The sequence below is a fragment of the Duganella rhizosphaerae genome (genome assembly GCF_040364205.1).
In the GTDB taxonomy this organism is placed as follows: Bacteria; Pseudomonadota; Gammaproteobacteria; order Burkholderiales; family Burkholderiaceae_D; genus Rugamonas; species Rugamonas rhizosphaerae.
In genome coordinates, this window is sequence record NZ_BPWK01000004.1 from 1 (window position 1) to 57041 (window position 57041).

The 57041-nt window shown below is 64.9% G+C and carries 48 protein-coding genes and 1 pseudogene (1 of these 49 running past the window's edge); 13 read left to right on the forward strand and 36 right to left on the reverse strand.

Features of this window, described 5'->3' with window-relative positions; all coding sequences use genetic code 11:
- Positions 1-650, reverse strand: a pseudogene (locus RUGAMON1_RS09830) (hypothetical protein); the annotation flags it as partial.
- A gap of 249 nt (positions 651-899) precedes the next feature.
- Entirely contained in the window at positions 900-2273 is a 1374-nt protein-coding gene (locus RUGAMON1_RS09835) for a sigma-54 dependent transcriptional regulator (RefSeq protein WP_445230340.1), read from the reverse strand.
- A gap of 172 nt (positions 2274-2445) precedes the next feature.
- Here RUGAMON1_RS09835 and RUGAMON1_RS09840 point away from each other — a divergent pair, with 172 nt between their 5' ends.
- A complete protein-coding gene (locus tag RUGAMON1_RS09840; protein ID WP_445230341.1) occupies positions 2446-3072 on the forward strand; it encodes a 1-acyl-sn-glycerol-3-phosphate acyltransferase in 627 nt (208 codons plus the stop codon).
- Here RUGAMON1_RS09840 and RUGAMON1_RS09845 read toward each other — a convergent pair.
- From RUGAMON1_RS09845 to RUGAMON1_RS09880, 8 genes are read right to left on the reverse strand one after another with little or no spacing between them, the layout of a single operon-like run.
- A complete protein-coding gene (locus RUGAMON1_RS09845) occupies positions 3069-3626 on the reverse strand; it encodes a HupE/UreJ family protein (RefSeq protein WP_445230342.1) in 558 nt (185 codons plus the stop codon). The genes RUGAMON1_RS09840 and RUGAMON1_RS09845 overlap by 4 nt on opposite strands.
- The gene (gene ureG, locus RUGAMON1_RS09850) at positions 3623-4267 is read right to left on the reverse strand and encodes an urease accessory protein UreG (protein ID WP_445230343.1); all 645 of its coding nucleotides are present in this window, start codon (positions 4265-4267) and stop codon (positions 3623-3625) included. The genes RUGAMON1_RS09845 and ureG overlap by 4 nt, the downstream gene beginning before the upstream one ends.
- A 13-nt stretch (positions 4268-4280) precedes the next feature.
- The gene (locus RUGAMON1_RS09855; protein WP_445230775.1) at positions 4281-4961 is read right to left on the reverse strand and encodes an urease accessory protein UreF; all 681 of its coding nucleotides are present in this window, start codon (positions 4959-4961) and stop codon (positions 4281-4283) included.
- A gap of 10 nt (positions 4962-4971) precedes the next feature.
- Positions 4972-5472, reverse strand: coding sequence for an urease accessory protein UreE (gene ureE / locus RUGAMON1_RS09860; RefSeq protein ID WP_445230344.1), 501 nt, complete (start codon positions 5470-5472; stop codon positions 4972-4974).
- Positions 5473-5488: 16 nt separating this feature from the next.
- Positions 5489-7189, reverse strand: coding sequence for an urease subunit alpha (gene ureC / locus RUGAMON1_RS09865; protein ID WP_445230345.1), 1701 nt, complete (start codon positions 7187-7189; stop codon positions 5489-5491).
- Position 7190: 1 nt separating this feature from the next.
- Positions 7191-7517, reverse strand: a complete 327-nt coding sequence (locus RUGAMON1_RS09870) for an urease subunit beta (protein WP_332855761.1) — start codon at positions 7515-7517, stop codon at positions 7191-7193.
- Positions 7518-7528: 11 nt separating this feature from the next.
- Positions 7529-7831: an urease subunit gamma gene (locus RUGAMON1_RS09875; RefSeq protein ID WP_152807105.1), complete on the reverse strand. Its 303-nt coding sequence runs from the start codon at positions 7829-7831 to the stop codon at positions 7529-7531.
- 20 nt (positions 7832-7851) lie between these two features.
- Complete coding sequence (locus tag RUGAMON1_RS09880) at positions 7852-8709, reverse strand: urease accessory protein UreD (RefSeq protein WP_445230346.1); 858 nt, start codon at positions 8707-8709, stop codon at positions 7852-7854.
- 179 nt (positions 8710-8888) lie between these two features.
- Here RUGAMON1_RS09880 and RUGAMON1_RS09885 point away from each other — a divergent pair, with 179 nt between their 5' ends.
- Together RUGAMON1_RS09885 and RUGAMON1_RS09890 are read left to right on the forward strand one after the other, a co-directional pair.
- Positions 8889-9581, forward strand: coding sequence for a PEP-CTERM sorting domain-containing protein (locus tag RUGAMON1_RS09885; RefSeq protein WP_445230347.1), 693 nt, complete (start codon positions 8889-8891; stop codon positions 9579-9581).
- 102 nt (positions 9582-9683) lie between these two features.
- Positions 9684-10580, forward strand: a complete 897-nt coding sequence (locus RUGAMON1_RS09890; protein WP_445230348.1) for an NAD-dependent epimerase/dehydratase family protein — start codon at positions 9684-9686, stop codon at positions 10578-10580.
- A 3-nt stretch (positions 10581-10583) separates the two neighbouring features.
- On the opposite strand, the gene RUGAMON1_RS09895 is transcribed toward RUGAMON1_RS09890, so the two are convergent.
- Complete coding sequence (locus RUGAMON1_RS09895; RefSeq protein ID WP_445230349.1) at positions 10584-11963, reverse strand: DUF945 family protein; 1380 nt, start codon at positions 11961-11963, stop codon at positions 10584-10586.
- A gap of 327 nt (positions 11964-12290) precedes the next feature.
- On the opposite strand from RUGAMON1_RS09895, the gene RUGAMON1_RS09900 reads away from it, so the two are divergent.
- Positions 12291-13673 carry a reverse transcriptase family protein gene (locus RUGAMON1_RS09900; protein ID WP_445230350.1) on the forward strand — a complete coding sequence of 461 codons (1383 nt, stop codon included), beginning with the start codon at positions 12291-12293 and terminating at the stop codon, positions 13671-13673.
- A 12-nt stretch (positions 13674-13685) separates the two neighbouring features.
- Here the strand turns inward: RUGAMON1_RS09900 and RUGAMON1_RS09905 are convergent, their stop codons facing one another.
- From RUGAMON1_RS09905 to RUGAMON1_RS09920, 4 genes are all read right to left on the reverse strand, one after another.
- The gene (locus RUGAMON1_RS09905; RefSeq protein WP_445230351.1) at positions 13686-15473 is read right to left on the reverse strand and encodes a DUF885 domain-containing protein; all 1788 of its coding nucleotides are present in this window, start codon (positions 15471-15473) and stop codon (positions 13686-13688) included.
- Positions 15474-15495: 22 nt separating this feature from the next.
- Positions 15496-17700, reverse strand: a complete 2205-nt coding sequence (locus RUGAMON1_RS09910) for a GGDEF/EAL domain-containing response regulator (protein WP_445230352.1) — start codon at positions 17698-17700, stop codon at positions 15496-15498.
- A 79-nt stretch (positions 17701-17779) separates the two neighbouring features.
- Positions 17780-20314, reverse strand: a complete 2535-nt coding sequence (locus RUGAMON1_RS09915) for an ATP-binding protein (RefSeq protein WP_445230353.1) — start codon at positions 20312-20314, stop codon at positions 17780-17782.
- A 172-nt stretch (positions 20315-20486) separates the two neighbouring features.
- Positions 20487-22133, reverse strand: a complete 1647-nt coding sequence (locus RUGAMON1_RS09920) for a SulP family inorganic anion transporter (RefSeq protein ID WP_445230354.1) — start codon at positions 22131-22133, stop codon at positions 20487-20489.
- 286 nt (positions 22134-22419) lie between these two features.
- Here RUGAMON1_RS09920 and RUGAMON1_RS09925 point away from each other — a divergent pair, with 286 nt between their 5' ends.
- The gene (locus RUGAMON1_RS09925; RefSeq protein ID WP_445230355.1) at positions 22420-23715 is read left to right on the forward strand and encodes a porin; all 1296 of its coding nucleotides are present in this window, start codon (positions 22420-22422) and stop codon (positions 23713-23715) included.
- A 21-nt stretch (positions 23716-23736) separates the two neighbouring features.
- On the opposite strand, the gene RUGAMON1_RS09930 is transcribed toward RUGAMON1_RS09925, so the two are convergent.
- Positions 23737-24309 carry a TetR/AcrR family transcriptional regulator gene (locus RUGAMON1_RS09930; protein ID WP_445230356.1) on the reverse strand — a complete coding sequence of 191 codons (573 nt, stop codon included), beginning with the start codon at positions 24307-24309 and terminating at the stop codon, positions 23737-23739.
- 88 nt (positions 24310-24397) lie between these two features.
- On the opposite strand from RUGAMON1_RS09930, the gene RUGAMON1_RS09935 reads away from it, so the two are divergent.
- Both RUGAMON1_RS09935 and RUGAMON1_RS09940 read left to right on the forward strand, forming a co-directional pair.
- Positions 24398-25546, forward strand: a complete 1149-nt coding sequence (locus RUGAMON1_RS09935; protein WP_445230357.1) for a thiolase family protein — start codon at positions 24398-24400, stop codon at positions 25544-25546.
- A gap of 223 nt (positions 25547-25769) precedes the next feature.
- The gene (locus RUGAMON1_RS09940) at positions 25770-27257 is read left to right on the forward strand and encodes an FAD-dependent monooxygenase (RefSeq protein WP_445230358.1); all 1488 of its coding nucleotides are present in this window, start codon (positions 25770-25772) and stop codon (positions 27255-27257) included.
- 2 nt (positions 27258-27259) lie between these two features.
- Here RUGAMON1_RS09940 and RUGAMON1_RS09945 read toward each other — a convergent pair whose 3' ends face one another.
- Entirely contained in the window at positions 27260-28624 is a 1365-nt protein-coding gene (locus RUGAMON1_RS09945) for a GGDEF domain-containing protein (RefSeq protein ID WP_445230359.1), read from the reverse strand.
- A 314-nt stretch (positions 28625-28938) separates the two neighbouring features.
- On the opposite strand from RUGAMON1_RS09945, the gene RUGAMON1_RS09950 reads away from it, so the two are divergent.
- Complete coding sequence (locus RUGAMON1_RS09950; RefSeq protein WP_445230360.1) at positions 28939-29943, forward strand: SDR family oxidoreductase; 1005 nt, start codon at positions 28939-28941, stop codon at positions 29941-29943.
- Positions 29944-29946: 3 nt separating this feature from the next.
- Entirely contained in the window at positions 29947-30816 is an 870-nt protein-coding gene (ku, locus tag RUGAMON1_RS09955) for a non-homologous end joining protein Ku (RefSeq protein ID WP_445230361.1), read from the forward strand.
- Here the strand turns inward: ku and RUGAMON1_RS09960 are convergent, their stop codons facing one another.
- Together RUGAMON1_RS09960 and ligD are read right to left on the reverse strand one after the other, a co-directional pair.
- Positions 30817-31512, reverse strand: a complete 696-nt coding sequence (locus RUGAMON1_RS09960; protein ID WP_445230362.1) for a PEP-CTERM sorting domain-containing protein — start codon at positions 31510-31512, stop codon at positions 30817-30819. It abuts the gene before it with no gap.
- Between the two features lie 91 nt (positions 31513-31603).
- Positions 31604-34120: a DNA ligase D gene (gene ligD / locus RUGAMON1_RS09965; RefSeq protein WP_445230363.1), complete on the reverse strand. Its 2517-nt coding sequence runs from the start codon at positions 34118-34120 to the stop codon at positions 31604-31606.
- A gap of 176 nt (positions 34121-34296) precedes the next feature.
- Between ligD and RUGAMON1_RS09970 the strand changes: the two genes are divergently transcribed.
- Entirely contained in the window at positions 34297-34653 is a 357-nt protein-coding gene (locus RUGAMON1_RS09970; RefSeq protein WP_445230364.1) for a hypothetical protein, read from the forward strand.
- 113 nt (positions 34654-34766) lie between these two features.
- Here RUGAMON1_RS09970 and RUGAMON1_RS09975 read toward each other — a convergent pair whose 3' ends face one another.
- From RUGAMON1_RS09975 to RUGAMON1_RS09995, 5 genes are all read right to left on the reverse strand, one after another.
- Complete coding sequence (locus RUGAMON1_RS09975; RefSeq protein ID WP_445230365.1) at positions 34767-36266, reverse strand: efflux transporter outer membrane subunit; 1500 nt, start codon at positions 36264-36266, stop codon at positions 34767-34769.
- A 13-nt stretch (positions 36267-36279) separates the two neighbouring features.
- A complete protein-coding gene (locus RUGAMON1_RS09980; protein ID WP_445230366.1) occupies positions 36280-39468 on the reverse strand; it encodes an efflux RND transporter permease subunit in 3189 nt (1062 codons plus the stop codon).
- 6 nt (positions 39469-39474) lie between these two features.
- A complete protein-coding gene (locus tag RUGAMON1_RS09985) occupies positions 39475-40719 on the reverse strand; it encodes an efflux RND transporter periplasmic adaptor subunit (RefSeq protein ID WP_445230367.1) in 1245 nt (414 codons plus the stop codon).
- A 144-nt stretch (positions 40720-40863) separates the two neighbouring features.
- Complete coding sequence (locus RUGAMON1_RS09990; protein WP_445230368.1) at positions 40864-41730, reverse strand: alpha/beta hydrolase; 867 nt, start codon at positions 41728-41730, stop codon at positions 40864-40866.
- A complete protein-coding gene (locus RUGAMON1_RS09995; protein ID WP_445230369.1) occupies positions 41727-41936 on the reverse strand; it encodes a hypothetical protein in 210 nt (69 codons plus the stop codon). Before RUGAMON1_RS09995 ends, RUGAMON1_RS09990 begins: the two co-directional genes overlap by 4 nt.
- Positions 41937-42061: 125 nt before the next feature.
- On the opposite strand from RUGAMON1_RS09995, the gene RUGAMON1_RS10000 reads away from it, so the two are divergent.
- Positions 42062-43018, forward strand: coding sequence for a LysR family transcriptional regulator (locus RUGAMON1_RS10000; protein ID WP_445230370.1), 957 nt, complete (start codon positions 42062-42064; stop codon positions 43016-43018).
- Entirely contained in the window at positions 43015-43986 is a 972-nt protein-coding gene (locus tag RUGAMON1_RS10005) for a D-2-hydroxyacid dehydrogenase (RefSeq protein ID WP_445230371.1), read from the forward strand. Before RUGAMON1_RS10000 ends, RUGAMON1_RS10005 begins: the two co-directional genes overlap by 4 nt.
- A gap of 3 nt (positions 43987-43989) precedes the next feature.
- Here the strand turns inward: RUGAMON1_RS10005 and RUGAMON1_RS10010 are convergent, their stop codons facing one another.
- On the reverse strand, positions 43990-44676 hold the full coding sequence (locus tag RUGAMON1_RS10010) for an SDR family NAD(P)-dependent oxidoreductase (protein WP_445230372.1): 687 nt from the start codon (positions 44674-44676) through the stop codon (positions 43990-43992).
- 42 nt (positions 44677-44718) lie between these two features.
- On the opposite strand from RUGAMON1_RS10010, the gene RUGAMON1_RS10015 reads away from it, so the two are divergent.
- Positions 44719-45102: a DUF3592 domain-containing protein gene (locus tag RUGAMON1_RS10015; RefSeq protein WP_445230373.1), complete on the forward strand. Its 384-nt coding sequence runs from the start codon at positions 44719-44721 to the stop codon at positions 45100-45102.
- A 24-nt stretch (positions 45103-45126) separates the two neighbouring features.
- Here RUGAMON1_RS10015 and RUGAMON1_RS10020 read toward each other — a convergent pair whose 3' ends face one another.
- The 11 genes from RUGAMON1_RS10020 to RUGAMON1_RS10070 all read right to left on the reverse strand — a co-directional run.
- Positions 45127-46683 (reverse strand): bifunctional diguanylate cyclase/phosphodiesterase, encoded by a 1557-nt coding sequence (locus RUGAMON1_RS10020; RefSeq protein ID WP_445230374.1) that lies wholly within the window; start codon positions 46681-46683, stop codon positions 45127-45129.
- Positions 46684-46807: 124 nt separating this feature from the next.
- A complete protein-coding gene (locus RUGAMON1_RS10025) occupies positions 46808-48043 on the reverse strand; it encodes a hypothetical protein (RefSeq protein ID WP_445230375.1) in 1236 nt (411 codons plus the stop codon).
- Positions 48040-48774: an outer membrane lipoprotein-sorting protein gene (locus RUGAMON1_RS10030; protein WP_445230376.1), complete on the reverse strand. Its 735-nt coding sequence runs from the start codon at positions 48772-48774 to the stop codon at positions 48040-48042. The genes RUGAMON1_RS10025 and RUGAMON1_RS10030 overlap by 4 nt, the downstream gene beginning before the upstream one ends.
- A gap of 9 nt (positions 48775-48783) precedes the next feature.
- Positions 48784-50016, reverse strand: a complete 1233-nt coding sequence (locus RUGAMON1_RS10035) for an ABC transporter permease (protein ID WP_445230377.1) — start codon at positions 50014-50016, stop codon at positions 48784-48786.
- Positions 50013-50687 carry an ABC transporter ATP-binding protein gene (locus tag RUGAMON1_RS10040; protein ID WP_445230378.1) on the reverse strand — a complete coding sequence of 225 codons (675 nt, stop codon included), beginning with the start codon at positions 50685-50687 and terminating at the stop codon, positions 50013-50015. Before RUGAMON1_RS10040 ends, RUGAMON1_RS10035 begins: the two co-directional genes overlap by 4 nt.
- Positions 50687-51214 (reverse strand): DUF2141 domain-containing protein, encoded by a 528-nt coding sequence (locus tag RUGAMON1_RS10045; protein ID WP_445230379.1) that lies wholly within the window; start codon positions 51212-51214, stop codon positions 50687-50689. Before RUGAMON1_RS10045 ends, RUGAMON1_RS10040 begins: the two co-directional genes overlap by 1 nt.
- A 15-nt stretch (positions 51215-51229) precedes the next feature.
- Entirely contained in the window at positions 51230-52342 is a 1113-nt protein-coding gene (locus RUGAMON1_RS10050) for an ABC transporter permease (RefSeq protein WP_445230380.1), read from the reverse strand.
- Positions 52339-54720, reverse strand: coding sequence for an ATP-binding cassette domain-containing protein (locus tag RUGAMON1_RS10055; RefSeq protein ID WP_445230381.1), 2382 nt, complete (start codon positions 54718-54720; stop codon positions 52339-52341). Before RUGAMON1_RS10055 ends, RUGAMON1_RS10050 begins: the two co-directional genes overlap by 4 nt.
- Complete coding sequence (locus RUGAMON1_RS10060; protein WP_445230382.1) at positions 54717-55565, reverse strand: SagB/ThcOx family dehydrogenase; 849 nt, start codon at positions 55563-55565, stop codon at positions 54717-54719. The genes RUGAMON1_RS10055 and RUGAMON1_RS10060 overlap by 4 nt, the downstream gene beginning before the upstream one ends.
- A gap of 12 nt (positions 55566-55577) precedes the next feature.
- On the reverse strand, positions 55578-56909 hold the full coding sequence (locus RUGAMON1_RS10065) for a SagD/YcaO family ATP-dependent cyclodehydratase (RefSeq protein ID WP_445230383.1): 1332 nt from the start codon (positions 56907-56909) through the stop codon (positions 55578-55580).
- A gap of 3 nt (positions 56910-56912) precedes the next feature.
- Positions 56913-57041 carry the end of a TOMM precursor leader peptide-binding protein gene (locus RUGAMON1_RS10070; protein WP_445230384.1) on the reverse strand. The gene runs 855 nt beyond the window's last position, so 129 of the gene's 984 nt are visible here — the last part of the coding sequence; the start codon falls outside the window, past its right edge; it ends in the stop codon at positions 56913-56915.

Genomic DNA, 57041 nt, shown 5'->3' on the forward strand with positions numbered 1-57041 from the left:
CTGAACAAGCCACGTTGCAAATTTGCCTCAGATGCGGCCAGCGCCGCCAGCCACTCGCTGCGGTAGCGCATTTGCACGGCGTTGCCGCCCGGTCCGAAATGGGCCAGCGCGCCGCCGTTGCTGGCGCCCACCGTGGGCGCGCTATTGGTGGCGCTACCGTTGGTGGCGTTGCCGCCCAGGCCGCCGGCCGCACCATTGCCGCCGGCGCTGTTGCCACCCAGGCCGCCGGTACCGGCGGCCGCGCCGCCCGTGGCCGCACCGCCAGTGCCGGCGCCGCCTGCGCCGCCGGTGCTGCCGGCGCTGTTGCCAGCGTTGTTGCCGATGTCATGCACGGTGTTGTTGCTGACGGTGCCAGTGAGGTTGCTGTTGGCGTTGGCGGACGAGGTGTTGTACGCATTGGTGAGCGACGAGGTGGCCGTGGCGCCGTTGTTGGCCGCCGCGGCGCCGATCTGGCTGGCCGCCGCGCCGCCGGTGCTGTTGTTATTGTTGTTCTTGTTGCTGCTGTCCTGGACCGCCGAAGCGTTGTCGTTCGCGTGGGCGCCGGCGCCGGATTGGGTCGTTGCCGTCGTCGGTGGCGTAGTGGTTTGCGCATACGCTGCACTTGCGCCAAACGCCAGCGCGATGGCCGCGCTGATCAGAGTTTTCTTCATAGCTGCTCCCTACCTAACAAGTTGTACGGTTGATTGAATGGTTGCCAGGGGACCGATCTCCCGGCCCCACCCTCTTCCGCAAGCTTGATGCCAGCACCGGCGCCGCGCGCGCAAACCGTTGAAAACAAGGGGGAATTCATGGCCGCCGCCAATCCGATGCCTACGCCGGCGCACACAGTACGGCGCTATACGTCACACCGATGTGACAGCGCGACAGCAGCGCCACGCCGCGCGCCCCAGCGCCAGCCGCTATTTCGACGGCGGCGCGGCGGTGTAACAGGCGCGCGACGGCGCCTCGATGCCGTGCTTGGCCAGAAGGCGATACAGCGTCATGCGCGAGACGCCGAGGTCGCGCGCGGCCAGCGTGATATTGCGGCCGGCCCGCTGCAGACTGGCGTCGATGGCGTCGCGCTCGGCGCGGATGCGGGCGTCGTCCAGCGGCGCGGCGATGCGCGACGCCGGTTCCACGTCCAGTCCCAGGTCATGCGGCAGGATCAGCCGTCCCTCGGCCATCACCATCGCCCGCCGCACGCGGTTGAGCAGCTCGCGCACATTGCCGGGCCAGTCGTAGTCGCGGATCGCCTGCGCCGCCCGCACGCTGAAGCCCTTGACGCGCGGCGCCCGCTCGCTGGAATACACGTGGAAAAAATGTTCGGCCAGCGGCAGCAGATCCTCGCGCCGCTCGCGCAGCGGCGGCACATCCAGCGCCAGCACGTTGAGCCGGTAGTACAGGTCTTCGCGGAAGGCGCCGCGCGCCACCGCCTGCGCCAGGTTGACGTGCGAGGCCGCGATCACCCGCACGTCGACCGCGATACTGCGTGTGGAACCGAGACGGTAGATGGTCTTCTCCTGCAGGAAGCGCAGCAGATTGGCTTGCAGCTCCATCGGCAGATCGCCGATCTCGTCGAGGAAGATCGAGCCGCCCTGGGCCGTCTCGATCAGCCCGCGCTTCTCGCGCGCCGCGCCGGTAAAGGCGCCGCGCTCGTAGCCGAACAGTTCGGACTGGATCAGCGAGGCCGGAATCGCGCCGCAATTGATGGGCACGAATGGACCGTCGCGGCGCGGCGAATGCGCGTGCACGGCCTGCGCGGCCAGCTCCTTGCCGCTGCCGCTTTCGCCCCAGATCAGCACCGGCGCGCTGGCGCCCGCCACCTTGACGATCTGCCGCCGCAGCCTGACGATGGCGGCCGACTGTCCCGTCAGCGCGGGTTCCCGCTGGACCGGCCCGCGCCCCGCCGGCGCGCGGCGCAGCGCCGCCAGGCCAAGCGCATGGCCCAGCGTATGGCGCAGCCGCTGGGCGTCCAGCGGCCAGGTGTGAAAGTCGCCGCAGTGGTCGTGCACCAGCTGGCGCCAGGCCGGCGATTCCAGCGCCGGCGCATGCAGCACCGCCACCCAGTGCACATCCCAATGCTCGAGCAGGAAGCCATCCATCGCGGCGCACGACTGCTCGTCATGCGCCTCCACCAGCAGCACGCCCACCAGCGTGGGGCGCGCCTTCAACTGGCGGCGCGCCTCTGCCAGCGTCACCGCGCTGTATACTTCCCATCCCTCCACTGCGGCGTTGAGCGTGTCCGCCAAGGCGGGACACCCGAGTGCCAGGCAGAGTATGGTTTTTTTCGTCATCACCGTTGGACGGCAATGAATAAAAAAAGTTCAACCTTTCAATTTCAGCAAACACAAGCAGCTTGCCGCGCCCCCGGCGTCCGGATAGAATGCCTGCGCAGTTTTTTTGACGAGGGATATGCCAGCCTGTCAATAGTGAAAATAAGTTAAAAATAACGACGGGATCAACTACATGAGCGATTTTCAACTGAAGCCGGCGGATCTGCCGAGCTGGGGCCAGCGCACGGCCTTGCGCATCCTGGGCCTGTTCGGCTGGCGCATGCTGTTTCGCACACTGCCCGGCCCGCGCGGCATCTGCGTGATCTATCCCCATACGTCCAACTGGGATTTCATGGTCGGCCTGTTCGGCAAGTGGGCGCTGAACCTGCCGTTCCGCTGGCTGGCCAAGGACTCGCTGTTCAAATTGCCGCTGCTGGGCAAATGGTTCCGCGCGCTGGGCGGCGAGCCGGTCGAGCGCGGCACACCGAGCGGCACCATCAAGCTGCAGGCGCAACGCATGAACGCGGCCGACTGGTACTGGGTCGGCATCACGCCGGAAGGCACGCGCGGCTATCGTCCGAACTGGAAGAGCGGCTTCTACCATCTGGCGCTGGAGGCCAAGGTGCCGCTGGTGCTGGTGTATATCGACTATCCGAACAAGACGCTGGGCCTGGTCGATCACGTATTCCTGACCGGCGACCAGGAGACCGACCTGGCCGCCATCCGCGCCGGCTTCGACGGCCACCAGGGCCTGTATCCCGCCAACGCGGCGCCCATCGTGCTGCAGGAACGCCGCACCGAAACGCGCGACCGAACCTAGGCGGTCGCCACCAGCATCACGCCGGTGGCGGCGATCGCGGCGCCGGCCAGCTTCAGCGCCAGCGCCGGGCTGACGCGGCCCAGCATCCTTCCCCCGCAGACCAGCAGCGCGCTGGCGGCCAGCAGGCCCATGGCGCTGGCCGCCTCAGGCAGTTCGTGGCCGTGCGCGTTGCCGTGCAAGAGCGCGAACGCGCCGACCATCAGCGCGCCCAGCGCCGCCGGCAGGCGCACCGCCACCGCGATCATCACCCCCATCAAGGCCACCGTCAGCGCGATGCCGGTTTCCAGTCCGGGTATCGCCAGCCCCGCCACGCCGGTCAGCACGCCGAACAGCATCATGCCGACGAAGGTCGCCGGCAGCCACTGCGCGTTGGACTGGCGCGCGCTCCAGATCCCCACCGCCAGCATCGCCAGCAAGTGATCGAGGCCGGTGAACGGGTGGACGAAGCCGTCGAAAAAGCCGTGCGTGTGCGCGCCGCCCGTTTGCGGGTGGGCCGACGCGGCGGCGCAGACCAGTACCAGTGCGGCTGCCGCCGCGATGCGTTGCGTCTTCATAGGATTTCCTTTGCAAAGTGAGGAGTTTGTCCGAGCAGGCCTTGCTCGCGGATGAAATCGATGACGGCGGCCACGCCGTCGCCGCTGCGCAGATTGGTGAACACGAACGGCCGCGCGCCGCGCTGCTGTTTGGCGTCGCGCGCCATCACCTCGAGATCGGCGCCGACGTGCGGCGCCAGGTCGGTCTTGTTGATAATCAGCAGATCGGAACGGGTGATGCCGGGACCGCCCTTGCGCGGGATCTTCTCGCCGCCGGCCACGTCGATCACGTAGATCGTCAGGTCCGACAGCTCCGGGCTGAAGGTGGCGGCCAGGTTGTCGCCGCCCGATTCCACCAGGATCAGGTCAAGATTGGGGAAGTCGGCCTGCATGCGCGCGATCGCTTCGAGGTTGATCGACGCGTCTTCGCGGATCGCCGTGTGCGGACAGCCGCCGGTCTCCACGCCCATCAGTCGCTCGGCCGGCAGCGCGTCGGCGCGCAGCAGGATCTCCATGTCTTCCTTGGTGTAGATGTCGTTGGTGATGACGGCCATGTCGAATTGATCGCGCATGCCTTTGCACAGCATCTCGCACAAGGCGGTCTTGCCGGAGCCGACCGGGCCGCCGATGCCGACGCGCAGGGGATTGGAAGTTGGTGTCATGATGTGTCTCTCTTTAAGATCGGTATAAACGGCTGTACTGCACTTCATGTTGCATCGACAGCAGCGACAGGCCGGGGGCCCAGTTGCTCATGTCGTCGTCGGCGACGGTTTGCGCGTGGCGGGCGGCGGCTTCGATATCCGCCCGTAGCGACAGCAAGATGCGCTGGCCCGCCACCTGCCCCAGCGGCACGGATTTGACGCAGACCAGCACCTGGTTCTCGGCCCACGCGAACAGCATCGCCAGCAAGGCGGCGTCGTGCGGGATGTCCAGCGCGGCGACGGCGCAGGCAAAGGCGGTCGGCAAGGCGACTTCCGGCTCGCCCTGCAGCTGCGCCAGCATCTCGGCGTCGACGAAGCCCAGCTCCGCCACCAGCTTGGTCAGCGAGTAGCCCATCTGGATGGTCTCGGCGCGGAACTCGGCGCTGTCGCGCGAGGCGATGAAGCGCTCGCTCCATTCGGCGGCGGCCTGCCAGTCGCGCCGCGACCAAGCTTGCATCAGGCGCCAGCACACCGGCGCCTCCCACTGCGCGACCACCTCGTGCAGATGGCGCAGTATCCAGGCGCGCGCGGTGTCGGCGTTGTGGACGATGCCGGTTTCCAGCGCCGCCTCCAGCCCCTGCGAATAGCTGTACGCGCCGATCGGCAGGGCCGGACTGGCGAATTGCAGGAGGTTGAGCAGCGCCGAGGCTTGCATCATGCGCTCATCATTTCGGATCGCCGGGACGGTGGATCTTCTGGCGCAGCGGGATCGGCGCCAGCGGACCGTCATGATGATGCGCATGCCCGCCGCCGTACGCGCCGGACTCCGGCTCGAAGGCGGCCTTCTCCTCCACCACCGTCGCGCCCAGCCCGGCCAGCATTTCCTTCAGCACCGCGTCCGCGCGGATGCGCAGGAAGCCGTCGCCTACCTGGGCCTGCGTGTGGCGGTTCCCCAGATGGAAAGCGCAGCGCAGCAAGGTGTGCGCATCGGCGCAGGTGATTTTGTAGGTCGGCTCCGGCGCGGCCACCACCTTGACCACGCGCTTGTCCTCGCCGGTCAGCAGGTCGCCATCGCGCAGCACGGTGCCGCGCACGGTGAACACGGCGACGTCCTCGCCGGTATCGAGCGTCGCCCGCAGGCGGCATTTTTCGCGCAGTTCGTATGGCAGCACCAGTTGCGCCGCGATGTTGTCCGCGCTCGGGATTTTAGTGTGCAGTGTCAGCATAGGTCGTCAAACTTCATCAGAATAAGAAGTAGCGCTGCGCCATCGGCAGCGTGGCCGCGGCTTCGCAGACCAGCAACTCGCCATCGGCGCGCACTTCATAGGTTTCGGGATCGACACTCATCTTCGGCGTGGCGCCGTTATGGATCATGTCGGACTTGCGCAGCGCGCGCATGTTTTTGGCGACGATCAGCGTCTTGTTCAACTTGAGCCGGTCGCCGATGCCGGCGTCGAACGCCGCCTGCGAGACAAAGGTGAACGACTTCTTCAAGCCGCCGCCGAAGGCGCCGAACATCATCCGGTAGTGCACCGGCTGCGGCGTCGGGATCGAGGCGTTCGGGTCGCCCATCTGCGCGGCGGCGATCATGCCGCCTTTTAAAATCGTCTGCGGCTTGACGCCGAAGAAGGCCGGCTTCCACAACACCAGGTCGGCGATCTTGCCCACTTCCAGCGAACCCACCGCGTGCGCGATGCCGTGCGTGATGGCCGGGTTGATCGTGTACTTGGCGATGTAGCGCTTGACGCGGAAGTTATCGTTGCGCGACGAATCCGGCGCCAGCGGCCCGCGCTGCACCTTCATCTTGTGCGCGGTCTGCCAGGTGCGCATCACCACTTCGCCGACCCGGCCCATGGCCTGCGAATCGGACGACATCATCGAGATCGCGCCAATGTCGTGCAGGATGTCCTCGGCCGCGATGGTCTCGCGGCGGATGCGCGATTCGGCGAAGGCCACGTCCTCGGCGATGGCCGCGTCGAGGTGATGGCACACCATCAGCATGTCCAGGTGCTCGTCGAGCGTATTGACGGTGAACGGGCGCGTGGGATTGGTCGACGACGGCAACACGTTCGATTCGCCCACCGCCGCGATGATGTCCGGCGCGTGGCCGCCGCCCGCGCCTTCGGTGTGGAAGGTGTGGATGGTGCGGTCCTTGAACGCGGCCAGGGTATCGGCCAGGTAGCCGCCTTCGTTCAGCGTATCGCTGTGGATGGCGACCTGCACGTCCATGCGGTCCGCCACGGACAGGCAGTTGTCGATGGCGGCCGGGGTGCTGCCCCAGTCCTCGTGCAGCTTCAGGCCGATGGCGCCGGCGCGCACCTGCTCTTCCAGCGGCTCCGGCAGCGAGACGTTGCCCTTGCCGAGGAAGCCCAGGTTCATCGGGAAGGCGTCGGCCGCGCCCAGCATCGCGTGCAGGTGCCAGGGCCCCGGCGTGCAGGTGGTGGCCGAGGTGCCGGCCGAGGGACCGGTGCCGCCGCCTATCATGGTGGTCACGCCGCTCATCAGCGCTTCCTCGATCTGCTGCGGGCAGATGAAGTGGATGTGCGTGTCGACCCCGCCGGCGGTGACGATCATGCCTTCGCCGGCGATGATCTCGGTGGCGCCGCCGATGGCCATCGTCACATTCGGCTGGATGTCAGGGTTGCCGGCCTTGCCGATGGCGGCGATCATGCCGCTCTTCAGGCCGATGTCGGCCTTGACGATGCCCCAGTGGTCGACGATCACCGCGTTGGTGATCACCGTGTCCATCACCTCGGCGGCCACGCGCTGCGACTGGCCCATGCCGTCGCGGATCACTTTGCCGCCGCCAAATTTGACTTCTTCGCCATAGGTGGCGTAATCGTGTTCGATTTCGATAAACAGTTCGGTGTCAGCCAGGCGGATGCGGTCCCCCTTGGTGGGGCCGAACATTTCCGAGTAGGCGCGGCGCGAGATTGTAGCCATATCAGCCCTTCGATGGATTGGGATCGAGCTTGCCCATGACTTTTCCATTGAAGCCGTAGACCTTTTGATCGCCGCCCAGCTTCACCAGTTCCACCGTGCGCTGCTGGCCCGGCTCGAAACGCACGGCGGTGCCGGCGGCGATATTCAGGCGCATGCCGTAGGCCTTCCAGCGCTCGAACTTGAGCTCCGTGTTGACTTCAAAAAAATGGAAATGCGAGCCGACCTGCACCGGCCGGTCGCCCTGGTTGGTCACCACGACGGTCGCGGTGGCACGGCCTTCATTGAGGCCGATCTCGCCCTCTTCGAGTATGTATTCGCCTGGGATCATGATGACCTCCTTTAGGGGATGGGGTTATGGACGGTCACCAGCTTGCTGCCGTCGGGGAACGTGGCTTCGACCTGGATGTCGGGGATCATTTCGGGTATGCCTTCCATGACGTCGGCGCGCGTGAGGATGCGGGTGCCCTCGGACATCAGCTGCGCCACGGTCTTGCCGTCGCGCGCACCTTCCATGATGGCGCAGGTGATCAGCGCCACCGCTTCCGGATAGTTCAGCTTCAGGCCGCGCGCGAGGCGGCGTTCCGCCACGATGCCGGCGGTGAAAATCAGCAGCTTGTCTTTTTCTCTTGGTGTCAGGTCCATGGTGTTTCTCAGGTTTAGCTTCAGGTTTGCCAGATGCGCGGCGTCACGGCCGCGCGCTCCAGCAGATGCGGGCGCAAACGGCGCCAGACGGTGAGCATCAGGCGGCGCGCGGTTTCGCTGTCGTCGCCCAGGTGGCGCGCGACCAGCACGCCCTTGGTTTGCGTGACGCCGAAGACGTGGTCGCCGTCGGCTTGAATATCGGCGCGGATCTCGCTCAGCACGGCGGCGCTGAGCGGCTTGCCGGCGGCGATCAGCGTGGCGCAGACGGTTTTGCCATTGAGCGCCAGCGGGCTGCCGAGGCGACCGCCCAGCATCGCGCCCTGCTCCCACCAGATCAACCGACCGTCGCGGCGGATGCTGCTGCGCTGGGTGACGGTGCCGGTGTCGAAGGTTTCGCCGGAGCCGCGCCGGCCCATGCAGAGGATCTCGCAGCCGATGTAGGTGGCGCCGGCCGCCAGTTCGACGTGCTGCTCCAGCACCACGTTAGCGGTATCAAAAAAGATGGTTTCTTGCGGCAGCCATTCGAGTGCGGCGCCTGCGCCCACGGTCAGGCGCACGCTCTGGCGCGACACCTTGCCGTTGGCCTTGTACCACTTGGCGGCGCCTGGCGTGGTGAGGAAGGCATGCGCCTGCGCGCCGACGCCGACCGTGATCGCCAGCTGGTCGCCGCCCACCACGCCACCAGGCGGATGGACCACGATGGCGTGGCACACCTTGGCGTCCTCCGGGTACAGCGCCTTCTGCACGCGCAGCGGGCCGTAGTGGCGATTGTCGAACAGCCGCGTGACGCCGCCGTCGTCGGCAAAACCGAGGGCGAGGCAGGCCTGCCATGCGCTAGGGCTGGCGGCGAGTTCTCTGGATGCGGTGGTATCGGGCATGAATGACGTAATGCAAGCGTCATGCCAGCTGAATGACGGGCTACATCGGCCGTAAGAACATTTTTCGCACCAAAGAGAGCCCCGCGCACCGCAATGGTGCGCAGGATGCCGACATCGCCTTTTACTTATGTTAATTTTGCATGTAAAATAAGCACCATTTTTATCGTTCAAGGACAGCAATGCGATTCACTACTTTTGCGGCCGCCGTGGCGGTTGCCCTGGCGCTGACGCCAGCCGCGCAAGCGAGCACCTTCGGTTCCAACCTGATCGCCAACGGCAATGCCGAAACCGGCAGCACTGCCGGCTGGGCCACCACGCCGGGTTTTGAAGTCGTCAACTACGGCGCTGCCGGCGGCTTCCCATCGCTTGCCGATCCAGGCCCTGCGAATCGCGGCACTTACTTCTTCGGCGGCGGCGTTTCGGCCAAGACCAGCGCCACCCAGACCATCGACCTGTCCGCATTGAGCGCGACGATCAACACCGGCGCCTCGCGCTTCGACCTGTCGGCCTGGCTGGGCGGCTACGACTCGCAGAACGACAACGCCGCACTGACCGCGACCTTCTTCGGCAGCGGCGGCGCGAAACTGTCCGAAGCCAGCATTGGTCCGGTCTCCAACGCCGACCGCGGCAACCAGATCGGCCTGCTGCTGCGCGACGCACAAGGCTACATCCCGGTCGGCACGCTCAACGTCGGCATCACGCTGACCATGACCCGCAACGCCGGTTCCTACAACGACGGCTACGCCGACAACCTGTCCTTCGCCGTGGCCGCCGCGCCGGTGCCGGAAGCCGACGCCTACGCCATGCTGCTGGCCGGCCTGGCCATGCTGGGCGTGGTCGCCAAGCGCAAGCAACGCAAAGCTCAAGCCTGATCTTTGCCTGACAATCAAGAGTACTTTGCGCCGCGCGGGCTGTTTGCGCGCGGCGTTCATCCCCATACTGTTCACTTCTCGATTTGATTAAGTGAGCACGACATGAAAGTATTCGTCACTGGCGCAGCAGGCTTCATCGGCGGTTCGATCGCAGCGGGACTGGTACGCGCGGGTCATCAGGTAACTGGCCTGGTACGCAAGCCGGAACAGCTGGAGGAACTGGCAAAAATCGGCGTGACCGGCGTGGTCGGCACCCTGAACGACCGCGATCTGCTGATCGCCCAGGCGCGGGCGGCGGACGCCGTCATCAACGCCGCCAGCAGCGACAACCGCGCCGCCGTCGAAGCCTTGGTCGACGCCCTGGCCGGCTCCGGCAAGGTATTCCTGCACACCAGCGGTTCCAGCATCGTCGGCGACGCCTCCGGCGGCGAAGGCACGGACCGCATCTACTTCGAAGACCAACTCCCCGCCCCCACCGCCGACAAGGCCGCGCGCGTCGCCATCGACGACCTGGTGCTGGCTGCCGCCGCCAAAGGCGTGCGCTCGGCGGTGCTGTGCAATACGCTGATCTACGGCCACGGTGCGCTGCCGCGCGACAGCGTGCAGCTGCCACGCCTGCTCAAGCAGGCCCGCAAGAGCGGCATCGTGCGCCACGTGGGGCGTGGCTTGAATATCTGGTCCAACGTCCACATCGACGACGTGGTCGACCTGTATCTGCTGGCGTTGGAGAAGACCGAAGCGGGCGCGTTCTATTTCGTCGAAAGCGGCGAGGCTTCGTTCCGCGACATGACTGCCGCCATCGCCCGCGCGCTGAACCTGGGCGAGCCGCAGGACTGGCCGCTGGAACAGGCCAAGGAAGAATGGGGTTATGAAATGGCCTCGTACGGCCTGGGCTCCAACAGCCGCGTGCGCGGACAACGGGCGCGCACGCAACTGGGCTGGAAGCCGCATCGCCCGCCAGTTCTGGACTGGATCGCGGGCGACATGCTGCGCGGCTAAGGCTTACTGTTTGGCCGGCGTCGGTGTCGGGACAGGAACAGGAACAGGCGCCGCCTTAGCACGTTGATAGACCTGCACCAGGTCACCGTTCGGCATGCCCGGAATCGGAACGATCTTGCCGTTGAAGGTGACCTTGCCGTTCCTGATGTCGATCGTCGAACGCAGTTCGCCTTTATCCATCACGGCGAAGCCCTCGTTCACCAGTTTGCCGATCACCAGGCCGGCGATGTTCTTGGCCGCCAGGTCGATCTGGCCGGCGCTGTTGGGCGCCGCAGCATCCACCTGCTTGCTCGCCATCAGGCGCGAGACGTCGTTCACCATCGCCACCGGCAGGCGCACGTCGAAGCGCGCGATGATCTTCTTGGCCAGCTCAATCGGCGCGTCGAAGTCGGCTTCCACCACCTTGTCGAAATCGACGCAGCCCTTGATCGACGCCGTGTTCCCGTGATACGCGGCGCTGATATCGTCGATCACCAGGCTGGCGCCGCTGGTCGCCATGCTCTTGCCGAACGACTTCATCGTCTTCAGCGTCACCTCGGTCTGGGCGTCGGCAGGCAAGCCGCTACCCTGTATTTTTTTTATTTCATGGTCAAGGTCCGCCAGCGCCTGCGCCGGCAGGTTCAGCACGTGCATGCCGAAATTGGCACGGTCGACACGGTCGCCGCCGAACACGATCGACTTGATCGAGAGGGCATAGCTCGCGTCGGCCTTCTTGCCGCGCAGCGCAACCCCGCCGTTGACGGCGATGTCCTCCAGTCGCGCGGTTTCCTTGAATTCGGAGCTACCCGGCGTAGTCCCTCGCACCGCCACCGCGCCCACCTTCATCCCGACGGTGCCGTACCAAAGGCCGTCCTTCGCGCGTGCCTGCTTCAGGTCCATGCTCATTTTCTCTATCGTCCCGCTGGCCGAGGCGCCGACAATGGACAAGGACGGCCAGGTCATGCTGGAATCGAGCGTGGTGCCGGCTTTATTAACGACGGACCTGGAATTGAGTTCGGCCCACGAAAACGCCACAGCACTTTCGTCCAGATAGGTGTGCGGCGCCAGCTTAGTCGTGTAAATGGCCTGTCCCTTCGGGCCGCTGGTACGCAGCACCGGTATCCCACGCTCGCTGCCGAATACTTCCTTCAGCTGGGCGCGCAGTTCGGGCGAAAACTCAAGTTTCGAAAGAATCTCCAGCCGCTTCACGGTGTCGGTCTCGCCGCCCATCGCCGCGTTGATTTCTTTGGCGGCGGCAGTGATGGCTTCGAAGAGGGCCGACTTGACCGGCTTGGCCGGCGCCGGCGACTGCGCCTGGGAAGGTGGTGCCTGCTCGATGGCCTGGATGGACGTATGCGCCAGCAAGGCGCCGGCGATGGCTACTGCGAGTATCGATTTTTTCAACGTGCTGCCCGAAGAGGATGGTTATCGTAGGGGCGCGATTCTACACACCCGGCACCGTGCGGAAATACACGCATTGTCACGTTCGAATTACAGATCGGTTAGCTCACATCCACTGTTGATTTTTAATTAAAATTCCGCTACCGTGTCGGCGGGGCGGATCCTTCAAGCCGGCCTGTCTTTGCCGCGTGCAGGGACAGCCTCTACGGGGCTACCCCGTGGGATATTGAATGCTCAGCACTTCGCCGCATGAGCCGCGTTGCGTTACCACGCAAGACAGCTCACGCATCACGAGACTCGTTGAAGGCTCTCCGCTCCTTTTCACTACGCATGAATATCGAAAAACTTACCGTGTTGGCGTTGGCCGACACGATGCTGGCATCGGACGGCAGCCTGCAAGGCTTGATCGCAGCGTGCGGCCGCGTGTTCGGTATGTCGCCGTTGTGGACGCCCACGCTCTGCGCCGCGCTCATCGAACGGACCGGCGAAAACTTCTATCGCTTCAGCCGGCACGAAATCGCCGGCATCCTTCTGCAGCTGCTCGGTCGCGGCGGTGGCGACGTCAATGACGACGACGAGGATGACGACGAGGATGGCGGCGACATCGCGGAGCAGGAGCGGCTGGAGCTGCCGGAAGTACGGCGCTATTGCATCGATCCGCCTATTCGCCCGCCCACGGCCGCATGGGTGGCCGCGCTCGCGCTGCCGCAACTGCCCACGCTCGGCGCCCTCGCCGCGTGGCTGGATGAACCGGTCGGCGCACTTGACTGGTTTGCCGATCAATGGCGCCTTGCCGGCGACAAGGAATCGCCCCTGCAGCATTACCACTACCGATGGGTGCCAAAACGCAGCGGCGGCCTGCGCCTGATCGAAATCCCCAAGGCGCGGCTTCGCCGTCTGCAGCAAAAGATACTGCGCCACATACTCGATCGACTGCCGCCGCATCCAGCCGCCCACGGCTTCCGGCGCGGACATTCCTGCGTCACGCACGCCGCACAGCACGCGGGCCGGCACGCCGTCATCCGCATGGACCTGAAGGATTTTTTCCCGAGCATACAGCTCGCGCGCATCCAGGCACTGTTTGAGAAACTGGACTACCCGCCCAAAGTCGCCGGAACGCTGGCCCGCATTTGCGTGAACCGCGCACCGCAGGGAATTTTTCGGGAAAAGCAAGAAGGCGCCACGGTCCAGTGGACCGAGCGTCAGGCCTTGAAGTCACCCCACCTGCCGCAAGGCTCCCCATGCTCGCCCGCGCTGGCCAATCTGTGCGCCTACCGGCTCGACCTGCGCCTGGAAGCGCTGGCGCAGTCGCTAGGCGCGACCTACAGCCGCTACGCCGACGACCTGGCATTTTCCGGCGATCGGGATTTTGCCCGCACTGCGGAACGCTTTCATATCCAGGTCGCCGCGATTGCGCTCGAAGAAGGCTTCCGCATCAACACCCGCAAGACGCGGCTGATGCGCGAAGGAACGCGCCAGCAGTTGACGGGCGTTGTGGTCAACGCCCGTCCCAACATCGCGCGCGATGAGTACGACAAGCTGAAAGCCATGCTGACCAACTGCGCGCGCCACGGCCCTGCGTCCCAGAACCACGATCGCCATCCCGACTTCCGCGCCTACCTGGCGGGCCGGATCTCTTTTGTGAAGATGGTCAATGCGAATCGCGCAGTCAAACTGCAACGGCTGTTGGAGGCCGTTGCGTGGTCCGGCTGACGATCGATCAGTCTAGTCCAGGTTGGGATACGGGCTCTTGCCGCCTTCCGCGATGAACAGGTCGATGCGCGCCTCCAGCACCGGCAGCGGCACGGAACCCAGTTGCAGCACCGTGTCGTGGAAGGCGCGGATGTCGAACTTGGTCCCCAGCGCCGCCTCGGCCTTCTTGCGCGCGTTGATGATGCTCATCTCGCCCAGATAGTAGGACAGCGCCTGGCCCGGCCACGAAATATAGCGGTCCACTTCCGTCTCGATCTCGTGGTCGGACAGCGCGGTGTTGTCGTGCAGGTAGTCCTGCGCCTGCTTGCGGGTCCAGCCCTTGCTGTGGATGCCCGTGTCGACCACCAGCCGCGACGCGCGCCAGGCCTGGTAGCTCAACATACCGAACACCTCGTACGGCGTTTCGTACATGCCCATCTCCACGCCCAGCCGCTCCGAATACAGCGCCCAGCCTTCGCCATACGCCGAGATGTAGGCGTTACGGAACGGCGGATGCCCCTTCTGCTCCATCGCCACCGGCATCTGGAACGCGTGACCCGGCGCCGATTCGTGCAGCGTCAGCGCCGGCATCGAATACAGCGCGCGCGCCGGCAGATTGTAGGTGTTGACCAGGTAGACGCCCGGACCGCCGCGGCCCGAGGTGTAGAACGGCGCCTGGTCGTCCGGCACCGGGATCACGGCGAAGCGGCGGCGCGGCAGGTAGCCGAAGTACTGGCCGACCTTGGCGTCGAACTTCTTGGCCACCCAGGCGGAGCGCATCAAGAGCTCTTCCGGCGTCTTGGCGTAGAAGCGCGAATCGGTGCGCAGGAATTGCAGGAAGGCCGGCAGGTCGCCTTCAAAGCCGGTCTGTTTGATTACATCGTGCATCTCGGCGCGGATCTTGGCCATTTCGCTCTGGCCGATCTGGTGGATCTGGTCCGCGCTCATCGTGGTGGTGGTGAACTCGACGATCTTCGACTGGTAGTAGGCTTTACCGTCAGGCAGGCTCTCGGCCGCCAGCGCCTCGCGCGCCTTCGGCACATACTCCTCGCGCATGAACTTGAGCAGCTTGGCATACGACGGCAGCACGTAGGCCTGGATCGCCTTCACGCCTTCCGCGCGCAGCGCTTCCTGCTGCGCCGCCGGCATCGTGGCCGGCATGCTCTTGAACGGGAAGTAGAACACCGTATCCTGCGGCGTCTTGGCGTCGGTGACGGAGGTGATCGACGAATCGCGGCCGATCAGCGTGACCTTGGGCGGCGTGAAGCCGCGCGCCAGGCCGGCGCGCATATTGTCCATCTCCTCGTTGAAGTAGCGCGGCGTCTCCGCCAGCTGCTTCAGATAGTCCCGGTACTGCTTTTCGTTGGTCAGCGGCTTGCGCGCGCCGGACGCCATATTGGACCAGAAGGCCGAATCGGCGTTCAGCGGCTTCTCGTATTCGCGGAACACCTGGCCGGCGATCAGCGCGGCGATCTGCGCCTTGTACACCTGGTAGTTGATGCGCTCCGGCGCCGACAGCTTGTCCTGCGAGATGCCGTCCAGCTTCTTCATCACGCCCTGCCAGTACGCCAACCGCTTGGCCTGGGTGGCGGCGTCGATGCGCGGCAGCGACGGCGAGACGCCGTTGTCGTCGTCTTCATCCTCTTCCTGTTTCTGGCTGATGCGCCATTTCCACTCCTGGGTGTAGATGGCTTTGAACTGCGCGTCGGCGGGACCGGGCTTGATGGCCGGCGCCGGATCGGCATGTGCGGCCACGGTGACGGTGGCTGCGGCTAACAGCATGCATGCGCCGGCGATGGCGGCGCTGAACTTCTTTTCCATAACACTCCAGGGGAAGGGTTGATTACATGTCCAACAGGTTACGGTGCTCGCGCAGCAGCGCGGTGAAGGCTTCGGCGCTGACGGGACGGCTGAAGAAGTAGCCCTGCATCTCGTCGCAACCGCGTTCGGTCAGGAACTGCACCTGCTCGCGGGTCTCGACGCCTTCCGCGATCACGCGCATGTTCAGGTTGTGCGCCAGCGAGATCACCGACAGCGCGATGGCGGCGTCGTTGGCGCTGGTGGTGACGTCGTCGACGAAGGATTTATCGATCTTCAGCACGTCGATCGGGAAGCGCTTCAGGTAGCTCAGGCTGGAATAGCCGGTGCCGAAGTCGTCCAGCGAGACGCTGACGCCGATGGCCTTCAGCCGGCGCAACGCCGCCACCGCCTTGTCCGGATCGCCCATCACCGTGCCTTCGGTGATTTCCAGGCCCAGGTACTCGGGCGCGACGCCGAACTTGCGCAGCGTGCTTTCCACATACGGTACCGTGGCGTCGTTGGCGAACTGTCCGGCCGCCAGGTTGACCGACACCTTGATGTCGCCCAGCCCCTGGTCGTGCCACACCTTGATTTGCGCGCACACGCTCTCCAGCACCCATTCGCCGATCGAGTTCACCAGCCCGTATTCCTCGGCCAGCGGGATGAAGCGGTTCGGCGGCACCTTGCCCAGCACCGCGTTATCCCAGCGCAGCAGCGCTTCCGCGCCCAGCATGGCGCCGGTCTTCAAACACATTTGCGGCTGGTAGTGCACCTCGAATTCGTCGCGCGCGATGGCGCCGCGCAGCTGGCCCTGGATCGCCAGCTTGTCGCGGATCTCGGCGTCCATGCGCTCGGTGAAGAAGGCGTAGTTGTCGCGGCCGATCTCCTTGGCGCGGAACAGCGCGGTGTCGCCGTTGCGCACCAGCTCATCGAAGCTGTCGCCGTCGGTCAGGCTGACGGCGATGCCGATGCTGGAGGTGACGGTGAGCTGCTGGCCGTCGATCATCAGCTCCTTGCGCAGGCCTCCCAGGATCTTCTGCGCCAGCGCCATCGTCGCGCCCAGCTGGGCGTCGTCCGGCACGATGATCTGGAATTCGTCGCCGCCCTGGCGCGTCACGATGTCGCCTTCGCGCACGGTCTCGGTCAGGAACTTCGACACCACCTGCAGCGCCTTGTCGCCGACGTCGTGGCCGTAGGAGTCGTTGATGCTCTTGAAACGGTCCAGGTCCAGGCACATGACGGCCACGCAGCGGTGCTCGCGCTTGGCCGCGGCCAGCGTCTGCTCGAAGCGCTGGCGCGCCAGCAGGCGGTTCGGCAGGCCGGTCAGGGCGTCGTGGTTGGACAGGAAATCGATCAGGTGCTGCTCGGCCTTGCGCTCGGTGAGGTCCATGAACACCGCCACGTGGTTGATCACGTGGCCCTGCTCGTCCTTGACCACCGAGGCGCTCAGCAGGCCGGGATAAGTGTCGCCGTTCTTGCGGCGCGCCAGGATCTCGCCCGACCAGTGGCCGGTCTTGACAATGGACTGCGCCATCAGCTCGAAGGACTTGGCGTCCGGTTCGCCGGCGTGCAGCAGCGCCACGCTCTGCCCCACCACCTCCTCCGCGCTGTAGCCGGAGATCTGGGTGAAGGCGGGATTGGTGGCGACGATGCGCGCATCGCGGTCGGTGACGACGATGGCGTCCTGGGTCGCCTCGAACACCTGGCTGGAAAGACGCATGAACTCTTCGTTGGCGCGGCGTTGCTCGATTTCCTTCTCCAGCGACGCGGCCAGCGCGGCCAGCTCGGTGGTGCGCTCGATCACGCGCTCCTCCAGCAGGGCGCGTTCGGCCGCCAGCGCCTGCTGGGCGCGGCCCAGCCGCACGTGGGCGTCGGTGCGGGCCAGGATTTCCTCGGCCTGGAACGGCTTGGCGATAAAGTCGACGGCGCCCAGCGCGAAGCCGCGCACCTTGTCGTCGGTGTCATGCTGGGCCGACAGGAAGATCACCGGCACCTGGTTCAGTTCCGGCGACGCTTTCAGGCGGCGGCACACCTCGAAACCGTCGATGCCGGGCATGCGGACGTCGAGCAGTATCAGTTCCGGCGGACGTGACTGCGCGGTCCACAGGGCCAGCTCGCCGTTGGGCGCCTGGCGCACGTAGTAGCCCGCTTCGGTCAGCAGGTCGCTCAGCAGTTTGAGCGAGGCCGGCGTGTCCTCCACGATCAGCACTTCGCCCTTGGTGTGTTGTTCCGACAAATCCCGATGCATGTAATGCTCTTTCGCCTGGTTTGCTGCCATGTTTGCCGCCACGTTTGCCGCCATATTTGCTGACACTATGATATACCCGTCAGGCTTGCGCTTCCAGCTCATTCCCCGCTTCGTCCAGCAAACCGCACAGCTGAGGATACTGGTGCAGCCGTATCATGTGCTCGATGCGTTCGACCACTTCGCCCAGCTCCAGCGGCAAGGGCGCCAATAACAGCGCCACGCGCGCCAGGTTCAGCTCCTGCAAGGCGGTTTTCAGCTGCTGGCGCAGCGCCGGCTCCAGCAAGCCCAGGTCGTCGCGCGACAGCGGCGGCGGCAGAGGCAGGCGCGCGCTGTGGTGGCGGCGCTGGAACTGCACCCCCAGCTGCTGCTCCAGCACCGCGTACAACTGCTCCTGTTCCACCGGCTTGCGCATGAATTCATCGGCGCCCGCGCCCAGCGCCTCCTCCCGCTCCTCGGCAAAGGCGGACGCGGTCAGCACCACCACCTTCGGCTGCGGGCCGGCGGCGTTGGCGCGGATCTGGCGCGTCGCGCTCAGGCCATCGAGCGCCGGCATGCGCCAGTCCATGAACACCAGGTCCGGCCGCCAGACGTCGACCATCGCCAGCGCCTGCGCGCCGTCGCCCACCACCGCCACCTCGAAGCCCAGCGGCTGCAGCAGGCTTTCCAGCAGCGCGCAGCCGTCGGCGTTGTCGTCGGCCACCAGGATGCGGCGGCCGCGCTGCGGCGGCGCCAGCGCGGCCACTTCATCGTCCTCGCCGTCGAACGGCACGCCGTCGGCCACCTGCACCGCGATGGCGAAACGGAAAGTGGCGCCGGCGCCGCGCGCCGATTGCACCGTCAGCTCGCCGCCCATCAGCTGCACGAATTCGCGCGAAATGGTCAGGCCCAGGCCCGTGCCTTCCTGCGCGCCGGGGCCTTCGGCCTGGATGAAGGGTTCGAAAATGCGCGCCTGGTCGGCCGGCGAGATGCCGGGGCCGTTGTCGATGACGGCGAATTCCAGCTCGCAGCGGCCGCCCTTGAGTACATTGCGCATGGCGCCGCGCACCCGCAGCGTGACCTTGCCCTGCCCCGTGAACTTGACGGCGTTCGACATCAGGTTGAGCAACACCTGGCGCAGCTTGGTGCCGTCCACGCGGGCGCCGGCGGGCAGACCGGCCGCGTCCAGTTCCAGCTCGACGCCGGTCTGTCCGGCGCGCATGCTGACCATGTCCATCACTTCCTGCAGCATGTCGTCCAGGCCCACCACCTCGGTTTGCAGGACGGCGCGGCCGGCCTCGATCTTGGACAGTTCCAGGATGTCGTTGATCAGCGTGAGCAGGTGCTGGCCGGAGCGGTGGATGATGGCCAGGTTGCGTTTTTCTTCCGGCAGCATGTTCTTGGAGTCCGCCATCAGGCGCGAGAAGCCGATCACGGAATTGAGCGGGGTGCGCAGCTCGTGGCTCATATTGGCCAGGAAGATGCTCTTGGCCTGGTTGGCGGCCTGCGCCTGCAACACAGCGACCGACAGCGCGTTGGTGCGCTCGGCCACCAGGTCTTCCAGGTGGATGCGGTGGCGGCGCAGCTCCTGCTCGGCCACGCGGCTGGCGGTGACGTCGTAGTTGACGCCGACCATGCGCGCCGGCTGGCCGTCGGCGTCGCGGAAGATCATGGCGTCGCCCTTGATGTGGTGCACCGAGCCGTCGGCCCAGACCACGCGGAACTCGACGTCGAATTCCGCCTGGCCGTTCAGCGCCTGGCGCAGCAGCGCCTCGGTCGGGATGGCGTCGTCCGGATGCATCATGCTGCGCCACAGTTCGAACGGCCGCTCCACCTTGCGGCCTTCGATGCCGTGCAGGCGGTACATCTGCTCGTCCCACACCACTTCGTCGCTGGGGATGTTCCAGTCCCAGATGCCGATCGCCGCCGCGCTGCTGGCGATTTGCAGCCGCTCCTCGCTGGCGTGCATGGCGACGTAGCGGCTGTCCATCAGCCGCACCATCTCGCGGATCGAGCCGTTCAGGGTTTTCAGTTCGCCGAAGAACCAGTCGCTGGGCGGCAAGGCGCCCGGATTCTGGCCGGCCTTGACGTTGGCGGCGTAGCGTTCGATGGTGGTCAGCGGCTTGAGGATCAGCTGCCACAGCAGCAGGTACAAGCTCAGCACCAGCGTCACGTCCAGCACGAAGATCATGCCGGCGATGGTGTACAGGCGCTGGCGCAGCTGCTCGATCAGGCCGGCCGGCGAGGCGTACACGGTGATGACGCCGATGTTCTGCCCGCCGGCGACGATGGCGCGCCGCTCGGACAGCAGCTCGGGATTATCCGGCATGCTGCTGGTGGCGATCAGCTGCGCCTGGTCGTTGCGGGTGATGATGAAGGGATGGTTACTGGCCACCGGCGCCACCGCGCTGGCGTACAGGTCGCGGTTGCTCAAGCCGCTCTTCATGATGGTGACGATCTGGGTCTCGTCGAAGTTCCAGGCCGGCAGCGCCACGGCGGCGGCCAGTTCCTCGGCGCTGTTGGCCAGCGTCTTGTGCAGCTGCTCCCAACGTTGGGCGCGCTCGACCTGGTAGAAGTACAGCGCAAAAGTAGTCAATACCAGCGTCACCACGGCGGTCAGCGTAACGCTGACGAACACGGCGATTGATACTCTTCCTGCGCGGCGAGCAAGTCGGTCCAACATCGGAAAACCATTCTTTGGGGTTAATCTATGGGGCGTCGACTTAAATCATAGGAGTAAACCGACCTGAAGTCCATGCATTTTATTGCCCAAAAGGATTAAATTACACGAACAGCAAGTTTTTACACATTCAAGCAACATCCTTGACAGTCTGCAAATGGTCGCAGGCGATGGCCGTGCTCAGGAACAGCTGTCCGTTCAGCTCGCGCAGCAGCGCGCTGTTGCGCAGGCGGTCCAGCACCGGCCCCTTCACTTCGGCCAGGTGCAGGCCGATGGCGCGCCGCTTCAGGCTCTGGTTCAGTTCGCACAGCGCGTACAGCGCGGTGGTGTCGATCGAGCTGACCGCCGTCATCACCAGCACCAGGTGACGCGCGCTGGCGTGGGTGGCCAGTTCGCATTCGATGCGCTCGACCACCGCCTCCATATTGCCGAAGAACAGATTGGCGTCGATGCGCAGCACCAGCAGTTCCGGCTGGGTTTCGGCCGGATAGCGTTCGATATTGCGGAAATGCTCGGTGCCGGCGATGCGGCCCAGCACCGCGATGTGCGGCCGGCTGGCGCGCCAGATCAGGGTGCCCATCGACAGCGCCACGCCGATCACCACGCCCGCCTCCACGCCCAGCACCAGCACGCCCAGGCAGGTCGCGCCCCAGGCCAGCACGTCGCCGCGGTCGTACTGCCAGGCGGTGCGCACGATGTCCAGTTCCAGCAGGCCGAGCACGGCGACGATGATGGTCGCGGCCAGCACCGGCAGCGGCAGCAGCGCCAGCCAGCCGGTGGGCGCAATCAGCGCGCAGGCCAGCAGCGCGGCGGTGATCAGGCTGGCCAGCGGCGTGTGGGCGCCGGCGGCGAAATTGACGGCGGAGCGCGACAGGCTGCCGGTGACGGGGAAGCCGCCGGTCAGCGCGCTGGCGACATTGGCCGCGCCCAGGCCGATCAGCTCGTGGTTGCTGACCAGCTTCTCGTTGCGCTTGAGCGCCAGCGACTGCGCCGCCGACATCGACATCAGGAAAATGATAAAGCCGATCAGCAGCCCCGGTTGCAGCAGCGGCTTCCAGTGCGCGCTGGAGCTGGCCAGGTTCAGCTGCGGCAGGCCGCCGGGGATGGCGCCGGTGGTGCGCACGCCCATGTCGGCCAGGCCGGTGGTGGCCATCAGCGCGATGCCGGCCAATACCATCACCATCGGCGCCAGCTTGGCGGCGATGTCGGCCGCCGCCGGGCGCATGTCGCAGCGTTTCAGCAGGCCGGCCAGGTACTGCTTGGACAGCACCAGCAGCAGCAGCGAACCGACGCCCAGCACGGCGCTCGGCAGATGCACATGAGGCAGTTCGGCGCCGAGCAAGGTATGCAGCTGGTCGTAGGCGATCACCAGCGCCGAGCCGACGGTAAAGCCGCTCATCACGGGACGGGAAAAGAAGTTGGCCAGGAAGCCCATGCGCAGCACGCCGCACAGCAGCAGCGCCGCGCCGGAGATCAGCGCCAGCTGCGCCGCCAGCACCACGGCCAGCGAAGAACCGGCCGGCGCCAGCGGGCCGATGACGGTGGCCGTCATCAGCGAGATGATGGCCATCGGCCCCACCGATTGCGTCATGCTGCTGCCGAACAGCGCGTAAATGATAGGCGGCAGGATGCTGGCGTAAATCCCGACCACCGGCGGCAGGCCCGCCACCAGCGCGTAGGCGGTGCCCTGCGGGATCATCATCATCGCCACCACCAGCCCGGCGGAGATGTCGCCGGCCAGCAGTTCGCGCCGGTAGTGCTTCAACCAATGCAGCATTGTCAGTCCGTGGTACTTGAAAATACCGCCAGTCTACGCGATCGGGCCCGGGCGGCCCAGCCTTAGACGTTTTTTATTCTTTCATATACGAAAATCACATAAGACCGGCTGCGGTCACGATGGCAAACCGCGCTTGTATCTCTTTTGCAACTCGAAATTTCCCTCCACGCGCGGCGTTCTGTACAAGTGCCGACAGCACTGGCATATTGAGGAAACGTTCTAAATAGTACGAACGTTCGGTTTAAAATCGAAAACAAAAAAACAATTAATGGAGACACGGAGACATATGAAAACAAAATTACTTGTCGGCATGATCGCGGCATGCTGCACCGCCCCCGTCCTGGCCCAGTCGTCCGTCGCGATCTACGGGATTGCCGACGCCGGCCTGATGTACGTCAATAATGGCGGCAATGACGCCCGGACCAAACTGGTCAGCGGCATCGCCGACGGTTCCCGCCTGGGATTCAAGGGTACGGAAGACATGGGCGGCGGCTACAAGGCCGTCTTCAACCTTGAGATGCGCGTGCAGCTCGACAATGGCAGCAATCAGGCGGGCAATTTGTCCAGCAACCAGGGCTACGCCCTGACCAAAGGCTTGAACTTCACCGTACCGGCCGCCGCCGGCGGCGCGGCCACCGCGGCCAAACTGCTGGCCGGCGTGCGAGGCGCGCTACAGCCCGCGATCAACGTCAACATCAACGGCGCCCTGTTCGACCGCACGTCGATGGTGGGCCTGGTGACGCCGGTGGGCGCCGTCCTGATCGGGCGGATGTACACCCCCGACTATGAAGTGCTGGCCAACGCCGACGTGTTCGAAACCGGCACGGCCGGCGGCTGGGGCGGCATCGTCGGCGGCACCGGCGGCTTGTTGACCGCGGGCGTGGCGATCCGTTCCGACAAATCGATACAATACCGCATGCAAATGCCGAACGGCGTCAGTGCCGCGCTGATGTACGGCACCGAGAACTCGGGCTATGTCGGCATGGACAAACGCTCCTCGGGCGCCAACGTGTTCTATAAGGCGAACGGGTTGGAAGTCGGCCTCGGTTACAACCATGGCACCGATCAACTCGGCAATGCCGGCCTGATCACCACCACGCTGGGCGGTTCCTACAAGATCGACAACTGGAAACTGTTCGCCGGTTATCACCGGCAGCGCAACGACAACTCGGTGATCATCCTGTACGCCGATGCCGCCCTGGCCCCGACCTTCGCCGCCTTCGGCCCGGTGCTCGGCCCGGTGCTGGCGGGCCAACTGCACAACACGCTCACACGCACCTTCTACCTCGACGCCGCCAGCACCCAGGTCGGCTTCCACTACCAGATCGGCGCCGGGCGTATCATGGCTTCGGTGGCGCGCCAGCACGACAAGACCGCATCCGCCAGCGACGCCACCCAGTTCGCCCTGGGCTACGACCACAACCTGTCCAAGCGCACCGATTTGTACATGGTGGCGGCCTACATCAGGAATCAGGGCGATGGCCAGTATGCGATCGGCGCCGCCAGCGCCTCGGGCGGATTTACCTCCAAGCCGGGCGAGGCCAGCAAGGGAATCCAGCTTGGCATACGCCATCGCTTCTGACGCGGCGGACTAGCCCGTAAGCTAGGATCCTGCGGGCAGCGATTGCTGCACTGCCAGCAGGATTTCCGCGGACAGCGCTTCATCGTCGACGGCGCGCGCCAGCACGATGGCGCCAACCATCGAGGCATAAGAGGCCAGCGCCTGCCTGCGCCGCGCGGCCGGATCCGCGCCCGGCATCAACTCTTCCAGCACCGCCATCTGCCCGATTGCGCCCTCGGTCAGCGCGTGGCGTGCCTTGGGGCCGAGGCGCGCGATGTCGGCGCCCAGCGCGGTGACCGAGCAGCCCTTCTCCGGATGCTCGCAATGCTGCCTGGTCAGGTAGCCTTCGCTGATTTTCTCCAGCGCCGTGTCGCGCCCTTCGGCCAGATAGCCTTCCCAGCGCTGCACCGACTTTTTCAGCGCATGGGCGGCGGCCTCGGCCAGCAAGTCTTCCTTGGAGGCGAAATGGCCGTAGAAGCCGCCATGCGTCAGGCCGGCGCTCTTCATCAGATCGGCCACGCCGATGCCGTCGTAGCCTTTTTCGCGGAACAGCCGCGCCGCCGTTTCCACGATGCGCTCGCGGTTGAGCGCCACTTGTTCCCTGCTGACCTTCATGTCTTACTCCTTGTCCAAACCTATTGACATCATACATGACGAGCGTAATATATCAATCATTACGATCATAATTTAAAGGAGTTCCACCATGAAAGCAGTAATCAGCGCCTATGCCCGTTCCCCCTTCCACTTCTCGCGAAAAGGCAAGCTGGCCGAAGTCCGTCCCGACGACCTGGGCGCCCAGGTGGTGCAAGGGCTGATGCAGCGCACCGGCCTGGACCCGGCGCTGCTGGACGACGTGATCCTCGGCTGCGCCTACCCGGAATCCTCGCAGGGCAACAACCTGGCGCGCATCGTCTCGCTGCTGGCCGGCTTTCCGCACGAGGTGCCGGGCATGACGATCAACCGCTTCTGCGGCTCGTCGATGTCGGCCATCCACATCGCCGCCGCGCAGATCGAGGCCGGCCTGGGCGAGGCCTATCTGTGCGTCGGCGTCGAATCGATGACGATGGTGCCGCAGGGCGGCTACAACTTCTCGCCCAACCCGCAGCTGCTGGCCGAAACCGACGCCTACATCAGCATGGGCGACACCGCCGAAAACGTCGCCCGCAAATACGAGGTGTCGCGCGCCGACCAGGAAGCGCTGGCCTTCCAGTCGCACCAGAAGGCGGCCGGCGCCCGCGCCGCCGGTTTGCTGAAAGATGAAATCGTGCCGATCACCACCGGCGCCGGCGAAGTGGTGGCCGAAGACGGCTGCATCCGCGCCGCCACCACGGTCGAGGCGCTGGCCGCGCTGAAGCCGGTGTTCGATCCCGAGCACGGCGTGGTCACGGCCGGCACCTCGTCGCCGCTGACCGACGGCGCCTCGGCGGTGCTGGTCACCAGCGAGGAATTCGCCCGCAAGCACGGCCTGAAGCCGACTGCGCGCATCGTCTCGATGGCGGCGGTGGGTTGCGATCCGGCGCTGATGGGCATCGGCCCGATTCCGGCGACGCGCAAGGCGCTCAAGCTGGCCGGCCTGCAAGCGGGCGATATCGATGTGGCGGAGATTAACGAGGCCTTCGCCTCGCAGGCGCTGGCCTGCGTGCGCGAGCTGGGCATCCGGCCGGAGGTGTTGAATATCGACGGCGGCGGCATGGCCATCGGCCATCCACTGGGCGCCACCGGCGCGCGCATCACCGGCAAGGCGGCGGCGCTGCTGGCGCGCACCGGAGGCCGCTACGCGCTGGCCGCCCAGTGCATCGGCGGCGGCCAGGGTATCGCCACGGTGCTGGAAAAATTCACGCCGGCTGCTTGACACCTGGCGGTTTCTTATCCAGTATCACGCTGGTGCAATCAGCACCGCCACCAATTGAGGTTGCCCTCCCCCACTGCTCACACCTTGAGCCTACCCGTCTGACACAACGCCGCCGCAAGGGCGGCAAGCCGTCTTGTGTCCGGCGGGTTGAATGACACTGATCGCCAGTGCTCCCCCTTTTTTTGTCCGACCATTTAGGCGCCTTTGCGCCGAAGGAGTTCCCATGATTTATGACGTCGTCATTGCCGGCGCAGGTCCCGTCGGCCTGTTTCTCGCCTGCGAGCTTGGGCTCGCGGGTATCCCGGTGCTGGTGCTGGAGCGGAGCGAAGACCCGCGCAGCCCCTTGAAGCGGCTCCCGTTCGGCATGCGCGGCCTGTCGGTGACCAGCGTCGAAGCGTTCTATCGTCGCGGTCTGCTGGCGGACATCGCGGCGGCGGCGCCCGGCGCGCCGTCGCCGCGCCGCCAGGCCGGCCATTTCGCCGGCATCCCGTTCGACGACGCCGACATCGATACGTCGCAATGGCCGTATCGCCTGCCCGGTCCCGCCGACACCAATATGGCGGCCGAGATGGAGCGCATCGAAATGTCCCTGGCCGCCCGCGCCGCCATGATGGGAGTCGAGATCCGGCGCGGCATCGGCGTCGACGAGGTCGGGCAGTCGGACGATGTGGTGACCATCCGGGCCGGCGGCGAAACCATCCGCGCACGCTGGCTGGTCGCTTGCGATGGCGGCCGCAGCACGGTGCGCAAAGCGCTGGGTTTCGCGTTCACCGGCACCGATCCCGAGTTCACCGGCTATTCGGTGCAAGTCGAGCTGGCCGATCCCGAGCAGCTGGGCGCAGGCCGCCACTACACGCCGACGGGCATGTATTTTCAGTCGCGGCCAGGCACGATTGCGATGGTCGAATTCGACGGCGGCGCCTTTCACCGCACGCAGCCGATCACACTGGAGCAGGTGCAGGCGGTCCTGCGCCGCATCAGCTGTACCGACGTCACGCTGACGGCGCTGGAACTGGCCACCACCTGGACCGACCGCGCCTGCCAGGCGAGCGCTTACCGCAAAGGACGGGTGCTGCTGGCCGGCGACGCCGCGCACATCCACTCGCCACTGGGCGGCCAGGGGCTCAACCTGGGACTGGGCGACGCGCTGAACCTGGGATGGAAACTTGCAGCCACCATACGCGGCGACGCGCCGGCCGGCCTGCTCGACAGCTATGCCGGCGAGCGGCATCCGGTCGGCGCGCAGGTGCTTGACTGGTCGCGCGCGCAGGTGGCGCTGATGCGGCCAAGCCGGCATGCACGCGCGCTCGAGGCCATCGTCCGGGATCTGATCGGCACACGCGACGGCGCGACCTATTTCGCAGAGCGCGTGTGGGGCGTCTCCCTGCGCTACGATTTGGGCGGCGGCCATCCGCTGGTGGGCCGCAGCGCGCCCGATTTCGAGCTGGTCGACGGCAGGAGGCTGGGAGAACTGCAAAGCAAGGGCCGTGGCCTGCTGCTGGACTTCGACGTCCGCCAGCCTTGGCAGGCAATGGCCAGCCGCTGGAACGACAGGGTTTCCTACGTCGCCGCCCAGGTCAAGGACAGCCTGGGCGTGAGCGCCATCCTGGTGCGCCCGGACGGCTTTGTCGCCTGGGCCGGCGGGGCTTCCCCGGACGAAGCGGAAGCCTTCCAGGCCGCGGCGCGATGGTTCGGTGTACCGCTGCGCTAAGCTTATTGCGCGGCGTCGATGCAGTTGCGGCCCGCGCGCTTGGCGCGGTGCAGCGACGCATCCAGCCGATCAAGGACAGTGGCGCCGCCCTCGTCCGCCCCCACCTGGGCCACGCCCAGGCTGATCACCACCTCACCATTGCCCGGCAGGTCCGCTTCGGCGATCGCGACCCGCAGTTTTTCCGCCAGCCGCATGGCGTCGGCCGCCGTGGTGTGGGTGGCGATGATCAGGAACTCTTCGCCGCGCATGCGCGCCAGCAGGTCCGAGGTGCGCAGCCGGCCTTTGACCACGTCCGCCACCGCGCGCAATGCCTGCGCGCCGACCGGGGAACCGTATAAATCGTTTTCCGACTGGAAGCTGGCGACATCGAACGACAGCACCGCCAGCGGCAGGCCGTAGCGGCGCGCGCGGCGGATTTCGTTGTCCAGCATGTCCTCGCCGGCGCGGCGGTTGGCGGCGCCGGTGACGCTGTCGACGGTGCTCATCAGCGTGATCTGGCCGGACAATTCCTCATTCCGGTGCTTCAACTCGCTCATGCCCAGGCCGAAGCTGACAAACTGCGCCAGGCTGGCGAAGCAGGCGAACTGCTCGCGCGAGAAGGTGATGTGACGGTCGAACATCAGGCAGATCGCGCCCAGTTCGGCGCTGCCCGGTTCGGCGCGCAGCGGCAGCGCCAGCACCATGCGCACGCAGCGGTCGTGCAGCATCATGGCCAGTTCCGGGTCGCCGGCTTTTTCCGGCGCGTCGAGCAGCACCATCTCGCCGCGCGCCACCGCCAGCAGCGGCGGGAACACGTCGCGCAGCGGCGATTGCAGCAGGCGGTCGCGCCGTTGCAGCAGGCGCGCCAGGTCCAGGTGGTTGCGCGATTCCTGCGCCACCAGTTGCAGGTCGCCCCGCTCCTTCATATGCAGCACCGCGGTATGGCGCACGCCGGGGAAATTGCACAGCGCCAGGCAGATCTGCGCCGACATCGATTCGATGGTGTCGATGCCGCTCAGCGCGCGTTGCAGGCTGCGCTGCACGCCCAGCAGGTCGCGCAGTTCCTTTTCCTTGTCCAGCAAGGTTTGCTGCAAGGCGGCGGCGGCATCGGCCGGCACCGCCAGCGCCTGCTGCACGGCCTGCTGCAACTCGTCGCTCAGTACCGGGCAAATGCGGTAGTCGAACTGGCCGTAGGTCATCAGCTCCGGCAACCAGGCGCTGTGCTCGTAAGCGCACAGCACCAGCACCGGCGCACTGGCGCGGCCCCGTATCAGCGCGCCCACGCCGGCCAGCTCGCTCAGCTGCTCGTAGCCGTTCAGATCCAGCACCAGCAGATCCACGTGGCGTTTGCCAAGGGCCGCAGCCGTGGCGTCGACGTGCTCCGTCATGGTCAGCTGGGAGAACAGCTCTCCGCAGCACGCCTGAAACTCCGCGCGCCGCTCGCCAGTAGCATTGAAAAAGACACCTACGCTAGTGCTCCGGTCCGCCATCATATTGCTCCTACGCATGCTTTTTAATGTGAAAAAATATATCCCCGCGCTAGTGTGCCATAAAGTTCATAATTAGCAATATTTTTTGTATTAAAGATCAGACTATTTCCCAAGGTAACTAATTGGCGTCGCGGTTTTGCTGCATATGTGTGAACAAGCGCACCGTCATGGGACACATAGCCGCAAATACTGTGGACTCCAAGGAGGATGCCATGGCACACACCAAGAATCAATCGGATCCCGCTGCGGCCAGCATGCAGCGCGAGATCCAGCAACACCAGGACCAGTCGGACGAGCGCAGCAAGCAGGAGCCGCGCGCCAGCCAGATCGGCGACCGCCAGGGTCCGGTGCAAACTACCCAGCACGACTACCCCGGCACGCCGCTGCCGGCCCAGCACCTGGAAAAGCCGGGGCTGGAGGCCGAGATGCAGCTCAAGCCGGAATTCCTCGCGCCCGATTACAGCGGCAGCGGCAAGCTGGCCGGCATGGTGGCCATTGTCACCGGCGGCGACTCCGGCATCGGCCGCGCGGTCGCGGTGCTGTATGCGCGCGAAGGGGCCGACGTGGCCATCATCTACCTGAACGAGCATGAAGACGCCAGCGAGACCAAGCGCTATGTGGAGGCGGAAGGCCAAAGCTGCATGCTGCTGCCGGGCGATGTGCGCGACGCCGCCTTCTGCCGCAGCGCCGTCCAGCAAGTGCACGAGCGCTTCGGCCGGCTCGACATCCTGGTCAACAACGCCGCCTTCCAGGAGCACGCCGAAAAACTGACCGACCTGACCGAAGAGCGCTTCGACCTGACCATGAAGACCAACGTCTACGGCTACTTCCACATGGCCAAGGCGGTGCTGCCCTACCTGAAGCGCGGCGCGGCCATCATCAATACCGGCTCGGTCACGGGCCTGAAAGGCTCGAAGCACCTGCTGGACTATTCGACCACCAAGGGCGCGATCCACGCGTTCACGATGTCGCTGGCGTCCAACCTGCTGGAGCAAGGCATACGGGTCAACGCCATCGCCCCCGGACCGGTGTGGACGCCCTTGAACCCGGCCGATGCGCCGGCCGACAAGGTGGCGCAGTTCGGCGCCGACACCGACATGCAGCGGCCCGCGCAACCGCAGGAGCTGTCCCCGGCCTATGTGTTCCTGGCGGCGCCCTGCTGCTCCAGCTACATCACCGGCATCGTGCTGCCGGTGACCGGCAGCGTCGGCGAGTAGGCCATGGCGGCGCGCGCGTTATGGAAAGGCGCCATCAGCTTCGGGCTGGTGCACATTCCGGTCGAGTTGTATTCGGCCGTGCAGGAGCACGAGCTGGATCTGACGATGCTGGACCGGCGCGACTTCTCGCCGGTCGGCTACAAGCGCTACAACAAGAACACCGGCAAGGAAGTGACCTGGGACGATATCGTCAAGGGCTATGAGTACGAGGACGACGAATATGTGGTGCTGTCCGACGAAGACCTCAAGCGCGCCAACCCGGAGGCCACCGGGACGATCGACATCCAGGCCTTCGTCGATGCGGCCGAGGTGCCGCTGACCTACTACGAACAGCCCTACTACCTGGCGCCGGCGCGCGGCGGCGCCAAGGTGTATGCGCTGCTGCGCGAGACGCTGCGCAAGGCCGGCAAGATCGGCATCGCCACGGTGGTGATCCGCACCAAGCAGCACTTGTGCGCGCTGGTCTGCGACGACGACAAGATCGTGCTCAATACGCTGCGCTACCCGGCCGAGATCCGCAGCGCGGAGGAATTGAAGCTGCCGCCGGCCACCATGAAGGCGGCCGGCATCAGCGACAAGGAACTGCAGATGGCGCTGTCGCTGGTCGAAGGCATGAGCGAGCCGTGGAAACCGGAGCAGTATCACGACACCTACAAGGACGACGTGCTGGCACTGGTGAAGAAGAAGGTGAAGGCTGGCCAGACCAAGACCATCACCGCCGCCGAGCCGGAGGCCAAGGCGGCCAAGTCGTCGAACGTGGTGGATCTGGTGGCGCTGTTGCAGGACAGCCTGGGCAAGCGGCCGGCTAAATCATCAAGCCGCGCCCCGAAAACGAAAACGACAGCCAGGCGCCCTGCGGCGCGCAGCGCCTGATTAACGGCGGCGCGCCTTCCAGGTCAACGCTGCCAGGCCGGCCAGCAGCATGGCGTAGGTTTCCGGCTCGGGCACCGGCACCGGCACCTGCACCTGCGTGACCGTCACCGACGTCAAGGCGCCGTTCGCGCCCATCATCGCGTGGGTCGCGTTGGAGGAATAGGTGTAGTAAAAGCTCGACTGGCCAAAGTTGGCGAAATCCAGCTGGCCCGGCATGGTCGATGCGTTCAGGGCCAGGCCCGATTTGTCGAAGAAGCTCACCGCCATCATCTGCGATGCATAGGCATTGGCAGAGACGTTGGCAATGCCGAAGCTGTCCGCGCCACCCAGGGCGGCGGCGTTATTGGCCACCTGCACATTGGTGCTGCTGTAGTTCGCGCCGCCCAGGGCGATGCTGGCGCCGCCGATGCTGGCGTCCAGGCTGTTCTGGGCCGCCGGCGCGGCATACATGGTGCTGCCGCCGAACTGGCTGAACACGCCGGTCACGGTATCGTAGCTGAAATGACCGGTGAGCTGGTCGCCCACCGACACGGTGCTGCCCGACAGGCTGCTGGAGGTCACCGGGCCGCCGCTGAACGTCAACGGCGAAAATTCGACCATTTCCTGGATTTTGGCTGTGAAATCAAATTGATAGACGGTCGCTTGAGCGGAGCCAAGCAAGGTCATGCCGGCTAACAAAATGGACAGCTTTTTCATCTGGAGGGTCCCGAATTATGTATCAAGCCGCCATTAAAACATCCACAACACATGTTGTCAATATAAAATAATAATTTCACCACGAAAACATTCAGACGACGCCGGGCTTGAACCCCATGATTTTCATCGCCTGGGCCAGCCCTTTGGCGGATTGCTGGTAGGCGGCCCACGGCGCATTGCCGACATCGAGCCGCGTGTGCACGTTGGCGACGGTCCACTGGTCGGCCCCGTGCAGGCCATCGAGTTCCTCCCACGCCAGCGGCACGGAGATGCCCAGGCCGGGCCGGCTGCGCGCCGACCACGCAGCCACCGTGGTGGCGCCGCGGCCATTGCGCAGATAATCGATGAAGATCTTGCCGACCCGGTTGCGCGGCCCGCTCTTCAAGACGAAGCGCTCCGGGATATGCTGCGCCATATGAGCGACGATGGCCTGTGAAAACGCCTTGACGTCATCCCAGCCATAACCCGGCCGCACCGGCACCACCACGTGCAGCCCCTTGCCGCCGCTGGTTTTCAGGAAGGCCGGCAGGCCCAGATGATCGAGGAAGGCGTGCATCAGCTGCGCCGCCTCCTGCATCTGCGGCCAGCTGACGCCTTTGCCGGGGTCGAGATCGAACACCATGCGGTTGGGCTTTTCGTAGCTGGAGGCGTTGGCGTTTTGCGTGTGCAGCTCCACCACGTTCCACTGCGCGGCCGACAGCAAGCCTCGTTCGTTGGCGATTTCCAGCATCGGCGGGTGATCGGGGTCGAGCGACGGATCCAGATGTTTAACGCCGGGCAGCTTGCCGGTATCCGCGTGCTTCTGGAAGAACAACTCGCCGCCGACGCCGGCCGGCGCGCGCACCAGCGATACGGGACGGCCCTTCAGGTGCGGCAGTATCAGCGCGCCGACCAGCGCGTAGTAGCGCACCAGCGTGATCTTGGTGGCGCCGCTTTGCTGGTCGATCACGCGATCGGGATTGCTGATCTTGAGTGTGGCGGGCAGCTTGCCCTGCACTGTGCTTGCTGGCTGCATGTCTGCTTGCTCCTTGAGATGGGCCGGCACTTCGCGGACGATGGCGTCGGCCTTCTTGTCCTTGCGCAGTCCCTTGAAGACGGCATGGCGGATCGAGCCCGAACGCGTCCATTCGCCGAAGCCGACTTCCGCCACCAGCACCGGCTTGAGCCAGTGGGCTTTCTTGTCGATCTCGCGATTGGGTGCGAACGGGCTTTGGTCGGCCGCCAGTTTGTCCATTTTGTTTTTGATGTCGTGCAGCGTGGCGGCGTTGAAGCCGCTGCCGACGTTGCCCGCGTATTGCAGCTTGCCGTCCTTGTCGTAGGTGCCCAGCAGAAGGGAACCGAAGCCGTTGCGCGAACCTTGCGGATCGGTGTAGCCACCGATGACGAACTCCTGCCGCTGGCCGCATTTGAGCTTGATCCAGCTGCCGCTGCGGCGCGATGTGTAGCTGCTGTCGCGGCGCTTGCCGATGATGCCCTCCAGGCCCATGCTGCATGCGGCCGCGATCATATCGTGCGGCGTTGCGTCCAGTGCGGCGCTGAAGCGGATGGTGTCGGACGGCTTTTTGTCGAGCAGCGCTTGCAGCCTTGCGCGACGTTGCTCCAGCGGCAGGTGGCGCAGGTCGCGGCCGTCGTGGAACGGGAGGTCGAACAGGAAGTAGACGATGTCGGCGGGGTCGTCTTCGTCGAAGGCGTTTTGCAGCAGGCCGAAGTCCGGGCGGACGTTGTCGTCGTGGACGACGATCTCGCCGTCGTACCAGCCGTCCGGCAGTTTCATTTTTGCGATGGCGTCATGCAGGGCTTGCAGGCGGTGCGTCCAGTCGTTGCCGTTGCGCGTGACCAGGCGGATGTCCTTGCCGTCGACGCGCGCCAGCAGGCGGTAACCGTCGAACTTGATTTCGAATAGCCAGTCTTCAGGCGATGACGGCGGCGCGTCCACCAGCGTGGCCAGTTGCGGCGACAGCGTTTCCGGCATGGCGGCCTTGGGCGCGTCCGACAACGCATCTTTCACGGCTGCCGCCGATGGCGCGCCGTGCGTGCGCGCAGCGGTGGCCGGCGGCAGCGCCTTCACACTGTCCGGCATCTCGTCCACCACGCTGAACTCATCGGCCGGCCGCGCGTAGTCGTCCTTTTCCTTGATGAGCAGCCAGGGCTCCTGCTTCTCGCCCTTGCCCTTCATGCGCACCAACGCCCAGCGGCCATGCATTTTGTGCCCCGCCAGTTCGAACTTCAGGTTGCCCTCCGCCAGCGCCTTGCGCGGATCGCCCAGCGGCCGCCACACGCCGCGGTCCCAGATGATCACCTTGCCCGCGCCGTACTGTTTGGGCGGGATCGTGCCTTCGAAATCGTTGTAGGAAATCGGATGATCTTCGACATGCACGGCCATGCGCTTGTCGTGCGTGTCGTAGCTGGGGCCTTTGGGCACGGCCCAACTCAGCATCACGCCATCAAGCTCCAGCCGGAAATCGTAATGCAGGCGGCTGGCCCAATGCTTTTGTATGACGAAGGCCAGCGCCCCTTCGCCATCCTTGCCCTCCTCGCCTCCTTCGGCCGGTTCGGGCGTGATCGCGAAGTTGCGCTTGGACTTGTAGGTTTTAAGTGCGTCTTCCATTTGAGCAGATTATGCCCGCATGGCTCCAGACTCCGTGCGCTAACCAACATGTAAGCAATCTGGAGAGCTTGTAAGCGAATGTAAAGCCCGTCAACGACAGCGGTCCGGGCCGCGTTTTTTGCTCAGTGACACGGGAATTGTCCCGGCTCTAAATCAACCTGAATGAGGATTTCATCATGAACAAACTTATCGCTACCCTGATCGCCGGCCTGTTCGCTACCGCAGCTTTTGCACAGACTCCAGCCACCGCTCCAGCCGCTCCTGTCGCTCCAGCGGCTGTGAAAGCAGAAGCCAAGGAAGCCAAGACCGACGCCAAAGCCACCGCTAAAGAAACCAAGACCGACATCAAAGCCGAAGCCAAGACCGCCAAGGTAGAAGCCGAAGCCAAGAAAGACGTCGCCGTCGCCAAAGCTGACGAAAAAGCAGACAAGGCCGATGCCCACGCCAAGGCTCACAAAACCAAAGCCAAGGCTCACGCCAAGGCCGCGAAAGCTGAAGCAGCAGCAACCCCTGCTCCAGTCGTCACCAAGTAATTCCGAAGTACGCGGCGGCCCCCAGCCCGCCGCAGACGTAAAAAAACCCCGCCGGCCTGAACGCGATCAAGATCGCGCTCAGCGCCGGCGGGGTTTTTCATTAGTCGTTCAGCTTATCGCTGCGCGACCTTCGCTGCCGCATTGACGTTGGCGCCATCCCAGCCGCCGCCCAGGGCGCGAATCAGCGCCACGGTGGTGACCGCGCGACTGCCGCGCAACTGCACTGCGGTACGTTCCACCGTCGCCAGGTTACGCTGCGCGTCCAGCAGATCGAGGTAGCTCGAGCGGCCGGCCGAATACAGCTTCTGCGCCAGGTCGGCGGAACGGCGCGCCGATACGACCGCATCTTCGATCTGCGCGGTCTGGCCGGCCAGGATGCGCAGGCCCGCCAGGTTGTCTTCGACTTCCGCGAAAGCCACCAGCACGCTTTGGCGGTAGGTACCGACCGATTCCTCAAGCGCCGCTTCGCTGCGCGTGATATTGGCCTTGTTGCGGCCACCATCGATCAGCGGCATCGACATCAGCGCGCCCAGCACCCACGAACGGCTGCTCCATTTGAACACGTCGGCAACGGTGTTGCTCGAAATGCCGCCGGCGTTGGCGTTCAGGGTCAGCGCCGGGAACATCGCCGACTTGGCGACGCCGATGCGGGCGTTGGCCGCTTCCATCGTGCGCTGCGCCGAAGCGATGTCGGGACGACGCTCCAGCAACGACGACGGCAAGCCCGCCGGGATCACCGGCAGCAGCGAGGTATCGAGCAACGGGCTGGCGCCGGCCGTGTAGCTGGCCGCCGGTTTGCCCAGCAGGACCGCCAGTGCATGCTCGGTCGTCACGCGCTGGCGTTGCAGGCCGATGGCTTCGGCACGCGACGTGGCCAGCTCGGTCTTGGCGCGCGACAGGTCGAATTCGCCGATGTCGCCCAGGTCGAAGCGACGCTGGTTGACCTTGACGTTTTCTTCGCGGGTTTGCACCGTGCGGTTCAGCGTTTCCAGTTCGGCGTCGGTGGCGCGCAGACGGAAGTAAGTCTGCGCCACATCGGCCTGCACCGACAGCAGCACCGAACGGTAAGTCGCTTCCACGGAAGCGGCGTCATTGCGGGCGGCGCTGACGTTCGACGATACGCGGCCGAACAGGTCGACCTCGTAGCTGGCCGTCAGGTTGGCGCTGAACGCGTTACCCGGAGCGACCGGCGTGCCGGCCGGCAGGCCGAGCGCCACGTCGGACTGGCGCTGGCGCTGCGCGCCAACGTTGACGCCGACCTGCGGAATGCGGTCTGCCTCGGCGATGCCGGCGATGGCGCGGGCCTGCTTGACGCGGGCCGCGGCCACGGCCAGGTTGGCGTTGGCCTTGGTGGCCTCGGCGATCAGCTCATTGAGAGCCGTATCGTTGAAAGCCAGCCACCACTCACCACGCGGTTGCGCTTCGGCGGCTTGCGCCTGTTTCCAGGTGCTGCCGTCGGCGGCGACCTTCACCGGCGCAGGCAGTTGCGATTCCTTGAACGCGACCGGCACGTCCATCGCAGGCTGCTTGAACTCTGGCGCGGCGCAGGCGGTCATCAGCAAGGCCGCCAATACAGGCGCCACACCTTTGGCGATCATCTGCAGTTTGTTCATCGAGTTGCTCATATTAGTGAGTCCCTTCCAGTTTTACCGCAGCGGCGTCGCCGGCCACGGCAGGTTTCTTCTTCTCCAGGCGTACCGCCAGCTTGCGCAGCAGGACGTAGAACACCGGCGTCAGGAACAGGCCGAAGAAAGTCACGCCCAGCATGCCGGCAAACACCGCCACACCCATTGCATGACGCATTTCCGAACCGGCGCCGTGCGAGAACACCAGTGGCAGCACGCCCATGATGAATGCGATCGACGTCATCAGAATCGGACGCAGACGCTGACGGGATGCTTCCAGCGCCGCTTCGACGATGGTGCGGCCGTGGTGTTCCAGTTCACGCGCAAACTCCACGATCAGAATCGCATTCTTGGAGGCCAGGCCCACCAGCACGAACAGCGCGATCTGGGTAAAGACGTTGTTGTCGCCGTGGGTCAGCTTCACGCCGAGCAGCGCGCACAGGATCGACATCGGCACGATCAGGATCACCGCCAGCGGCAGGGTCCAGCTTTCGTACTGTGCTGCCAGCACCAGGAACACCAGCAGTACGCACAGCGGGAACACGTACATCATGGTGTTACCGGACAGGATGTCCTGATAAACCAGCTCGGTCCATTCGTAGCCGATACCTTTCGGCAGGACTTCGTTGACGATCTTGGTCATTTCAGCCTGCGCTTCGCCGGTCGATACGCCAGGGGCGGCGCCGCCATTGATTTCAGCAGCGACGTAGGCGTTGTAGCGCTGTACGCGGTCCGGGCCATAGCTGTCCTTGACGCGCATCAGCGACGACAGCGGAATCATCTCGCCCTTGTTGTTGCGGACTTTCAGCTGGGCGATGTCTTCGGCGTGCGAACGGAACTGCTTGTCCGCCTGGACCCGCACCTGGTAGGTACGGCCAAACTGGTTGAAGTCATTCACATACAGCGAACCCAGATTGATCTGCAAGGTCTGGTAGATCGTCTGCAGCGGCACGCCCAATTGCTTGGCCTTGGCACGGTCGATGTCGGCGAACAGCTGCGGCACGTTGATCTGGTAGCTCGAGAAGACGCCGGCCAGTTTCGGGTTCTGCCATGCCTTCATCTGCACCGCTTGCACCGCCTTGTACAAGGCGTCGTAACCCAGGTTGTCGCGGTCTTCGATCATCAGCTTGAAGCCGCCGGTGGTACCCAGGCCGCTGACCGGAGGCGGCGACAGCACCAGCACGAAGGCGCCTTCGATGGAGCCCATGCGCTTGTTGATTTCGCCGGCGATCGCTTCGGCCGATTCGCTGGCTTTGGTACGCTGGTCGAACGGCTTCAGGCCGACAAACACGATACCGGCGTTAGGCGCGTTGGTGAAGCCATTGATCGACAGGCCCGGGAACGAGATCGAGTTGTCGACGCCAGGGATTTCCTTGGCGATGTCCGACATCTTGCGGATCACGGCGTCGGTGCGGTCCAGCGAAGCGGCGTCCGGTAATTGCGCGAAGCCGATCAGATAGCCCTTGTCCTGCGGCGGCACGAAACCTGGTGGCACCACCTTGAACATGAAGCCGGCGGCAACCGCCAGCACGGCGTACACGATCAGCGAACCGCCCTTGCGTTTCAATGCGCCTTTCACGCCGCCTTCGTAGTTTTCCGAAGCGCGGTTGAAGAAGCGGTTGAACCAGTTGAAGAAGCCGCCGAAAACCTTGTCCATGCCGCGGGTCAGCGCGTCCTTCGGTGCATCGTGCGAACGCAGCAGGGTTGCGGCCAAGGCCGGAGCCAGGGTCAGCGAGCTGAATGCCGAGATCACGGTCGAGATGGCGATGGTCAGCGCGAACTGCTTGTAGAACTGGCCGGACAGGCCCGATACAAACGCGATCGGCACGAACACGGCGCACAGCACCAGTGCGATGGCGATAATCGGACCGCTCACCTCTTTCATCGCCTGGATCGTCGCGTCATGCGGCGTCAGGCCGTTGGAGATATTCCGTTCGACGTTTTCCACCACCACGATCGCGTCATCGACCACGATACCGATGGCCAGCACCAGGCCGAACAGCGACAGCGTGTTGATCGAGAAGCCGAAGCCCAGCATCACGGCGAAGGTACCGACCACCGACACCGGCACCGCCAGCAGCGGGATCAGCGAAGCGCGCCAGGTTTGCAGGAAGATGATCACCACCAGCGCCACCAGGATGACCGCTTCGATCAGGGTGTGGATCACGGCGTCGATCGACTCGCGCACGAATTGGGTCGGGTCATATACAACGCTGTACGTGACGCCTTCCGGGAAATCCTTCGACAGACGGGCCATGGTGGCGCGGACGTCGGTCGACAGTTGCAGCGCATTGGCGTTCGGCGCTTCGAAAATAGGAATCGCCACCGCCGACTTGTTGTTCAGCAGGGACCGGAGCGCGTACGAGTTCGAACCCATTTCAAGGCGGGCGACATCCTTCAGCAGCGTTACCGCGCCGTCGGTGTTGGTCTTGAGGATGATATTGCCGAATTCCTCGGGGCTCTTCAAACGACCTTGCGTATTGACGGTCAGCTGGAAGTCCGCGCCCTGGCTTGGGCCCTGGCCGATCACACCGGCGGCGACCTGCACGTTCTGCTCGCGCACCGCGTCGACGACGTCGCCGGCGGTCAGACCGCGCTGCGCCACCTTCTGTGGGTCGAGCCATACGCGCATCGCGTAGTCGCCCGAACCGAACAGCTGCACCTCGCCCATGCCGGGCAGGCGGGCCAGTTGGTCCTTGATGTTCAGCACCGCGTAGTTACGCAGATACAGGTCGTCGTAACGGCCGTTCGGCGATTGCAGGTGGACCACCATGGTCAGGTTGGGCGACGACTTGACGGTCGTCACGCCGATCTGGCGCACCTCTTCCGGCAGGCGCGGCAGGGCGCGTTGGACGCGGTTCTGCACTTGCGTTTCGGCCTGCTCGACGTTGGTGCCGATCTTGAAGGTGACGGTCAGCGCCAGCGCGCCGTCCGAGGTGTTTTGCGAGGACATGTACAGCATGTTCTCGACGCCGTTGATCTGTTCCTCAAGCGGCGCGGCCACGGTTTCGGCGATGATCTTCGGATTCGCGCCCGGATACTGGGCCCGCACCACGATCGATGGCGGCACCACGTCCGGGTACTCCGAGATCGGCAGCTTGAAGATAGCGATCAAGCCGGCGACGAAGATAATGATCGACAGTACAGCCGCAAAAATCGGCTTGTCGACAAAAAATCGAGAGATATTCATATTTTTTTATTCCTTGGAAGTGCCGGTCTTCGCAACGACCGCCGCTACTTTTTCATCTTTTTTTACTTCAGGTTTCGCCACGTTGGCGGCCAGCGGATCGGAATCCATGGCGACCACGGTCGGCGTGATCGGCGCGCCGGGACGCACACGCTGCAGGCCGTTGACGACGATCTTCTCGCCGGCTTTCAAACCGTCGCGTACCACGCGCAGGCCGTCGATCGCAGGTCCCAGGGTCACAGGGCGGTACTCGGCCTTGTTGTCCTTGTCGACCACGAACACGAACTTGCGGTCCTGGTCGGTGCTGATGGCGCGGTCGTTGATCATCAACGCCGACTTGGCGCCGGTGGAGCCGGCCAGCTGCACGCGGGCGAACAGGCCGGGCACCAGCATGCCGTCGGTGTTGGTGAAGGTGGCGCGCATGCGCACCGAACCGCTGCGTGGATCGAGCTGGTTGTCGACGAATTCCAGCTTGCCCTCGTGCGGGAAGCCGGTTTCGTTGGCCAGGCCGATCTTGACGGTGGCCGGCTTGCCCTGGTGGGCGGCGGCGCCGACGCGCAGATAAGTCTCTTCATCGCCGTCGAAGGAAGCGTAGATGCGTTCCAGCGAGACCACCGAAGTGAGCACCGCCGAAGCGTCGACCAGGTTGCCCAGCGTGATTTCCGCTTTCGACACGCGGCCGTTGATCGGCGACGTCACCTGGGTGTAGCTCAGGTTCAGCTTGGCCGCTTCGTACTGCGCTTGTGCGGCGCGGGTGTCGGCGTCCAGTTGCTTCAGGCTCGATGCCAGGGCGTCGTATTCGCGTTGGGCGATGGCTTTGTCGGCCAGCAGTTTCTCGGCGCGGGTCAGCTCCAGCTTGGCCAGGTCGGCCTTGGCGCGGGCCGAACCGGCTGCCGCTTCGGCGCGGTTGGCTTCGGCCTGGAACGGACGTGGATCGATGACGAACAGGACTTCGCCCTTCTTCACTTCGCTGCCCGGCTTGAAGTTGATGGCGGTGATGAAGCCGCCGACGCGCGGACGGATCTGCACTTGCTCGATCGCTTCCAGGCGGCCCGAGAACTCCTGGGTCTCGGTGATGGTTTTCTCGACGACCACTGCGGCCGAAATCGGAGGGCCGCCGGCTGCCGCCGGTGCTTCAGCCGTCTTGCCGGTGGCGTCATCGCAACCGGAGAGGCCGAAAGCGGCCAGTCCCGCCAGCGCCATAGCGGCGGCCAGAGGCCGGGCTACGACGGTGAGTTGTTTAATGGTTTTCATGTTTATTCCCTTTTATATGAAAATAATTAATAGAAATGGCGGCACCGGTTGCCCTCAACGAATTGCGAGAAAACACGGTACTAGCGCCCCGCCGGCAAGCCAGTGGGGACGTGATTGCAGATACTGCTTAAAGGTTGGGGAACCCTATTCGGCTGGCGGTGTCTCGGACCGTTCCAGGCTGGCGATGAAGCCGGCGATTTCTCCCAGCGCGTAACACTTGCACGCGCATTCGTTGCGCGCCCCTGCTTCACTCAGGGACGCTGCTGGCATTCGGTTGACGGTGGTCTTGACGCCGCAGGCAATCAACTTCGCGCCATATTGTTCCGCCTCGTCGCGCAGCGGGTCGTCTTCGGCCGACAGGATCAGTGCCGGCGGCAGGTTCTTCAGACGGCTCGACTGCAGCGGCGAGGCGTATGGATGGGTGCGGTCTGCCGCGTTCGGCAGGTAGCCACGGTAGGCCGCCGCGCAGGCGTCGGCCACGTCCAGCAATTCAGGCGCGTTCTGCATCTCGCGCATCGACCAGGTGCTCAGGCCAGGATCGAGCATGGGCATCACCAGCACCTGGCCGGCCAGTGCCGGGCCGCCGCGGTCGCGCGACATCAGCGCGCAGACCGCCGCCAGGTTGGCGCCGGCCTCGATGCCGGCCACCACCAGGCGCTTGCCGGTCCAGCCCAGCTTGGCCTTGTTCTTCTTGGCCCAGATCAGCACCGCGTGGGCGTCTTCGACGGCGGCCGGGAAAGGCTGCACCGTCGCCAGCGTGTAGGCTGTGGCCAGTATTGTGCTGCCCTGGTTGTCGTCGGCCATGTGGCGCAGGAAGATGTCGGCATCGTCCAGGTCGCCGCTGTTGAAGCCGCCGGCGTGGAAGAACACGATCAAGGTGTCGCGCTTGATGCCGGCCTCGCCGCTGGTGTACAGGCGGGCGGCCAACGGGCCTTCCGCGCCGCGCACTTCCAGGGAGCGGACCTTGATCAGCTCCGACAGTTGCGGCAATGGCTCGACGGCTGCGCTCATCGCTGCACCGTATCCGATGGATTGGACAGCATGGCGGTGTCGGCGCAGGCGAAGGTCTCGCCGGCGGCCGCCTCGGTCAGGGCACGAACTCCGGTCGCTTCGGCCTTGGCCGCCTGCGAGTAGGCATCGGTATAGACCACGCCCGCCAGGGCGACCGAAGTCAGCGCCAGTGCGATCGTTGCAAAAATTCCATTCCGATATTTCATGTTGAACCCCTTTCCTTCGATGGTCTTTCTTGGTGCAGTACAGCAATCTTAAACTTGATCTACAATCTGATAAATAGTGCAATGTCGAATTGATTGTTCAGGATTCCGAACAATGGGATGAATAGATGAATAAACTGCAAGCAATGGAAGTGTTCGTCCAGGTGGTCGACGCCGGCGGCTTCACGCGCGCGGCCGACAATATGCAACTGCCCAAGGCCACCGTCTCGACGCTGATCCAGGCGCTGGAGGCGACGCTGTCGGTCAAGTTGCTGCACCGGACCACGCGCCAGGTCAGCGTGACGGCCGACGGCGCCGCCTATTATGAGCGCTGCCTACGCATTTTGTCGGACGTGCGCGAGGCCGAGGAATCGCTGTCGCGCACGCGCCTGAGCCCCAGCGGACGGCTGCGGGTGGACGCGCCCACCGGCCTGGCCAGCGACGTGCTGATCCCCGCCCTGCCCGACTTCTTCACGCGCTACCCGGACATCCAGCTGGAGCTGGGCTGCAGCGACCGCACCATCGACCTGATCGAGGAAGGCGTCGACTGCGCGGTGCGCGGCGGCGTGCTGGGTGATTCCAACCTGATCGCGCGGCGGGTGGGCATCCTGCAATTCGTCACCTGCGCCACGCCGGGCTACCTGGACCGCTACGGCCGGCCGGCGCATCCCGATGAGCTGATGCGGCACCGCTGCGTGAACTATTTTTCCTCCCGCACGGGCAAGCTGTTCGACTGGGACTTCTCGCGCGACGGCCATCGGATACAGGTCGCCCTGCCCGGCCACATCGCCGTCAACGACACCAACGCCTACATCGCGGCCGGCCTGGCGGGGCTGGGCATCGTGCAGATGCCGAACTTTATGATGGAACCCATGCTCAAGGACGGCCGCTTCGAACAACTGCTGGCCGACTGGAGCACCGACCCGCTGCCGGTGCACGTGGTCTATCCGCAGAACCGCCACCTGTCGGCCAAGGTGCGGGTGTTTGTCGAATGGGTCGCCGAACTGTTTTCCAACCATCCGGGCATGCGCCTGCCGAAAGCCCCGCCGCCGGCGCGCCCGATTCCATTTGAGGTTGCACTATGACTGATATTCACCGCATCGTTTTCCTCGACCGCGACAGCGTCATCGCCACCATCCGCAAGCCTGCGTTCGCGCACGAGTGGACCGAGTATCCGGCCACCGCGGCGGCCGACGCCATGCAGCGTCTGCGCGACGCCCGCGCCACCATCGCCATCACCAACAAGGTGCCCTTGCGCGCGGCCGACCTGGCGCAGCTGCCGGACCTGAAGATGATCGCGGTGGCCGCCACCGGCACCGACATCGTCGACCTGGCGGCGTGCCGCGAGCGCGGCATCGTCGTCTCCAACATCCGCAACTACGCGGTGCACACGCTGCCCGAGCACACTTTCGCGTTGATCCTGGCGCTGCGCCGGCAGCTGGTGGCCTACCGCGCCGACATCGAGGCGGGGCTGTGGCAGAAGTCGGACCGTTTCTGCCTGTTCGGCCATCCGATCGCCGACCTGGCGGGCAGCCGTCTGGGCCTGTTTGGCTACGGCGCGCTGGGACGCTCGGTGGCGCAGATCGCGCGCGCGTTCGGCATGGAGGTGATCGTGCATACCCGCTCGCCGCTGCCGGACGCCAAGGCCGACGGCGTGCGCGAAGCGGGCTTCGACGAAGTACTGGAAACCTCGGACATCATCAGCCTGCACCTGCCGCTGAACGACAAGACGCGCAATATGATCAGCGCCAAAGAACTGATCCGCATGAAGCGCAACGCCCTGCTGATCAACACCGCGCGCGGCGGCCTGGTGGACGAGACAGCGCTGGCCGACGCCCTGCGCAGCGGCGTGATCGCCGGCGCCGGCTTCGACGTGCTGGTGAAGGAACCGCCGCCGCCGGACAACGTGCTGCTCAATCTGCGCCTGCCGAACTTCATCCTCACGCCGCATTCGGCGTGGGCCAGCTCGCAGGCCATGCAGGTGCTGGTGGATCAGCTGATCGACAATCTCGAAGCCTGGGTGGCGGGCGCTCCCAGGAACGTGGTTGGCTGACGGTTATCGATAATTGGTGCCGTTGTTCATATCGATGACTTCACCGTTGATGAACGCTGGCGCGTCGGTGGCAAGCCAGCTGACCGTTTCCGCAACCTCTTCCGCCAGGCAGAATCGCTGGCTGATGGTCGCGGCCTTCAAGCGGTCCTTTCTGTCTTGCGGAATGTTCTTCATCATGTCCGTTTCGACGGGTCCCGGCGCGACCGAGTTGGCAATCACGCCCCTTGCGCCGTAGGTTCGTGCGAGCGAACGCATTGCATTCATGAGGCCCGCCTTTGAAACGCCATACCAAATGTCTGGATGGCCGATTTCGCCGGCAATCGAACCCATGCTGACGATGCGGCCGCCGCCCTTGCCCGCCATCCGTTCCGCCACATGCACGCTCAGTCGCACGGCGGAGATCAGGTTCACGTTGAGCGTATGGAGAATCGCCTCGCTGTCGTAATCACTTGCCGTCTTCGCGTTCATCATTCCGGCGTTGTTGATGAAGACGTCCGGCGTCCCGATCTTCTCTATAATCTGCAGCGACTGTTCGTAGTCAGAAACGTCCACCGTCCACGAGGTCAATCCACTCATGGCGGCGGAGACGCCGGAGCGAGACAATACATGCACTTCAAAGCCCTTGCTCAAAAGCTTCTTCGATATTTCGAGCCCGATACCTCGGTTACCGCCGGTGATAATTGCTTTCATTTTTATGTACTTTTGCTTATTTAAAAGAATAGAGTATTTTAAATGAATATTTTACACCAATTTTCCTTGATACTGATTCCTCTTGCAGGCCTTCTGCTGCTTGGCCTGGCCTACAAGCTGGCTTTCCTGTGCCTGAGCCGGCGCGGCACAGCCATCGTCACCACTGCCGCCCTGCACCAGAACGAGGATTCGGAGGGCTACGTCAATCGCCATCACGTGATCGCTATCCGCTTCGAGGTGGATGGCCGCAGCTACGAGGCCGGCGGCTTCAAGGAGCTGGTCGACTACGCGGTGGGCAGCGAGGTGTCGATCCGCTACCGCCGCAGCAATCCGCTGGACGTGCACCTCGACTATTGGAACAGTCTGTGGGTGCTCGCCGTCTTCGCGTTCCTCTTCGCTTCCGCCGCCTGGTTCATCGTGAATTAGTCCGTAGCTCTTGTACCGGGTCAATCACGACAAGGCTGCAGATTTTGCGGCCGCGGACTTTTTCCGCTGCGACTTGCGTTCGTACATCGATTGATCCGCAGCGGCCAGCAACAGCTCACTCGTCGCGCCGCCATCCGGATAGACAGCACGGCCAACGCTGGCTGCCGCTTTCAAGGTCAGGCCGCCGATATCGTATGGCTGCTCCATCACTGCCTCGATCAGCGCGACCACCTTCGCCGTCTCGGCAGCGCCGCTATTGACCAGCACTATCGCAAATTCATCGCCGCCCATGCGCGCAGCCATATCCGACTTGCGGATATGCGAGCTCAACCGATCAGCCGCCTGGCGCAGCAATTCATCGCCGGCAGCGTGGCCGTGCGTGTCGTTGACCTGCTTGAAGCCGTCTAGATCAAGATACAGCACGGAAAGCGCAGCCCCCGTGCGAGCGCACGCGGCGGTTTGCCGATCCAGGAACGCGTGCAGCATGACGCGATTTGCGATCCCGGTGAGCGCATCGTGATGGGCTTGATGGGTTGCCGCGTGCAGCATGCCCGAAGCCTTGGCCAACGCCGAACCGACCTTGTTGGCCTCACGCAGGCCGTAATTGGCGGACCGCACCTCGCCGCCGGATCCCAGCGCCAACGCAGGCGGAATCAAGCCTATCACGGCTCGCCGTATCCTGGTGCCGATTATCCATGCCAGCACCAAACCGCTGCCCAGCGTGGCGACGGTGGCCAGTACGAGCAGCCACAGCTTGCCTTCGGTCTCGGCCCGCAACACCTGCAGGGGGATGCCGATCGCCACCGTCCAACCCGACGATTGCGCCCGCGCCATGACAGCCAGGATAGGTTTGCCGTCCAGCGTAAGCGTTTCAAACGCGCCTTCCGGTTGATCGCGCATGCGCTGCACCACGGCTGGAATCGCCGAAGCACCCACATATCGCTGCATGTCGGCGGAGCGCGCGACGATTTTTCCGCTCCGGTCCAAAATACTGGTGACCCAGTGCTGCGGATAATTTTGATGTCGCAAAATGTCGCCGAAGCGTTCAACCGTTACCGTGCCGGACAAAACGTTCAACCTGCCGTCTCTCGGCACAGGAAGGCCGATGGATACGATCTGCCGTCCGGACAATGGGCCGGTGAACAGGTTGGAAATATAAGTCGCCCGCGTCTGGCGCACGGATTTCAATGCCAGCTCATCCGGCCCTCGCGGCAGCGCCTGTCCCGGAGGCGTCACGGTGTTCATCACTTGCCGTCCCTCGGCATCCTCGAGCACGACGTTAAAGACGTTCTGCCGGATGAGCAACTCGCTTGCCTGCGCATGGAACGCCGTCAGATCAGGGTCCAGGAAGCTGGGCGACGTCGAGAGCGCGTACAAGGTGGCCTCGACGATAGCGAACTCCTTGTCGACCTCCATCGCGTTCGCGCGCGCAGTTGCCATCGCACTGCGAATAAAGTTTTCCCGCGTAAGCCGATAATCGTAGGAGATGAGAATGCCTGCGAGCAGAAAGGCCGGCAATATGCAAGCCGCTACCAGCAACATCAACCTTGATCTAATGGACGGTGCGTAAGTTGGCTTCATCTAGGCAATGTAACTGTTGTGCAAGAAAATATAACCAGATTTTACATGACCTAACCCTTGCCGCTATCCGTATGACTACTCATCGTTTATATGGCCGCCGATTGCAGTGGCGCTATCGGCAGGGTTAAAACAGCCATCGAATCCGAACGGCGACTGTGCCGCCCAGCGCGGACAGGCCGCGTTCGGAGCGCGCCGCGCCGGTCTGGCGCAGCGCCGACAGCATCAGCGTGGTGCGCTGCGAATAGTGATAATCGGCCATGCCGTGCCAGACAGCGCTGCGGTCGTCCCGGCCGGCATAGACACCGCCACCCAGTTCCCAGTCGCCCACTGTCTGGGATAACGTCACGCTGGCATAGCGCCGGCGCGCGCCCTGGCTGACCAGCATCTGTGAGGCCTGCGCCTGCAGGCCCTTGCGCGCGGCATCCGGCAGCGGCAGCGATTGATTGCGATCGATCAGCGCAAGCCAGCGATCGAACTGCCCATCGGACAGGCCGCGTCCATCGTAGGCATATTCAAGTTGTAGCTTGGGCAGGTCCGGCAAGGTGTAGGTCAGGCCGACCGTCGCGCGCTGGTAGCGCCGGCCATCGTCACTGCGCAGGAAGACTGGCGCGGTGTCGTCACCGCCGGACAGCACGGCGCCTCCAATGGGGCGCTGCGTACCCCGCGCGCTGTAAGCCGATACATACCAGGACAGCTGCTCCCCCACCGCCCCGCTCAGCGTCGCACCGACGCCGTTGGATTCACCGCTGGCGCGGCGCAGCAGCACGCTGGCGCTCAGCCGCTCAAACTCATAGCCGATTTTGATGATGGATTGTTCGACACCGCGGTTATAGCCATCCGCGTGGCGCGCCGCGTCCTTGCTGTAGATCGCCGTCAGGCTGGCCTGGGATCCGGTCCAGGCCAGCACCGCCATCGGCAAGCCTTCCGACTGGCCCAGTTCATCCAGCGGGTCGCTCAGGTCCGTGCGTTTTTGCAGGAAGCCCAGCGGCTGATTGACGAAGGACGGATCGAGCGCATACAGGCGCTTGCCGAGCGATAGCGTCACCGCCGGCGTCAGTTGAAATACACGGTTCAGCTCCTGCAACGTCGCCGACGAACCGCTGCGTTGTCCATCGATGTCGCTGTGACGGGCTTCAAACCGCGCGCGCCAGGTCAGGTCATGGAAGCGGCCTTCGAGCAGGCCTGCCAGCGTGGTTTTCTTCTCGGGTATCGCCAGGAAGTTATCGTCGTTGAGCGGCGTCGCCTGCAGGCGCGTGGCTTCCTGGCTGGCCAGCGCGAAGCCGCCCAGCCAGTCCTCGTCCGCCTGCACGCCTCCGCACAGCAGCAGCCCCGCCATCAATGCGGACCGGCGTGCGCTCATTGTTCCAGACTGCGCGGGTTGAAGGTGCTGGCCGAGAATTCCACCGCCTTGATCTTTTCGTACACCACGCGCGTTTGCTCCGCCGGTACTTGTGGATCGAAGTAGCGCGTGACCGGCGGCAGGCCGCCCGTGGCAGCGTCGAACTCCGCAACTTTCAGCAGTTTGCCGCTGGCGACATACAGCATCGCCTTCAACGGCACGTACTGGCCGCGCTGTTTCGTCACCAGCAGCGTAATCCTCGTGTAGGTGGCCGCCTCGTTCTTGCTGCTCAGGGTCAGCGCGATGCAGTCGCCGGTACAGGATGCAGGCGGCGTCTCCATCGTCACAGCGTCATAGTCGTTCGTGAAACTGATGCGGGCCAGGTCACCGATCGATGCTTTGCCGCGCAGCGTTTGCAGCGGCGTCAATCGAATCGCGCGCCGGGTGCGGGGCGCGTAGAAGAAAATGCCGGCATCGGTGGTCAGGAATTTCTGGCCGCGCTGGTCGACGCTGGTCGCCTCCACCAGCACTTGATTGTGATTCGCACCGCGTATCACGTAGGTGCCGGGCTCCTGCTCCTGGCCGTTCTGGACCGGCACGATGCGCACCGCCGCTTCGAAACTATCGAGCGGCATGCGGTAACGGTCCACCTGCCGCAGGATCTCCGGCGCAGGCGGCGCGGCCATCGCCGGACCGACAGCCAGGATGGCGCAACTCACAAGCCAGCGGATATGGTCAAATTGAAATGGCATGAAAATGGCTCACTGTATGGAAAGAGATGACATGATCGGCATGCGGCCAATGCGGCGGCTGATCGTCCACGCAGCCAGCATCGCCACCAGCGGCAGGGCACACACGATGCCTGCGCTGTACGACGGCACCCACAACATTTGCAGCAGCACGCCGGCGTTGCGGCCGGGCGGCGGCGCCAATTCGATATGCGCGGCGTTGATCAGCAAGATGGCAACGAAGGCCAGCAATGCGCCGGCGCATGCGCCTAACACGCCTTGCAGCATGCCCTCCATGACGAACAAGCGCCGCACCTGTGCGTGGCCTATGCCCATCGCGCGCATGGTGCCGATCTCCCTGCCCCGCTCATAAATGGTGGTCAGCGTCATCGCCGCCACGCCGAGGAAAACGATGATGCAGATGACAACGCCGAACACCAGGAACTGATTGCGGTACAACGCCAGCACCTGCGAATACAGCGGCGCCAACGCCTGCCAGGTCCGCAGCTCGACGTGCGCGTTGCTCATGGCCGCACGCAAGCGCGCCGACATGGCGTCTGCCTGCGCAGTGTCCTGATACAGCACGGCGACGCTGGACACTTTGGTCGTGCGCAGCAGTTCCTGCGCCGTCTCGAGCGGCATTTGCAGCAGGTACAAATCGGTCTGCGGAACGCCGGTCGCCACCAGCCCCACGACCTCCAGATCCATCGCGTTGACGCTGCCGCTGACGGTGGTGGTCATCAGCGTGATCGATTCGCCGGGCTTGACCGCCAGGCGCCGCGCCATCTCCTTGCCGATCAGGACCTGATAGCGGCCGGCCGGCTTGGCGCTCAGCGGAACACCGGCAGATAGCGTCTGGAAGGCGCCGAACGCCTGGCGCTCGCGATCCGGCATCACGCCGCTGCCCTCGAAATTGAGCGTGCGCGCGCCGTTCGACACCAGGCCGGCAAACAGCAGGCGCGGGACCACGCGGCGCACCTGCGGTTCCTGCGCCAACAATGTTTCGACCTGCGCCAGCGCAGGCCGGTCCAGTCCATATTGCAGCTGCTGCTCGGCGTAGCCGTCAAACTGTCCTGCGCCGGCCAGCTGCGCGTGTCCCAGGCCGCTGCGGATGGTGCTCTCGCGCAGGCCATCCAGCGATGCGGCGATGTACGCCACGAACAGCAGCAGCGCCAGCGTGCCCACGCCTATCGTGCCGCCCAACAGGAGGGAGCGCCGTCCATTGCGGCGCACGTTGCGCAGCGCGAGTGTCAGCCATTGTTTCATGCGACCTGCCTGCCGTCCGCCAGCCGCACCACGCTGTGCGCCATGTCCATCACCCGCTGGTCGTGGGTGGCGATGACGAAGGTGGTGCCGACCTGGCGATTCAGGCTGCCGATCAGTTCCAGCAACTGCTGCGCGGTCTTGCCGTCCAGGTTACCGGTCGGCTCGTCGGCAATCACCAGGCTGGGACGATTGACCAGCGCCCGCGCGATGGCGACGCGCTGCTGCTGCCCGCCCGACAGTTCGGATGGTTCGTGCTTGAGGCGATGATCCATGCCGACCATCTGTAGCGCTTCGACGGCGCGGCGGCTGCGCTCAGCCGGTGACAGTTTTTGCGGCGCCAGCGCCAGCTCCACATTTTCCTGTGCCGTCAGCGTTCCGACCAGATTGAACTGCTGGAACACGAAACCAAGCTTGCGGTTGCGGTACTGGTCCAGTTGCGGCTCCGCGATCCGGTCCAGGCGCTCGCCGTCGACGCTGATGCACCCGCTGTCCGGCCGGTCGAAGCGCGCCAGCATGGCGAGCAAGGTGCTTTTGCCGCTGCCGGATGGTCCCGCGATCGCCGTCACGCTGGGTTGATCGATACGGAACGATACCCGGTCCAGCGCCACGATGCGCTCGTCGCCGCGCAGAAAGTGCTTAGATACCGCGTCAACTTCCAGAATGGCCGCCATCAGTAGACCATGTCGATATCGAGAGCCGCTTTGCCGGCCTTGACTTCAACCGCCGCAGCCTCGAAGGACGGCGGCCCGTAATTGCCCTTGGCGTTGCGCGAAAAGGCATAACCCTCCAGCGGCATGCCGCTGGGCGAGCGGTCGAATTCACCGTTGCCGTTCTCGTCGTGGAACAGCATGGCCGCATACACGCCTGGCTTGACGCCTTCAAACTTCAGATTAACGACAGGCGACGCGGCCACCGTCTGCATATAAGGGCAGCGCTTGAGGAAGGTCGCCTTGTCGCACAAGGCCGCCATGACCATGCCTTTGCTGCCGGCGACGCCGGACAATTTGATCGTGACACTGGCGCCGGCCGCGAGCGATGGTGCTTGCACCGAAGCCGCTTGCAGTGCCCGCGACAGCAGCAATGACAGCAGCAAGCCCACGCAGGCGACTATGCTCATGGTGGCGATCAGCGGAAGGCGGCGCAATTTGCTGCGCGTGTCCTCGCTCCCCTGCACTTTCGATGGTTTTTTTTCGTTCATGTCATGTCTCTTTCTTCAGGAGCGCGGCATCCACGTAAAATGCCGCGCCGACAGCGCCAGGCAGGCTATCAGCATCACCGACAGCAAGGCCACGCTGTAGATATCCGTGCTCCATTCCATGCCGCCGGTCAGGCCACGGCGTATGCTCGACATCATCGCGTTCAGCGGCAGACAGTCCAGCACCTCGCGGGCCAGCTTGGGCAGGCCGCCCAGCGGGACCATGAGATTACCCGAAAACAGCAACGGGAAATACAGCAGGTTGCAGAACATGGTGGCGGCGGCCACGCTGTTGGTCATGGCCGCGATCAGCAATCCCAGCGCCAGGAATGCGCCAGCGCCCAACGCCAGCATGGCGATGGCGGCGGCTACCTGCATGCCGTCGGCGCTGATCCGAACACCGTAGATCGCCCAGGCGGCAAGGAACATCGCCAGGCTGGCCGCCAGCACGATCAACAGCCGCGACACGCACCATGCGGCCACCACGACGCCGGTTGGCATCGGGAACAGCTGGTACATGCGAAACATGCCGCCTTCGCGCGCGGCCACCAGCGGGCCGGCAAAGCCCATCAAACTGGTGGACAGTATCACCATGCCCGCCAGGCCCGTGACGAGGAACAAGCGGTAGTCCAACGTTTGTTCGGCCGCCGGCGGCGGCGGTGGCAGGGCCACACGCGGCGGCGTATTCAGGCCGTTCAGGTTGTAGGCGTCGCTGTAGCCGCGCAGCAGGCCGTAGGCGGCGTCGAACGCGGCGCCCGCGCCATGGCCGCTGCGCAGCGCGATGTCCGTGGTGCGGCCGGCGGCGATGTTGGCGGCGAAACCGGCCGGTATCGTCAGCACGAAGTCGGCCTGCGCGGCCGCGTCGTCGGCGGGTGTGGTCACGGGAGAAAAGTCCACGCTGTGCTGCTGGCGCAGGCCGGCCTGCAACTGCCGCAGGTAGGCGCTGCTCTCGACGCTGCGATCGAGATCGATGATCGCCAGCGATACGGGACCGAGTTTGACGTCCTGGCCGAACAAGGCCATCTGCATGACCAGCATCAGCAAGGGGAAGGCAAAGGTCCAGAACAACGCCAGCTTCCCACGCAAGAACATGGCCAGATCGGCCTTAATCAGATGCAGAAGTATTTTCATGATGATTGCCCCGTTGTGGGCACGATTTGCGTGACGTCGGCGAGGAAGTCCTCGACCGACACTGGCTCCAGGCTGAACGCGCCGATGCGCTGTTGTTCGATGAACTGGCGGAAGGCCTGGTCGAAACCGGCGCCGCCGAACAGCTCCCAGGCGCCGTCGCGTTCACGCGGCGCTTGCACCAGTGCCGGCAGCGCGCGCAGGGCCTGCAACGCCGCTTCCGACAAGGCTTGCCGCAGCACGCCCTTGAATTGGCCGACTCTTTGCGCCATCAGCGACGCCAGCGTACCCTCGGCAATGATGCGGCCATCGTCGAGGCAGCAGATGCGGTCCATGCCGAGCAAGTCGGACGGGGCGTGCGAGATCACCAGCAGCGTCACCGGCAAAGAGGCCAGCAGCTCGCGCAGCGCGCGGGCGAACCATTCGTCCAGTCCCAGCGAAGGCTCGTCGAGTATGGCCAGCTCCGGCACATGGGCCAGGGCCATCCACAGCATCAGTCGCTGTTTTTGGCCGCGCGACAGCTGCTGCCAGTATCGGTCGCGTAGTTCGTCCATTCCCAGTGCGCGGGTGACTGCGGCGTCGGTGCGGTGGTACATGGCCTGGTGCAGCGCCATCATCTCGCGCACCTTGGTCTGGCCTGGCAGGTCGTAGCCTTGTAGCAGACCGCCGATGCGCTGGCGCGTGGCGGCCTCGCGTGGATCGCCCAAATGCAGCGAGACGGTGCCGCGGTCGGGCTGTCGCAGGCCCAGCAAGGTTTCCATCAGCATCGATTTACCGCTGCCGTTGCGGCCGATGAAGGCCACGCGCTCGCCGCGACGGACCGTCAGCGCGCCGGGACGCAGCGTGAAAGAGGAAGAGAGCCGCAGCTCCACGCCGCTCAGTTCCAGCAGCGCAGGTGCGGGTGCGGGTGCAGGTGCGGGTGCAGGCACAGGCGCCGGTTGCGGCGATGGCGTATCAGGCGCGTGCACCACTGGGTCAGGCGTCTCGATGCCGTATTCCAGCAAGACCTGGCGCGCATGCTCGCGGTAGACCGGGTCCAGCATCGCCTGTCGCAGCTTGCTTACACCCAGGTCGCGGTCGCCGCCGTATGCGGGCGGCGCGTGCAGCAGCAGCGACGCGTGCTGCACCAGCAGATCGGGATCGTTCGGTATCAGTTGCACGGCCTTGTTGAAGGCGTTGATCGCCTGCTGGCCGGCGCTGGCGACTTTGATGATGTTGGGCCGGGCCAGCAGTATCATCAGGATCGCGTACGTGCCGCGCCACAGCCACAGGCGCCCTTGCGGCAGGCACTCCCCGGCCTTGAGCAGCATGTCCAGCTGCGCCAGTTCATCGGCCGTCGGCGCGGTCGCGAAATTCACCTGCAATAGCGCGCGGTTGATGCGCGCGGCGAGCAGGCTGTCGAGCAGCATCGGTTCGACGTAGATTTCGTCCCCTTCCAACGCGGCGATGGCCTCGTCCAGATCTGCCGGATTCTTGTTGATCCACGCGGTGAACACGGCCTGGCGCGTGCGTTCGATCAGCGCGGCCTGTTCGGCACTTGGCCCACCGCTGCGGGCGAAGGCGGGAAAATTCCGTCCACTGGCCTCTTCCACCAGACGCACAATCTGGGCTTCCGAACCAGCCCGCGCCACGGCGGCGAACAGGCGCGTGATACGCCCCGCCCCGCCCAGCGCGTAAATCGCTTCGAGCAAATCGGCGCCGACGCGGCAGGCCGACTTGTACACCGCCAGATCGCTGTCCACGCTTTCGCCGAACATGCTGTCGGCGCTGCGGCTCAGCAGCGTGCGCATCGGCGGCAGCAGATCCATGTCCGCCATCGGCAAGGTGGCGCCCGCGTGGCGGCTGGCGAAGAAATGCGCCAGCCCCTCATCCAGCAAACGCACGCCGCAAGTCAGGAAGCAATGCGCCACCTCGTGAAACTGCACCGCGCGCAGATCGTCTGGATAGCCGGGCGACAGCGTGGACAGGCGCAGCAAGGCCAGACCGGGGAAGCTCTCCATCGTCAGGTGCAGGTCGCGGCTCTCGGCGCGGCATTGCAGCAGGATGCAGGGGACGGGCAACTCCAAGAAGCCGGCGCAGCAAGCGATCGCCTCTTCAAAGTGAGATTGCAATGCCGGCGGCAGTGGCGCCGCGTCCAGCACGAACAGCGATCCGCTCGCATGCCAGGCCTGCTTGCCCACCACCATATCGAGCAGCAGCGGATAGGCATGGAAACGGCCGCGCAGCGCAAACAGCTGGTCCAGCTCCGCCAGCGCGGCATCGCGCTCGCCCGCCGCCGCGTAACGCAGCAGCGCGAACGCGCCCTGCCTCAGGCTGGCTCCGGCCGCCGGCGGCGCATTGCCCGCTACATCGTCCAGCACGCGGATAGCGTTGTCGTTCATGGCGCGGTGGCCTCCTGCTGCACCTCGCGTCCCAGCAGCATGACCGACACCACGGTCTCGGTCACGCCGTCGATATCGAGCAGCGCCGCCAGTTCGTCGTCATAATAAGCGCCATAGACCAGCGATCCCATGCCCAAGCCCTGCGCCGCCAGACACAGGTTCTGCGACGCGTGGCCCGCTTCGAGCAGTGCCATGCGGTAGCCACGGGCGCCGTATTTGGCGGTGGCGCGCTGCGGCACGCTGGTCATCACGCACACCAGCGGCGCCTTGATCGACTGCTCGCCGCCGCGCACTTCGGCGCTGCCGAAGGCGTCGCCGTCCTGCGGCTTCAACACCCGCAGGCAATGCTCGCGCGCGTCGTAGTGGGCGATGCATGGCGCGATGCCCTCGACCTGGTTCAGGAAGAAGTAGAACTCGGTCGGATACAGGCCGCCCGGCGATGGATAGGCACGGAACGCCAGCTTGACATGCGGCGCGGCGTCGCTGCTGCGGTAGCGATTCACGCGCACCGCATGGTGCAGCAGGCTCGAAACCTCGCGCAGGCTGAGCGCCGGCGCGAAGCCGCGCGCGCTGCTGCGTCCCGCCATCGCCGCCGCCAGTTCGCCCAGCGCCAGCTCAGGCTCCGGCAGCGCTATCTTCGGACAGGAGGCAAACACGTTGTAGCCCGCCGCGCCGCGCGCGATGAAGGCCGGATGCCGCAGGTAGCGGACGATGTTCTTGACCTGCCCCGCCAGCGTGGCGCGATGGAACTTGGTCTGCTCGTGCAGGATCTCGGCCGGGTCGTCGATGTCGAAATCGCCCGCCATGGCCTGCGGCGGCAGCAGTTCTTGCAAACTATGGTTCATGTGAAGTCCGCATCAAGGGAAAGGGTGAGGATCGGTATTGGGCGGCGGCACCTCGGCCAGGCCCCAGTGGCGGGCGATCTGGCGCAAGCGGCGCTGGTCGCGGCTCAGCATGCCGTCGCCGAACAGCAGCGGATGCAGGCCGGGGATCAGCGAACGCACCACGCAGAAACCGAGGCTGGCGATATCCTCCGACGTGACATCCACCGCCAGCGCCGGCAAACCCATCGCGCGCAGGCGCGCCAGCAAATCGTCCAGCGTGGCCAGTTGATGCAGGGAGGCGTCGCCGCTGTCGATCGTTAGCGCGTTCGCGAACAGGAAGTCCATCGCCTGCTGGCGCGACGGTTCCAGGAAATAGGCGAAATGATCGCCCGGATTGCGGATGGCTGCGCGCTCCGGCAGCGGCGTGCCGGCGCCGAGGATGGAGCTCGCCCAGCAATAGCCGTGCAGCGCTTCGATCACCGCCTTGTTGATCGCCTGGCCGACGCGCAACTGAGCGCTGGCGCCCAGCGACATGGTGCCGTCATTGCGGCTGCGCGCGAGGCACAGCACCACCGGCAGGCCGATATCGGTGGTGATGTCCCACAGCCGCACGTCCAGCGACGGATGCTCCAGCGCGCGCTGCACACCGGGCAGAAAAGCCGCCCGCGCCTCAGGGCCGACTTGCAGCCGGCGCGGCGCGTAACGCATCTGCCACATCGCGGCGAAGGCGTCGCGTTCGATCACTTCGCACAAGCCGCTCAGGATGGCGCGCTGTTCGTCCATGCCGCAGGCCAGGCCGGTCGATGACGATTGAAATACGATCTCGCGCTGGTTCTTCACCTGCATGCCGAGGTAGACCATCTGCGCCGGCACATAGCATTCGCGCTCGAGGTCGCACAGATCGGTCGCGCGCGTCCAGGCGCGGGTGACGCCGGCATCGGGCGCGGAGAATTCAAAGCCCTCGGCCGCGTACTGCTCCGGCGAGAACAACACAAACTGCTCCAGCCCCACGGCCGCCGCGCCCAATTCGGCCTGGCTGGCGTAATGCAGCTGGTCGTCGAAGTGCACGGCCGCGGAGTAGCGCTCGATCGCCTCGCCGAACGCCGCCCACAGCGCCGAGGTGCGGTCGAACGCCGCGCCGGAACCGGCCAGGCTGGCGCGGTCGCTGGTCGGGTTGTTCGGCTTGGCGCGCGACGGGTCGATCATCATCGCTTTGACGTCAACCATCAGCGCGTTGAAGACGAACAGGCCGCGCGCATCGGGATGCTCTGTCTCTTCCAGCAGCGTGGTGATGATGCCGTGGCGGCGGTGCACCAGGGCTTCGTGGATCAGCGCCAGGCGCGCTGCGTCGGATAATCGTTCCATGGCTTAGGCCCGGCGACGCAGCAGCGATTGCTGGAACACGGCGCCGACCGGCCGCGCCGTGCTGGCAGTGCCGCAACACGCGCAACGCGGCAGGCGCAGGATGCGGCTGCGATGGGTCTCGCCGCTCAGGCT

Coding starts and splice junctions, on each gene's coding strand:
- RUGAMON1_RS09835 (WP_445230340.1), bottom strand. CDS start 2,273: ATGACGAAAAAAACCATACTCTGCCTGGCACTCGGGTGTCCCGCCTTG.
- RUGAMON1_RS09840 (WP_445230341.1), top strand. CDS start 2,446: ATGAGCGATTTTCAACTGAAGCCGGCGGATCTGCCGAGCTGGGGCCAG.
- RUGAMON1_RS09845 (WP_445230342.1), bottom strand. CDS start 3,626: ATGAAGACGCAACGCATCGCGGCGGCAGCCGCACTGGTACTGGTCTGC.
- ureG (WP_445230343.1), bottom strand. CDS start 4,267: ATGACACCAACTTCCAATCCCCTGCGCGTCGGCATCGGCGGCCCGGTC.
- RUGAMON1_RS09855 (WP_445230775.1), bottom strand. CDS start 4,961: ATGCAAGCCTCGGCGCTGCTCAACCTCCTGCAATTCGCCAGTCCGGCC.
- ureE (WP_445230344.1), bottom strand. CDS start 5,472: ATGCTGACACTGCACACTAAAATCCCGAGCGCGGACAACATCGCGGCG.
- ureC (WP_445230345.1), bottom strand. CDS start 7,189: ATGGCTACAATCTCGCGCCGCGCCTACTCGGAAATGTTCGGCCCCACC.
- RUGAMON1_RS09870 (WP_332855761.1), bottom strand. CDS start 7,517: ATGATCCCAGGCGAATACATACTCGAAGAGGGCGAGATCGGCCTCAAT.
- RUGAMON1_RS09875 (WP_152807105.1), bottom strand. CDS start 7,831: ATGGACCTGACACCAAGAGAAAAAGACAAGCTGCTGATTTTCACCGCC.
- RUGAMON1_RS09880 (WP_445230346.1), bottom strand. CDS start 8,709: ATGCCCGATACCACCGCATCCAGAGAACTCGCCGCCAGCCCTAGCGCA.
- RUGAMON1_RS09885 (WP_445230347.1), top strand. CDS start 8,889: ATGCGATTCACTACTTTTGCGGCCGCCGTGGCGGTTGCCCTGGCGCTG.
- RUGAMON1_RS09890 (WP_445230348.1), top strand. CDS start 9,684: ATGAAAGTATTCGTCACTGGCGCAGCAGGCTTCATCGGCGGTTCGATC.
- RUGAMON1_RS09900 (WP_445230350.1), top strand. CDS start 12,291: ATGAATATCGAAAAACTTACCGTGTTGGCGTTGGCCGACACGATGCTG.
- RUGAMON1_RS09905 (WP_445230351.1), bottom strand. CDS start 15,473: ATGGAAAAGAAGTTCAGCGCCGCCATCGCCGGCGCATGCATGCTGTTA.
- RUGAMON1_RS09910 (WP_445230352.1), bottom strand. CDS start 17,700: ATGCATCGGGATTTGTCGGAACAACACACCAAGGGCGAAGTGCTGATC.
- RUGAMON1_RS09920 (WP_445230354.1), bottom strand. CDS start 22,133: ATGCTGCATTGGTTGAAGCACTACCGGCGCGAACTGCTGGCCGGCGAC.
- RUGAMON1_RS09925 (WP_445230355.1), top strand. CDS start 22,420: ATGAAAACAAAATTACTTGTCGGCATGATCGCGGCATGCTGCACCGCC.
- RUGAMON1_RS09930 (WP_445230356.1), bottom strand. CDS start 24,309: ATGAAGGTCAGCAGGGAACAAGTGGCGCTCAACCGCGAGCGCATCGTG.
- RUGAMON1_RS09935 (WP_445230357.1), top strand. CDS start 24,398: ATGAAAGCAGTAATCAGCGCCTATGCCCGTTCCCCCTTCCACTTCTCG.
- RUGAMON1_RS09940 (WP_445230358.1), top strand. CDS start 25,770: ATGATTTATGACGTCGTCATTGCCGGCGCAGGTCCCGTCGGCCTGTTT.
- RUGAMON1_RS09945 (WP_445230359.1), bottom strand. CDS start 28,624: ATGACGGAGCACGTCGACGCCACGGCTGCGGCCCTTGGCAAACGCCAC.
- RUGAMON1_RS09950 (WP_445230360.1), top strand. CDS start 28,939: ATGGCACACACCAAGAATCAATCGGATCCCGCTGCGGCCAGCATGCAG.
- ku (WP_445230361.1), top strand. CDS start 29,947: ATGGCGGCGCGCGCGTTATGGAAAGGCGCCATCAGCTTCGGGCTGGTG.
- RUGAMON1_RS09960 (WP_445230362.1), bottom strand. CDS start 31,512: ATGAAAAAGCTGTCCATTTTGTTAGCCGGCATGACCTTGCTTGGCTCC.
- ligD (WP_445230363.1), bottom strand. CDS start 34,120: ATGGAAGACGCACTTAAAACCTACAAGTCCAAGCGCAACTTCGCGATC.
- RUGAMON1_RS09970 (WP_445230364.1), top strand. CDS start 34,297: ATGAACAAACTTATCGCTACCCTGATCGCCGGCCTGTTCGCTACCGCA.
- RUGAMON1_RS09975 (WP_445230365.1), bottom strand. CDS start 36,266: ATGAACAAACTGCAGATGATCGCCAAAGGTGTGGCGCCTGTATTGGCG.
- RUGAMON1_RS09980 (WP_445230366.1), bottom strand. CDS start 39,468: ATGAATATCTCTCGATTTTTTGTCGACAAGCCGATTTTTGCGGCTGTA.
- RUGAMON1_RS09985 (WP_445230367.1), bottom strand. CDS start 40,719: ATGAAAACCATTAAACAACTCACCGTCGTAGCCCGGCCTCTGGCCGCC.
- RUGAMON1_RS09990 (WP_445230368.1), bottom strand. CDS start 41,730: ATGAGCGCAGCCGTCGAGCCATTGCCGCAACTGTCGGAGCTGATCAAG.
- RUGAMON1_RS09995 (WP_445230369.1), bottom strand. CDS start 41,936: ATGAAATATCGGAATGGAATTTTTGCAACGATCGCACTGGCGCTGACT.
- RUGAMON1_RS10000 (WP_445230370.1), top strand. CDS start 42,062: ATGAATAAACTGCAAGCAATGGAAGTGTTCGTCCAGGTGGTCGACGCC.
- RUGAMON1_RS10005 (WP_445230371.1), top strand. CDS start 43,015: ATGACTGATATTCACCGCATCGTTTTCCTCGACCGCGACAGCGTCATC.
- RUGAMON1_RS10010 (WP_445230372.1), bottom strand. CDS start 44,676: ATGAAAGCAATTATCACCGGCGGTAACCGAGGTATCGGGCTCGAAATA.
- RUGAMON1_RS10015 (WP_445230373.1), top strand. CDS start 44,719: ATGAATATTTTACACCAATTTTCCTTGATACTGATTCCTCTTGCAGGC.
- RUGAMON1_RS10020 (WP_445230374.1), bottom strand. CDS start 46,683: ATGAAGCCAACTTACGCACCGTCCATTAGATCAAGGTTGATGTTGCTG.
- RUGAMON1_RS10025 (WP_445230375.1), bottom strand. CDS start 48,043: ATGAGCGCACGCCGGTCCGCATTGATGGCGGGGCTGCTGCTGTGCGGA.
- RUGAMON1_RS10030 (WP_445230376.1), bottom strand. CDS start 48,774: ATGCCATTTCAATTTGACCATATCCGCTGGCTTGTGAGTTGCGCCATC.
- RUGAMON1_RS10035 (WP_445230377.1), bottom strand. CDS start 50,016: ATGAAACAATGGCTGACACTCGCGCTGCGCAACGTGCGCCGCAATGGA.
- RUGAMON1_RS10040 (WP_445230378.1), bottom strand. CDS start 50,687: ATGGCGGCCATTCTGGAAGTTGACGCGGTATCTAAGCACTTTCTGCGC.
- RUGAMON1_RS10045 (WP_445230379.1), bottom strand. CDS start 51,214: ATGAACGAAAAAAAACCATCGAAAGTGCAGGGGAGCGAGGACACGCGC.
- RUGAMON1_RS10050 (WP_445230380.1), bottom strand. CDS start 52,342: ATGAAAATACTTCTGCATCTGATTAAGGCCGATCTGGCCATGTTCTTG.
- RUGAMON1_RS10055 (WP_445230381.1), bottom strand. CDS start 54,720: ATGAACGACAACGCTATCCGCGTGCTGGACGATGTAGCGGGCAATGCG.
- RUGAMON1_RS10060 (WP_445230382.1), bottom strand. CDS start 55,565: ATGAACCATAGTTTGCAAGAACTGCTGCCGCCGCAGGCCATGGCGGGC.
- RUGAMON1_RS10065 (WP_445230383.1), bottom strand. CDS start 56,909: ATGGAACGATTATCCGACGCAGCGCGCCTGGCGCTGATCCACGAAGCC.